Origin of the sequence: Chryseobacterium sp. SC28, assembly GCF_003932955.1 — a bacterium.
GTDB lineage: Bacteria > Bacteroidota > Bacteroidia > Flavobacteriales > Weeksellaceae > Epilithonimonas.
In genome coordinates this window covers 1-56,736 of the sequence record NZ_QOVY01000009.1, presented here as the reverse complement: position 1 = coordinate 56,736, position 56,736 = coordinate 1, and the positions used below count along the sequence as shown (strand labels likewise).

At 40.2% G+C, this 56,736-nt stretch carries 59 protein-coding genes and 2 tRNA genes; 23 read left to right on the top strand and 38 right to left on the bottom strand.

The window, feature by feature from the left end; all coding sequences use genetic code 11:
• Positions 1-209: 209 nt before the first annotated feature.
• From DTW91_RS07050 to holA, 7 genes are all read right to left on the bottom strand, one after another.
• Positions 210-605, bottom strand: coding sequence for a hypothetical protein (locus DTW91_RS07050; protein WP_125202682.1), 396 nt, complete (start codon positions 603-605; stop codon positions 210-212).
• A gap of 35 nt (positions 606-640) precedes the next feature.
• Positions 641-1,306, bottom strand: coding sequence for a methyltransferase family protein (locus DTW91_RS07045; RefSeq protein WP_228412680.1), 666 nt, complete (start codon positions 1,304-1,306; stop codon positions 641-643).
• 56 nt (positions 1,307-1,362) lie between these two features.
• Entirely contained in the window at positions 1,363-2,103 is a 741-nt protein-coding gene (gene cmoA / locus DTW91_RS07040) for a carboxy-S-adenosyl-L-methionine synthase CmoA (protein WP_125202680.1), read from the bottom strand.
• 229 nt (positions 2,104-2,332) lie between these two features.
• Positions 2,333-2,417 (bottom strand) — tRNA-Ser (locus tag DTW91_RS07035).
• A gap of 113 nt (positions 2,418-2,530) precedes the next feature.
• A complete protein-coding gene (gene crcB, locus DTW91_RS07030; RefSeq protein ID WP_125202679.1) occupies positions 2,531-2,896 on the bottom strand; it encodes a fluoride efflux transporter CrcB in 366 nt (121 codons plus the stop codon).
• Between the two features lie 39 nt (positions 2,897-2,935).
• Complete coding sequence (gene trxB, locus DTW91_RS07025; RefSeq protein WP_125202678.1) at positions 2,936-3,904, bottom strand: thioredoxin-disulfide reductase; 969 nt, start codon at positions 3,902-3,904, stop codon at positions 2,936-2,938.
• Between the two features lie 213 nt (positions 3,905-4,117).
• Positions 4,118-5,155, bottom strand: a complete 1,038-nt coding sequence (holA, locus tag DTW91_RS07020; RefSeq protein ID WP_125202677.1) for a DNA polymerase III subunit delta — start codon at positions 5,153-5,155, stop codon at positions 4,118-4,120.
• A gap of 8 nt (positions 5,156-5,163) precedes the next feature.
• Between holA and DTW91_RS07015 the strand changes: the two genes are divergently transcribed.
• A complete protein-coding gene (locus DTW91_RS07015) occupies positions 5,164-5,598 on the top strand; it encodes a type I restriction enzyme HsdR N-terminal domain-containing protein (RefSeq protein ID WP_125202676.1) in 435 nt (144 codons plus the stop codon).
• 76 nt (positions 5,599-5,674) lie between these two features.
• Here the strand turns inward: DTW91_RS07015 and DTW91_RS07010 are convergent, their stop codons facing one another.
• From DTW91_RS07010 to DTW91_RS06975, 8 genes are all read right to left on the bottom strand, one after another.
• On the bottom strand, positions 5,675-6,961 hold the full coding sequence (locus DTW91_RS07010) for a DUF389 domain-containing protein (protein WP_125202729.1): 1,287 nt from the start codon (positions 6,959-6,961) through the stop codon (positions 5,675-5,677).
• Positions 6,954-8,297 (bottom strand): Na+/H+ antiporter NhaA, encoded by a 1,344-nt coding sequence (gene nhaA / locus DTW91_RS07005; RefSeq protein WP_125202675.1) that lies wholly within the window; start codon positions 8,295-8,297, stop codon positions 6,954-6,956. Before nhaA ends, DTW91_RS07010 begins: the two co-directional genes overlap by 8 nt.
• A gap of 61 nt (positions 8,298-8,358) precedes the next feature.
• On the bottom strand, positions 8,359-9,366 hold the full coding sequence (locus tag DTW91_RS07000; protein ID WP_125202728.1) for a vWA domain-containing protein: 1,008 nt from the start codon (positions 9,364-9,366) through the stop codon (positions 8,359-8,361).
• Between the two features lie 11 nt (positions 9,367-9,377).
• Positions 9,378-10,367 (bottom strand): vWA domain-containing protein, encoded by a 990-nt coding sequence (locus tag DTW91_RS06995; protein WP_228412679.1) that lies wholly within the window; start codon positions 10,365-10,367, stop codon positions 9,378-9,380.
• A 42-nt stretch (positions 10,368-10,409) separates the two neighbouring features.
• Entirely contained in the window at positions 10,410-11,321 is a 912-nt protein-coding gene (locus tag DTW91_RS06990; RefSeq protein ID WP_228412678.1) for a BatD family protein, read from the bottom strand.
• A gap of 37 nt (positions 11,322-11,358) precedes the next feature.
• The gene (locus DTW91_RS06985) at positions 11,359-12,219 is read right to left on the bottom strand and encodes a DUF58 domain-containing protein (protein WP_125202673.1); all 861 of its coding nucleotides are present in this window, start codon (positions 12,217-12,219) and stop codon (positions 11,359-11,361) included.
• Positions 12,220-12,405: 186 nt separating this feature from the next.
• Entirely contained in the window at positions 12,406-12,861 is a 456-nt protein-coding gene (locus tag DTW91_RS06980) for a GNAT family N-acetyltransferase (RefSeq protein WP_125202672.1), read from the bottom strand.
• Positions 12,861-13,865: an AAA family ATPase gene (locus DTW91_RS06975; protein WP_125202671.1), complete on the bottom strand. Its 1,005-nt coding sequence runs from the start codon at positions 13,863-13,865 to the stop codon at positions 12,861-12,863. The genes DTW91_RS06980 and DTW91_RS06975 overlap by 1 nt, the downstream gene beginning before the upstream one ends.
• 161 nt (positions 13,866-14,026) lie before the next feature.
• On the opposite strand from DTW91_RS06975, the gene DTW91_RS06970 reads away from it, so the two are divergent.
• The 7 genes from DTW91_RS06970 to DTW91_RS06940 all read left to right on the top strand — a co-directional run bounded on the left by DTW91_RS06970 (position 14,027) and on the right by DTW91_RS06940 (position 21,421).
• A complete protein-coding gene (locus tag DTW91_RS06970; protein WP_125202670.1) occupies positions 14,027-15,226 on the top strand; it encodes a glycoside hydrolase family 172 protein in 1,200 nt (399 codons plus the stop codon).
• Positions 15,227-15,277: 51 nt separating this feature from the next.
• Positions 15,278-15,754 (top strand): DinB family protein, encoded by a 477-nt coding sequence (locus tag DTW91_RS06965; RefSeq protein WP_125202669.1) that lies wholly within the window; start codon positions 15,278-15,280, stop codon positions 15,752-15,754.
• Positions 15,755-15,970: 216 nt separating this feature from the next.
• Positions 15,971-16,405, top strand: a complete 435-nt coding sequence (locus DTW91_RS06960) for a hypothetical protein (RefSeq protein WP_125202668.1) — start codon at positions 15,971-15,973, stop codon at positions 16,403-16,405.
• A gap of 195 nt (positions 16,406-16,600) precedes the next feature.
• Entirely contained in the window at positions 16,601-17,347 is a 747-nt protein-coding gene (rlmB, locus tag DTW91_RS06955) for a 23S rRNA (guanosine(2251)-2'-O)-methyltransferase RlmB (protein WP_125202667.1), read from the top strand.
• 47 nt (positions 17,348-17,394) lie between these two features.
• Positions 17,395-18,435: a DUF6263 family protein gene (locus DTW91_RS06950; protein ID WP_125202666.1), complete on the top strand. Its 1,041-nt coding sequence runs from the start codon at positions 17,395-17,397 to the stop codon at positions 18,433-18,435.
• Positions 18,436-18,460: 25 nt separating this feature from the next.
• Positions 18,461-18,688, top strand: a complete 228-nt coding sequence (locus DTW91_RS06945) for a hypothetical protein (RefSeq protein WP_125202665.1) — start codon at positions 18,461-18,463, stop codon at positions 18,686-18,688.
• Between the two features lie 180 nt (positions 18,689-18,868).
• A complete protein-coding gene (locus tag DTW91_RS06940; RefSeq protein ID WP_125202664.1) occupies positions 18,869-21,421 on the top strand; it encodes a YfhO family protein in 2,553 nt (850 codons plus the stop codon).
• Between the two features lie 78 nt (positions 21,422-21,499).
• On the opposite strand, the gene DTW91_RS06935 is transcribed toward DTW91_RS06940, so the two are convergent.
• The gene (locus DTW91_RS06935) at positions 21,500-21,919 is read right to left on the bottom strand and encodes a nucleoside-diphosphate kinase (RefSeq protein ID WP_125202663.1); all 420 of its coding nucleotides are present in this window, start codon (positions 21,917-21,919) and stop codon (positions 21,500-21,502) included.
• Positions 21,920-22,225: 306 nt separating this feature from the next.
• Here DTW91_RS06935 and rplS point away from each other — a divergent pair, with 306 nt between their 5' ends.
• The gene (gene rplS, locus DTW91_RS06930) at positions 22,226-22,585 is read left to right on the top strand and encodes a 50S ribosomal protein L19 (RefSeq protein WP_125202662.1); all 360 of its coding nucleotides are present in this window, start codon (positions 22,226-22,228) and stop codon (positions 22,583-22,585) included.
• Between the two features lie 214 nt (positions 22,586-22,799).
• Here rplS and DTW91_RS06925 read toward each other — a convergent pair whose 3' ends face one another.
• The 6 genes from DTW91_RS06925 to lpdA all read right to left on the bottom strand — a co-directional run bounded on the left by DTW91_RS06925 (position 22,800) and on the right by lpdA (position 28,032).
• Entirely contained in the window at positions 22,800-23,585 is a 786-nt protein-coding gene (locus DTW91_RS06925) for a zinc ribbon domain-containing protein (protein ID WP_125202661.1), read from the bottom strand.
• A 2-nt stretch (positions 23,586-23,587) separates the two neighbouring features.
• Positions 23,588-24,685: a Nif3-like dinuclear metal center hexameric protein gene (locus tag DTW91_RS06920; protein ID WP_125202660.1), complete on the bottom strand. Its 1,098-nt coding sequence runs from the start codon at positions 24,683-24,685 to the stop codon at positions 23,588-23,590.
• Positions 24,686-24,700: 15 nt separating this feature from the next.
• On the bottom strand, positions 24,701-25,153 hold the full coding sequence (locus tag DTW91_RS06915; RefSeq protein WP_125202659.1) for an RES family NAD+ phosphorylase: 453 nt from the start codon (positions 25,151-25,153) through the stop codon (positions 24,701-24,703).
• A gap of 6 nt (positions 25,154-25,159) precedes the next feature.
• Positions 25,160-25,615 (bottom strand): antitoxin Xre-like helix-turn-helix domain-containing protein, encoded by a 456-nt coding sequence (locus tag DTW91_RS06910; protein ID WP_125202658.1) that lies wholly within the window; start codon positions 25,613-25,615, stop codon positions 25,160-25,162.
• 148 nt (positions 25,616-25,763) lie between these two features.
• A complete protein-coding gene (locus tag DTW91_RS06905; protein WP_125202657.1) occupies positions 25,764-26,573 on the bottom strand; it encodes a patatin-like phospholipase family protein in 810 nt (269 codons plus the stop codon).
• Positions 26,574-26,640: 67 nt separating this feature from the next.
• Positions 26,641-28,032 carry a dihydrolipoyl dehydrogenase gene (gene lpdA, locus DTW91_RS06900; RefSeq protein WP_125202656.1) on the bottom strand — a complete coding sequence of 464 codons (1,392 nt, stop codon included), beginning with the start codon at positions 28,030-28,032 and terminating at the stop codon, positions 26,641-26,643.
• Between the two features lie 191 nt (positions 28,033-28,223).
• Here lpdA and DTW91_RS06895 point away from each other — a divergent pair, with 191 nt between their 5' ends.
• Positions 28,224-28,478, top strand: coding sequence for a hypothetical protein (locus tag DTW91_RS06895; protein ID WP_125202655.1), 255 nt, complete (start codon positions 28,224-28,226; stop codon positions 28,476-28,478).
• 8 nt (positions 28,479-28,486) lie between these two features.
• On the opposite strand, the gene DTW91_RS06890 is transcribed toward DTW91_RS06895, so the two are convergent.
• The 3 genes from DTW91_RS06890 to rdgB form a co-directional block, all read right to left on the bottom strand.
• The gene (locus tag DTW91_RS06890; RefSeq protein WP_125202654.1) at positions 28,487-30,919 is read right to left on the bottom strand and encodes a thiamine pyrophosphate-dependent enzyme; all 2,433 of its coding nucleotides are present in this window, start codon (positions 30,917-30,919) and stop codon (positions 28,487-28,489) included.
• Positions 30,920-31,103: 184 nt separating this feature from the next.
• The gene (locus tag DTW91_RS06885; RefSeq protein ID WP_125202653.1) at positions 31,104-32,021 is read right to left on the bottom strand and encodes a ribonuclease Z; all 918 of its coding nucleotides are present in this window, start codon (positions 32,019-32,021) and stop codon (positions 31,104-31,106) included.
• A gap of 55 nt (positions 32,022-32,076) precedes the next feature.
• Complete coding sequence (gene rdgB / locus DTW91_RS06880) at positions 32,077-32,661, bottom strand: RdgB/HAM1 family non-canonical purine NTP pyrophosphatase (protein WP_125202652.1); 585 nt, start codon at positions 32,659-32,661, stop codon at positions 32,077-32,079.
• A 53-nt stretch (positions 32,662-32,714) separates the two neighbouring features.
• Between rdgB and DTW91_RS12955 the strand changes: the two genes are divergently transcribed.
• Complete coding sequence (locus DTW91_RS12955) at positions 32,715-32,849, top strand: hypothetical protein (RefSeq protein WP_262696667.1); 135 nt, start codon at positions 32,715-32,717, stop codon at positions 32,847-32,849.
• 2 nt (positions 32,850-32,851) lie between these two features.
• Here DTW91_RS12955 and DTW91_RS06875 read toward each other — a convergent pair whose 3' ends face one another.
• Both DTW91_RS06875 and DTW91_RS06870 read right to left on the bottom strand, forming a co-directional pair.
• Complete coding sequence (locus tag DTW91_RS06875; protein ID WP_125202651.1) at positions 32,852-33,667, bottom strand: CPBP family intramembrane glutamic endopeptidase; 816 nt, start codon at positions 33,665-33,667, stop codon at positions 32,852-32,854.
• The gene (locus DTW91_RS06870; protein WP_125202650.1) at positions 33,667-34,719 is read right to left on the bottom strand and encodes an ABC transporter substrate-binding protein; all 1,053 of its coding nucleotides are present in this window, start codon (positions 34,717-34,719) and stop codon (positions 33,667-33,669) included. The genes DTW91_RS06875 and DTW91_RS06870 overlap by 1 nt, the downstream gene beginning before the upstream one ends.
• A gap of 45 nt (positions 34,720-34,764) precedes the next feature.
• Between DTW91_RS06870 and DTW91_RS06865 the strand changes: the two genes are divergently transcribed.
• A tRNA-Arg gene (locus tag DTW91_RS06865) sits at positions 34,765-34,841 on the top strand.
• Positions 34,842-35,026: 185 nt separating this feature from the next.
• Here the strand turns inward: DTW91_RS06865 and hisS are convergent.
• Complete coding sequence (hisS, locus tag DTW91_RS06860) at positions 35,027-36,385, bottom strand: histidine--tRNA ligase (protein ID WP_125202649.1); 1,359 nt, start codon at positions 36,383-36,385, stop codon at positions 35,027-35,029.
• Between the two features lie 116 nt (positions 36,386-36,501).
• On the opposite strand from hisS, the gene DTW91_RS06855 reads away from it, so the two are divergent.
• The 3 genes from DTW91_RS06855 (at position 36,502) to lgt (ending at position 38,782) form a co-directional block, all read left to right on the top strand.
• Complete coding sequence (locus DTW91_RS06855; protein ID WP_125202648.1) at positions 36,502-37,128, top strand: alpha-ketoglutarate-dependent dioxygenase AlkB family protein; 627 nt, start codon at positions 36,502-36,504, stop codon at positions 37,126-37,128.
• Between the two features lie 137 nt (positions 37,129-37,265).
• Positions 37,266-37,502, top strand: coding sequence for a membrane protein insertion efficiency factor YidD (gene yidD, locus DTW91_RS06850; protein WP_125202647.1), 237 nt, complete (start codon positions 37,266-37,268; stop codon positions 37,500-37,502).
• A 422-nt stretch (positions 37,503-37,924) separates the two neighbouring features.
• Positions 37,925-38,782 (top strand): prolipoprotein diacylglyceryl transferase, encoded by an 858-nt coding sequence (lgt, locus tag DTW91_RS06845; RefSeq protein WP_410493724.1) that lies wholly within the window; start codon positions 37,925-37,927, stop codon positions 38,780-38,782.
• 50 nt (positions 38,783-38,832) lie between these two features.
• Here the strand turns inward: lgt and DTW91_RS06840 are convergent, their stop codons facing one another.
• The 3 genes from DTW91_RS06840 to DTW91_RS06830 are packed head-to-tail and all read right to left on the bottom strand — an operon-like array spanning position 38,833 to position 40,394.
• The gene (locus DTW91_RS06840) at positions 38,833-39,864 is read right to left on the bottom strand and encodes a threonine aldolase family protein (protein ID WP_125202645.1); all 1,032 of its coding nucleotides are present in this window, start codon (positions 39,862-39,864) and stop codon (positions 38,833-38,835) included.
• Positions 39,865-39,882: 18 nt separating this feature from the next.
• Complete coding sequence (locus DTW91_RS06835) at positions 39,883-40,140, bottom strand: Txe/YoeB family addiction module toxin (RefSeq protein ID WP_125202644.1); 258 nt, start codon at positions 40,138-40,140, stop codon at positions 39,883-39,885.
• Positions 40,140-40,394 carry a type II toxin-antitoxin system Phd/YefM family antitoxin gene (locus tag DTW91_RS06830; protein WP_125202643.1) on the bottom strand — a complete coding sequence of 85 codons (255 nt, stop codon included), beginning with the start codon at positions 40,392-40,394 and terminating at the stop codon, positions 40,140-40,142. Before DTW91_RS06830 ends, DTW91_RS06835 begins: the two co-directional genes overlap by 1 nt.
• A 102-nt stretch (positions 40,395-40,496) precedes the next feature.
• Between DTW91_RS06830 and DTW91_RS06825 the strand changes: the two genes are divergently transcribed.
• Positions 40,497-41,144 carry a metal-dependent transcriptional regulator gene (locus DTW91_RS06825; RefSeq protein WP_125202642.1) on the top strand — a complete coding sequence of 216 codons (648 nt, stop codon included), beginning with the start codon at positions 40,497-40,499 and terminating at the stop codon, positions 41,142-41,144.
• Positions 41,145-41,231: 87 nt separating this feature from the next.
• On the opposite strand, the gene dnaJ is transcribed toward DTW91_RS06825, so the two are convergent.
• Both dnaJ and DTW91_RS06815 read right to left on the bottom strand, forming a co-directional pair.
• Positions 41,232-42,341 (bottom strand): molecular chaperone DnaJ, encoded by a 1,110-nt coding sequence (gene dnaJ, locus DTW91_RS06820; RefSeq protein WP_125202641.1) that lies wholly within the window; start codon positions 42,339-42,341, stop codon positions 41,232-41,234.
• Between the two features lie 58 nt (positions 42,342-42,399).
• Positions 42,400-42,939 carry a nucleotide exchange factor GrpE gene (locus tag DTW91_RS06815; RefSeq protein ID WP_125202640.1) on the bottom strand — a complete coding sequence of 180 codons (540 nt, stop codon included), beginning with the start codon at positions 42,937-42,939 and terminating at the stop codon, positions 42,400-42,402.
• A gap of 322 nt (positions 42,940-43,261) precedes the next feature.
• On the opposite strand from DTW91_RS06815, the gene DTW91_RS06810 reads away from it, so the two are divergent.
• A complete protein-coding gene (locus tag DTW91_RS06810; protein ID WP_125202639.1) occupies positions 43,262-43,927 on the top strand; it encodes a head GIN domain-containing protein in 666 nt (221 codons plus the stop codon).
• Positions 43,928-44,031: 104 nt separating this feature from the next.
• On the opposite strand, the gene ligD is transcribed toward DTW91_RS06810, so the two are convergent.
• The 3 genes from ligD to DTW91_RS06795 form a co-directional block, all read right to left on the bottom strand.
• On the bottom strand, positions 44,032-45,894 hold the full coding sequence (gene ligD / locus DTW91_RS06805) for a DNA ligase D (protein ID WP_125202638.1): 1,863 nt from the start codon (positions 45,892-45,894) through the stop codon (positions 44,032-44,034).
• A gap of 65 nt (positions 45,895-45,959) precedes the next feature.
• Positions 45,960-46,571, bottom strand: coding sequence for a DNA polymerase ligase N-terminal domain-containing protein (locus DTW91_RS06800; RefSeq protein WP_125202637.1), 612 nt, complete (start codon positions 46,569-46,571; stop codon positions 45,960-45,962).
• Positions 46,572-46,604: 33 nt separating this feature from the next.
• Positions 46,605-47,384, bottom strand: coding sequence for a Ku protein (locus DTW91_RS06795; RefSeq protein ID WP_125202636.1), 780 nt, complete (start codon positions 47,382-47,384; stop codon positions 46,605-46,607).
• 157 nt (positions 47,385-47,541) lie between these two features.
• Between DTW91_RS06795 and DTW91_RS06790 the strand changes: the two genes are divergently transcribed.
• From DTW91_RS06790 to pdeM, 6 genes are all read left to right on the top strand, one after another.
• Entirely contained in the window at positions 47,542-48,405 is an 864-nt protein-coding gene (locus DTW91_RS06790; RefSeq protein WP_125202635.1) for an SDR family oxidoreductase, read from the top strand.
• 18 nt (positions 48,406-48,423) lie between these two features.
• On the top strand, positions 48,424-49,449 hold the full coding sequence (locus DTW91_RS06785; RefSeq protein WP_125202634.1) for a ligase-associated DNA damage response exonuclease: 1,026 nt from the start codon (positions 48,424-48,426) through the stop codon (positions 49,447-49,449).
• Positions 49,446-51,026, top strand: a complete 1,581-nt coding sequence (locus tag DTW91_RS06780; RefSeq protein ID WP_125202633.1) for an ATP-dependent DNA ligase — start codon at positions 49,446-49,448, stop codon at positions 51,024-51,026. Before DTW91_RS06785 ends, DTW91_RS06780 begins: the two co-directional genes overlap by 4 nt.
• Before the next feature lie 212 nt (positions 51,027-51,238).
• A complete protein-coding gene (locus tag DTW91_RS06775; RefSeq protein ID WP_125202632.1) occupies positions 51,239-53,683 on the top strand; it encodes a ligase-associated DNA damage response DEXH box helicase in 2,445 nt (814 codons plus the stop codon).
• Between the two features lie 25 nt (positions 53,684-53,708).
• Positions 53,709-54,656, top strand: a complete 948-nt coding sequence (gene rhuM, locus DTW91_RS06770; RefSeq protein WP_125202631.1) for a virulence protein RhuM/Fic/DOC family protein — start codon at positions 53,709-53,711, stop codon at positions 54,654-54,656.
• A gap of 20 nt (positions 54,657-54,676) precedes the next feature.
• Complete coding sequence (gene pdeM / locus DTW91_RS06765) at positions 54,677-55,321, top strand: ligase-associated DNA damage response endonuclease PdeM (RefSeq protein ID WP_125202630.1); 645 nt, start codon at positions 54,677-54,679, stop codon at positions 55,319-55,321.
• Here pdeM and DTW91_RS06760 read toward each other — a convergent pair.
• Together DTW91_RS06760 and DTW91_RS06755 are read right to left on the bottom strand one after the other, a co-directional pair.
• A complete protein-coding gene (locus DTW91_RS06760) occupies positions 55,318-55,578 on the bottom strand; it encodes a SemiSWEET transporter (RefSeq protein WP_125202629.1) in 261 nt (86 codons plus the stop codon). The two genes, pdeM and DTW91_RS06760, sit on opposite strands and share 4 nt — an antisense overlap.
• 2 nt (positions 55,579-55,580) lie before the next feature.
• Positions 55,581-56,567 (bottom strand): catalase, encoded by a 987-nt coding sequence (locus tag DTW91_RS06755; RefSeq protein WP_125202628.1) that lies wholly within the window; start codon positions 56,565-56,567, stop codon positions 55,581-55,583.
• Between the last annotated feature and the right edge of the window lie 169 nt (positions 56,568-56,736).

Genomic DNA, 56,736 nt, shown 5'->3' with positions numbered 1-56,736 from the left:
CCAAGAGGCTGCGATTATATAATCTGCACGGTAAACAATATTGCGATTTCGGTTTATTCGGATTTCTAATGATTGCTTAGCAAAAATGTCTTTGGGAAACCCTCGGAACAACCTAAGAAATGATCGACAGGGCATTCTTGTTAAATAAAACAGAAATTCAGAATGCGAGGTGCAATAGAAATAATCAAAAACCTATTGGTCAAAAAGAATTAACAAGATCTTGGAGGCTGCCAGATTGTGGAAAGAAAATGGTTGGATATAAAAGAATCATCAAAAGACATGACTTTGGAGGATTCTACCATAACAATTTTATGAAAAGATTCGAAAAAAACAGGTTGCGGATGCACGAAGCAAAAATTTAATACGTCGCTGTGTATGATGAAAGGTAGCTTTTGATCATCATCATAATCCTTATTGTGTTGACGATTTTTCGAATGGTTGCCTTCGTAGTGAAGAACCAAAAAGTCTAAGATGGAAATATGGCTGTTGCTTTTCGTATGCTCGATATAGTGCTCTACCAGCGCAGGAAGCTTCAGCAACTGGTTTAATTCGGTTGTTGAAAAAAGGTAGGTCGTGAGAAAAAATATGGCGAGCATTTTTTTCATAAGCACAAAGTTAAGGAAAAATACGTTATGTTTTTTTAATTAGCAGTCCACTTTTTTGTTTTTTTCATATATCGCACCGTAAAATAATATACTGCAAAAATAAGAACGAGAATTGCTGCAATGGTGTTTCTCAAAGAAGCATCGTCATAAGTAAGTTGCGGATACTTAAATAATATAATCAAGACGATCCCGCAAAGCCAGATAAACTGGGTATTATATTCTTTGATCAGCCATCTTTTCCACTTAAATTCCATATTGGCGAAGGTTTCGCGAAAGCCTGCTAATGTGGGTATCCAGCGGTGAACTCTTTTGATATAAATATCGAATTCTCCTCCGAATTTTTTCCTCAAAAAGTTCTCTTCGGCCAACACGATGCATTGGTATATAAAGAGAAAAATAGGAATTATAATAACAGTGTAAATCAATGAATTAGCCAAAATACCAAGCCCTAAAAGCATTAAAATATTACCAATATACAAAGGATTTCTGACGTGGCTGAACAGACCTTCCGTCACCAAATGTTCTGCATATACTTTTTTATCCTTTCCGCCTCGTACGATATAAGCGAGACCAATGGTGGCGCCCCGAATTGCTTGTCCTAAGATGGTAATGAGCAGCCCCACCACAATTGCTATCCAATAATAATCAGCTCCAAATATTGCCTCGCTGAATAATGGTGGCGAAGGAATAAATAGAAGCACATATAGAACAATAAATAAAAAATTTCTGTATTTAAAAAAAAAGTTGCCGATCTGTATCATAGTTTTTTTGCGATAATGCCAGTGAAATTATACCATCTGAAAAACACTTCTACTTCGCCAAACCCTGCATTGCGGAGCATACTGATATTTTCACTGGTTTTATATGGGATTAGGATATTTTCGAGAGCCTCTCTTTTTTGTGAAATCTCCAACTCGCTGTAATTATTTCTACGCTTAAAGTCGTAATAATAATCTATGAAATCGCGGTTAAAAGATTTTTCCTCAGTGAGTATTTTTTCGATCAGAATGAATACGCCGTTCTTAGTCATTCCCTCGCAAATTTTTCGGACAATGTCCAGCCGATGTGCCGGTCTGATGAATTGCAATACTAAAACCATCACGACCACAGAAGCATTATGCACAGGAATGTCTTGGGTCAAATCGGCCACCTCCAGATCAATTTCTCGATTCAACTTAAAATTGTTGAGTTTTTCCCGACATTTGTGAATCATTTCTTCAGAGTCGTCGATACCAACGAATTTGATATCGTTGGGTATTTTTTTGTCCATCAAAAGCATTGTAGTTCCCGTGGAACATCCCAGGTCATAAACATTGGTTCCCTGCTGGGCGTGCCTTCCGGCCAATTCACTGGTCATTCGCTGCATTTCTTCATAAAAAGGAACAGAGCGGCTTACCATATCGTCAAAAACACCGGCAACTTCGTTATTGAACTCGAAGTCAAAAAGATTTTCTAGTTTTTGTTTAAAAACTTCATCAGAATTCACGTTTTCTTCCATAAGATTTTATTTCGCAAAATTATTAAATTTTTCGGTTGAATTGGCTATTTATTTTTAAAGATTGAATAAGTGATATCTGCATTTGAATCATTATTACAAGTTTCTTGTTCAGAAGTGAAAGAGATAATCCCTCCAATATTGCCTGTCATCTCAGATGCAACGTGGCGTGGCTTTGGTGCAGAACCGGAACAAAAAAAAGACACCAAATGGCGTCTTAAATAATATTTTGCGGAGAGAGAGGGATTCGAACCCCCGGACCTGTTACAGTCAATAGTTTTCAAGACTACCGCAATCGACCACTCTGCCATCTCTCCATTCCCCGCTCCCAACCTCTCGTTTTCGGTGGTGCAAATATAAAAAGCTTTTGGATTGTAACCAAATAATTATAATAAAAAACTTGAGATCTTTCGTTGTCCATTAGAAATTCTTAAGTCCGGAACATTTGAAAACCCAGAAATACCATCAATAATCCCAAAACCACACTTAGCAAAACGTATAAAGCCAAAATACCGTAGTGAGCGCTTTGCCACAAGGAATAATTCTCGGCAGAAAAGGTCGAAAATGTGGTGTAGCCTCCGCATAGACCCGTGATCAAGAGATATTTTAGAGAATTATCTATTCTCAAAAAATAGGCGGACAAAATCCCAATCAGCAAGCAACCTGTAAGATTTACTACAAATGTTCCCATTGGAAATGTTTGGATATGCCACAATCTCTGAGTATAATTGGAGATCAGGAATCGAAAGACGCTGCCCAACCCGCCCCCGAGGAAAATATACACTATAGCTCTCATCCTGCTTGATTATTATGAAAATCGGTTGATTATTTCGGATTATCGTTCCACCCAAGTGTGGTTCTCTCCCGCCAATTCGCCGAGATATTTTTCGGCATCCATCGCGGCCATACATCCGCTGCCCGCCGCAGTAATGGCTTGCCTGTAGTGGCGATCCTGAACATCACCGGCGGCAAAAATGCCCGGCACATTGGTTCTCGCCGATTTGCCTTCCGTAATGATATATTCGTACTCGTCCAAGTCTACCTGACCTTTGAAGATGGCCGTATTGGGTTTGTGGCCGATGGCGATAAAGATGCCGTGAACATCGATTGTGAAAACTTCTTTCGTGAGATTATTTATTACTATTGCTCTTTCTACCAAAGCATTTTCCCCTTCGATGCCGATGAGCTCGTGGTTATATTTCACCTCGATATTTGGAGTATTGAGCACCCTTTCCACCATCACTTTGGAAGCCCGGAAATGGTCTTTTCTCACGAGCAATGTTACTTTTTTGCAAATATTGGCGAGGTATGTGGCTTCCTCCGCAGCAGTATCGCCCGCTCCTACGACGACGACGTCTTGCCCTCGGTAGAAAAATCCGTCACAAGTGGCGCAGGCAGAAACGCCTCCTCCGGAATATTTTTTTTCGTCTGGCAAACCCAGATATTTTGCCGTTGCTCCGGTGGAAATAATCACACTTTTAGCCAGAATCTCGCGCGAACCCGTACTCAATTTGTGAATGCCGCCTCTCTTTTGGGAAAACTCTACTTTGGTAATCATCTCGTAATGCACTTTGGTATCGAATCGTTCTGCTTGTTTTTGAAGCAGGAGCATCATTTCCGGCCCCGAGATCCCGTCTGGAAATCCCGGAAAATTTTCCACATCTGTAGTGGTGGTAAGTTGCCCTCCAGGTTCCAGCCCTGTAAAGAGCTCGGGTTTCAGATTCGCCCGGGCTGCATATATCGCGGCCGTAAAACCTGCCGGTCCCGATCCTACGATGACACAATCTAAGATATTGCTTTCCATTTTTACGATTATTTTTTTTTATAGTAAATATCCTTGACTTTCTTCTTAAAAAATCGGACTGTCAAATATAAATCTTTATGGGAAAAAAGAGGGTACAAATTTGTGAAATTAATTATTCAAAACATATCCAAACAATCAATGCGACCGATACGAAGAATGAATGATAAAGATGGGTTATCAAAATTCCGGTGAAAAAGCCTTCGACCAAACACCTTAAACTTTCACTTTCAGTTCATCTACTTTTAGGATTTTGTAAACCATCTCGGTATAGATTTCATCATCATCCATTTGACGCACGCCGAGACCTTTGGATTTGAGATCCATCTCGCGCAGAATGGAAATTACTCTGGTTGCATGTTTCAAGGGATAGAAGCGTGCTGCTTCCGAATAATCCTTGATGGCGTATGGACTGACGCCCAATGTGGAAGCAATGCTTTGTGGCGACTGGCCGGCTAAAGTGTGGTACATTATGATATTCGAAAAGAAGTTATAAAGTATGCCGAAAGACATCTGTACAGGATTTGATTTTTTATTTTTTCCCATATAATAGGCAATAGATAAGGCTTTTTCCTGATTTTTGGTGGCCAGCGCCCTCTGCAGTTCGAAGACATTAAAGTCCTTGCTGATGCCGATATGCTCCTCTACCATTTTCCCGTCGAGCACGGCACCGTCTTTCAAAATGATTTTCAATTTGTTGAGTTCATTGGCGATTCTGGAAAGATCGTTTCCCAGATATTCTGCCAATAGATGGCTGATGTTGGGCGCCGCTTTGATGCCCATCGCGGTCATTTCGCTTTGGATCCACGCCGGAAGTTGATAGTCCTTTATCTTATCAAATGCGAAAATCATTTTGGATTTGTCCAAAATTTTTACAAATTTCCTTCGGGCATCCAGCTTCTTGCTCTTGTGGGCAACGACTAAAATCGTTGAAGGAACCGGATTTTCGAAATAAGTTTCCAGCGCTTTGGGCTCTTCATCATTCAGCTTCATATCTTGCGCTTCTTTCACGATGACGAGTTGCTTATCGCCCATCATCGGATATTGCCTTGCCAAGGATAAAACTTCTAAATAGTTGGTATCCCGACCGTAAACCACCGTCAGGTTGAAGGCTTTCTCATCTTCATCCAAAACATCTTGCTCCAAATGCTTGACAGCCAGATCTATGTAAAATGACTCCTCGCCGTGTAAAAAATAAACAGGCAAGAGTTCTTTATTTTTAATATTTTTGAGGATAGTATCTATTTCTTTCATCACGAGGTATGCAGGTTCCGAAACTTAATTTTGAAAATGATTTTGATTTGCAAATCAAGCAAGACAAAGATACATTTTTTATCTATGATCTGGTGCGCAAAATATGGCTTGTGCTGACGCCGGAAGAATGGGTAAGACAGCATTGGCTGCATTATTTCAGGTTTGTGAAGAAGAAAAACTTGTCTTCTTTAATCCTCGAGAAAAAGCTGGAACTGAACGGAACAACGAAAAGAATTGATCTCTTGGTAACCGAAAAAACCAAGCCCAAAATCCTCGTAGAATGCAAGGCGCCAAGTATCGTTTTGAAAGAAAGCCATTTTGAGCAGATTGCGCGGTACAACAGTATAATCGGGGCAGAGCAAATCATCATCAGCAACGGGCTGCAGCACATTTTTGCAGATTTCAAAGAGGCGCAATATCACTTTCGGACAATTAAGGTTTAAAGACCCTGATCGAAGTTTTCTGCGTACACTTTTCCCGCTAAATAATGATTGCTTTACTGATGCTTGTTGATTGACATTACTTTTCCGAAACCTGCAAGACCTCGACATCGTTTTCATTGAGTCTTTGCTTTAGCCAGTTTTGGAGTTGGGCATCCTTTATGTTTTTTCCCGAATAGATTATTACAAAACGCAACTTTGCACTATCGGTATTGGGATATTGTAAAATCTTCCCGTACGACATCTTGGAAATTTCGGGAAACAAAATTTGAATTTCTTTGCTGAGCGTGGAGTCAGAAATTTTGTAGCTATCGAGCTCGGCACGCAGATTGGATATGGCAATATCCTTTTCCGTGAGGTTATTAGTCTTTTTATTGATTTCGTTCAGGATTTCAGATTTCAAATCGGAATTATTCTGGCGGATATTCAGTTTCGTATGGGAAAGACCATATTCCGCAAGCATTTTGTTGTAAGTTTTGATCTCTGCCGGCGCAAATTTTTTGTTGAGAAAAGCAACATCTATCACCTTGGGATTGGCGTTGTAATCTACTTTTTTATAGATCAAAGTATAGCCTTTGCTTTCGAATTCTTTTTCTAAGAACAGATCGGTAGTTTTCGCAAATTTTTTCTCATTAAAAAGATTATAAGCGAGGTAAAAACTTGGTACAATCATAATGATAATCAGTATTGAAATGCTGTATCGGATCCTCTTTTCGTAGTTGCTATCCAATATGGCTGAAGGATATTTCAAATATTTGACGACCAGAAATGTGGCGATGCAAATGAAAAAACAATTGATACTGTAGAGATAGAATGCACCCAAAAAGAAAGATAAATTGGACGTGGCAATGCCGAATCCGGCAGTACAAAGCGGCGGCATCAGCGCAGTAGCAATCGCAACGCCCGGAATGGGATTTCCCTTTTCTACTCTGGTAATCGCTATCACACCAACCAAGCCACCGAAAAATGCAATCAAAACATCATAAATAGTGGGCGAAGTTCTCGACAGAAGTTCCGATTGTACATCTTTGAAAGGACTGATGAAAAAATATAATGCCGACACCAGCAGACTGACGCCGGTTGCAATCAAAAGGTTTTTAATTGATTTTTTGAGAAGCGGAAAATTGTAAGTTCCCAGCGCAAAACCGGCGCCCACGATGGGACCCATAAGTGGCGAAATGAGCATAGCTCCGATAATTACCGCTGTAGAATTCACATTCAGACCTATCGATGCAATGATAATGGCACAGGCCAAAATCCAAAGATTAGAACCTCGGAAAGAGATATTGGCATTGACATTTTCCAATACTTTACTCTTCTTCTCTTCGCCGTTATGGAGATTTATGAAATTCAAAATATTATTCATCATTTTTCGGTTTCTTCGGGTTTTTATTGAGAATAAGATAACCGATGATTCCGCCAAGAATCGAGGCCGCGAAAATACCGATTTTGGCCTGAGCCTGATATTCGGGATGCCTGAAGGCAAGCGAAGTGATAAAAAGAGACATCGTAAAACCGATCGATGCGAGAAAACCAAGCCCTAAAAGATTTCGAAAATTCATCCCATCGGGCAGCTTTGCAATCTTGAGTTTGACGAAAACTGCTGTAAACCCCACAACGCCAAGCACTTTGCCAACGACCAATCCAAGAGCTACGCCAATGGCGATGTTCGTATTGAAAAGGCTCGTGAAATCGATATTCAGATCGACGCCTGCATTGGCAATGGCAAAAATGGGTATGATGACAATGGTGACAACAGGATGCAAAGCATGCTCCAACCTTTGCAGAGGCGGTGTTGCCGCTAATGTTGCCACATTTATTTTTTCCAAAACGTGCAGTTGATCGTTAGTGAGTGTCGGGGTATGTTCGGTAGGGTCAATATTTTTAAATCTCTCCAGATAATTGCTGATTACAGAAATAAACACAGTTTCTTTAATTTTCACATCGGCAGGAATGGTAAAAGCCGCCAGCACAGCCGCAATAGTGGCGTGAACACCCGAAATGACGAAGCAACTCCACACGCCGCAGATGCCGATAAAAGCATAGAAATACACCGATCGGATTCCCAGCTTGTTGCCGAGGTACATCAGAAACAATAATAATAGACCGCCCACGAGGTAGGTCAATTCAATATCCGACGTATAAAAAAAAGCGATAACCAAAACCGCTCCCAGATCATCGACGATGGCTAATGCTGTCAAAAACACCTTTAGCGATAGCGGTATTTTTTTTCCAAGCAAATATAAAACGCCCAGCGCAAAAGCAATGTCAGTCGCCATCGGGATTCCCCAGCCTTTGTGCATTTCTCCGGAAGGATTGAGAAGCATAAAAATCAAGGCCGGCATCACCATTCCGCCGACTGCGGCCACAATGGGAAGCATCGCCTTTCGCGGGTTCGATAATTCGCCACCGATGATTTCTCGTTTCAGTTCCAGTCCTACCACGAAAAAGAAGACCGCCATCAAGCCGTCATTAATCCAATGATGAATGCTGAAATTAAAAAAACCAGTGCCATTCCACGTGAATCCGAAAGTTTGCTCCAAAATGTGGTGATACCCTTCTCGCAATGGCGAATTGGCCAACAGCAATGCGATGATGACACTGATTCCCAATAGCAATCCGCCCGACTTCTCCTGCTGGATAAAACGCTGGAAGGGTTGCGCAATCTTGTCGATAGGCTTCAACTCGTATTTTTCATTCATAATTTTCCAAAGATAGTAAGTTCAAATTTATGAATTCGTTCACAAGTGAAAAGTATTTTCTTTAAATATTAAAATCTTTTTTCGGATTGAAAAGGTAAATGATGAAGAAAAACAGAATAGAAACGGCTAAGAAATATTGATAATAATGCACAGCAGACTGGGAACTCACTGTGGTGGTGCTGCTGCCCGTGGATTTTTCCAATTCTGCTTCCAGCTCGGTGATTGCGGTATCCAGATTATTCCCGTCGATGTAGGATCCGCCCGTTGATGAAGCTATATTTTTGAGTGCTTTTGTCTGCAATCGGGAAACGACTGTTTCGCCAAACATATCGGTTTTGTAGCCCATCAGCTGTCCGTAATAATATTCGGGGATTGGCGCGCCTTCTTCCGTTCCCACGCCTATGGTCGTCACTTTGATGCCTTGCTTATTGGCTAGATCGATAGCATCGTCCTCGTGGCCTTCATTATCCTCGCCATCGCTTATTAAGACCACATTTTTGGAACCTTTGCGGATGTTATTGAATTTTTGAGCAGCCACTTCCATTGCCTTCAGGAAATCGGTTCCTTGGTTTTGCACCACGCTGGTTTCGATGCCGGAAAGATAAGTGGCTGCCGCCGAATAATCGGTGGACAAAGGCATTACCGAATAGGCCTCGCCGGCAAAAACAACGATTCCTACTCTATCGTTGCTCATTTTTTCAAGAGAATTGATGATGATATTTTTAGCTTGGTCCAATCGGCTTGGCTGGATGTCTTGCGCATTCATCGAGTTGGAAACGTCCAGAACAAAGATGGTATTGCTGACAGTTTGGGTGACGCTGATCTCCTCTCTACCGCCCAACAGATCGATGATTGCGAAAATTAAAAACAAAAGACCTAAGAGATAAAGAATCGGAAAAATCCTGGCAAATCCGGAAGTTTTTTCGAACAAAAGCTCCTGAAAGCGGTCTTCTGCAAAGATATTTCTTCTCTTGCTTTTCCATCGGAAATAATGAATGATAAAATAACCGATGACAGGCAGCAACAGCAGCAACAGCAGATACCAGTAATTTCCTAAATACCAATTCATCATCTAATTTCTTAATTCAAAATTTTAAAAAATACCCAGCGCAATAAGGCATCCAACACCAGAAATCCTAAAGCAATCCAAAGAAAAATCCTGAAATATTCTTCATAATTATAAAGTTTACTTGTTTTCACATCCGATCTTTCCAATTGGTTGATCTCATCATAAACGCTTTGAAGGCTGCTATTGTCCGTTGCGCGAAAATATTTTCCGCCCGTCAGTTGGGCAATATCCATCAAGGTATTTTCATCAATCTGGGTTTGCTGCTCTGTAAAAACGATGTCTCCAAAAATATTGGTTCCTGTGGGGAAAGCAGCAAAGCCGTTGCTTCCGATTCCGATTGTGTAAACTTTGATTCCGTTATTCTTAGCAAGTTCAGCGGCTATTTGTGGCGGCATCGCATTGACGATTGTGTTCACACCATCGGTCATCAGGATGATAATTTTACTTTTGGCTTTACTGTTTTTGAGGTGATTGACCGCGACAGACAAGCCTTCTCCAATGGCAGTTCCGGCTTGCAACTCCAACGGATTCAGTTGATTAATTTCGTCCACAACCACTTGATGATCTGTGGTCAGCGGCACTTTGGTGTAAGCTTCGCCGGAGTAAGCCACGAGACCAATTCTGTCATTTTCTCTTTTGTTCACAAAATCGACGGCGATTTTTTTCAAAGCTTCCAGCCGGTCGGGATCCAAATCTTTGGCGAGCATACTGAGCGAAACGTCCACCGCAAGCATAATATCGATCCCTTTGGTCTCATCCCGATCTTGCGAAATCGTATAAGTTCTTGGCCTTGCCAAAGCGATGATCAATGCTGTCAGGATAAAATATTTCGAAATCTTCAGGAATGTCATTACCAAAGAAATATTCGCACTCGGCTGCATATTCTGCACCGAAGGCACAGCTATCCCCCGACTCTTTTTTTTGCCCGCATCCCGAATGAAAAGCGGAATAAACAAAATAAAAAGCAGTAAAAACCAAGGACTGTAGAACTCGAAATTCACGGGTAAATTATAATTGATAAATGATGATTGATAAAAAATTTCCTACTGCATTGTTCTCAGGTTTTCTGCCTCAACATCTTTGGTAGACCGTTTGACAAACTCTCTGATTTCCGTAAAATCTTTTGACATAATTTCTTGATTCGGGATTGTTTTTGCAAATTTAACCAAATCCCCGCGCAGGAATATTTCTTCCACAATTTTTTCGTTTTCTTGCGAAATGGCGTTGGTAGATTTCATATAAGTAATCAAGTCGTCCGTCAGCAAAACGTCTGCCGGAATCTGATATTGCTTGGTGATGAATGCTCTCGAAATTTCTATTAATTCTACATAAAAAGCGCGGAAATTCTCGTTCTCGATGTAGTTTTTCTTCCGCAATTTTTCCAGATCTTTCAAAGTCTGATTGGTCGTGACCACGGGACTGCTTTTGCGCTTTTTCCCATATCTGACGATGCCAATGATCAAAATAATGATGGCAATAATCAATAAGGCGAGCAGAACATAGAATTTGTAGAGTTCCCAATAATCTTGGATGTCCAGCTTCACCTTCTTATTCTTCATAATGTCATTGATCTGATCGCCTTTTTGGGCAGTATTGATGACTTCTACTTCGTAAGGAATCGTTTTCAGAACTTGATCGCCCACTTTGACTTCGATTTCCGGAATGGTAAATTTACCTTCTTGGAAAACCGCAAATTTTACCGACCTTAGATAGATATCTTTTTGGATCGCAATACTGTCGTTCACCACTTCGAAATGGAAAGGCAGAAGTTCGTTTCTCGGCGCCATCTGAACATCTTTGCCCTGAAGATCCACGATTTGAATTTTATAAACAGCCACTTCGCCCAGAGCCAAAGTGGACTTATCGAGACTGGAAGATAGGGTTTGAGAAAATCCTAAAAATGATGAGAGGATAAAAAAGAAAAAATATAATTGATATGATTGGAATCTTTGCATTTGCAATTTCTAACTTCTAATTTCTAACTTCTAAAAACTACTTTTTAAAATATTGATACAAAAACTTACTGTAATCATCCGAGGTCTTGATATCCAAAAAATGCGCCGACGAATTCTCAAATTCCTCTTTGATTTGTCGCATTTTGCGCTTCTGCAATTCTCCAAATTCGTACCGCCATCTTGCGCTGGAAGTGTTTGCCCAAACTTGCTGCCCGGTTTCAGCATCCCGAAAAAGCGCGTAGCCAATGTCCGGAATTTCCATATCCTTGTCGTCAAAAACCCGAAGTCCCAGCAACTGATGTTTTCTGGCCGTGACATTCAGGATTTTTTGGTCAAATTCATCTTCAAAATCCGAAAAAAGAAATATGAGCGATTTTCTTTTGAAAACGCTCATCATATAGTTGAAAGCCGCATCCATATTGGATTTTGCCGGGACATAATCGGCGGTCAAAATATTACTGATGAGCGACAAAACGTGCTTTCTTCCCTTTTGAGGCGGGACAACTTTCAGGACTTTATCGGCATACAAAATCAATCCGACTTTGTCATTATTTCCGGCTGCAGAAAATCCCAGAGAAGCGCAAATCTCGGCCACATATTCACGTTTCAACTGCGTTTTGGTTCCGTAATCCATTGATGCAGAAATATCAACGACAAGCATCATCGTCAATTCTCGTTCCTCTTCCATCACTTTTACAAATGGCTCTCGGAATCGGGCCGTTTTGTTCCAATCCATTCTTCGGGTGTCGTCGCCAAATTGGTACTGGCGAACTTCGGAAAACGTCATTCCCTGACCTTTGAAAGCGCTGTGATATTGCCCCATCAGTGATGCTTCCGTCTTCTTGCGGGTTCGGATTTCTATTTGCTTTACTTTTTTGACAATATCCTGTATGTTCAAGATTATGGGTTTTTAAGATTTTTAAAAATAAGATTAAGTCTTATTTAAACTTTAAACAATTTCGTTTCTTGGCGGTCATCGGTTGATAGTTTTCAGACCTCTTAGTTTTTTCAAAAACAATACGACGAGTGACCACTATCAAAAGATTAACCAAATTTTGAGGATTTAAAAACCTCTTTTATAAATTTAATTTAATTCAATAGAAACATTAATCCATTCGTCATCAAACTTCGTTTCATATTTTTTATAAAAATTGATCGCAGGCTCATTCCAGTTCAAAACCTGAAAAACAATTCCTGAATAATTTTTGGATTTTGCATAATCCAAAGTTTTATCGAACAGAGATTTTCCGATGCCGTTTCCTCTCAATTTTTCTCTCACAATAAGGTCTTCCAGATATAATCTTTGCCCTTTCCAAGTAGAATATCTGACGTAATATAAAGAAAGTCCTACAATCTCATCTTCGCGCTCTGCTACAAAAGCGCCCCAAACCGGTTGACTTCCAAAACCAGCATCTACGAATTCTTGCAAGGTAACGGTGACTTCTTCCGGCGCCTTTTCATATGCTGCCAGTTCTTTGATAAGATCCAGCATTGCCGGGCAATCCTCAGCTATGGCTTGTCTGATGATCAAATTTTTCATTAAGGCGCTTGTATTTTGGCCAAAATTTTATTCACAATATCATCTTGAGTCACTTCCTCGGCCTCCGCCTCGAAGCTTAAACCAATCCTATGTCTTAGAACATCTTTTGCGATCGCTTTCACATCTTCTGGGATTACGAAAGCTCTTCCTTTGATAAATGCATAAGCTCTAGAAGCGATTGCTAGGTTGATACTCGCTCTGGGGGATGCACCGAAACTGATATAATTTTTGATTTCGGACAAGCCGTGTTTTTCGGGATATCGGGTTGCGAAGACCATATCGAGAATATATTTTTCGATTTTTTCGTCGAGGTAAATTTGGTTGATGAGTTTCTTGGCTTCCAGAATTTGATTAAGATCCACGACTTTTCTGATTTGCGGAATATCCTGTGTAGAAACCATTCTCATTACCTTTCTCTCATCCTCAAATTCCGGATAATCGATTTTGCATTTGAGCATAAAACGGTCGGTTTGAGCTTCTGGCAACAGATAAGTTCCTTCCTGATCAATTGGGTTTTGAGTGGCCAATACAAGAAACGGTTTTGGCAAAGGCATCGTGTCATCGCCGATAGTGACTTGTTTTTCTTGCATCACTTCCAGCAGTGCGGACTGTACTTTTGCGGGCGCGCGGTTGATCTCATCGGCCAAAACGAAATTGGCAAAAACGGGACCTCTTTTGATGCTGAAATCGTTGTCTTTGACATTATAAATCATCGTCCCGACAACGTCTGCCGGCAACAGGTCGGGCGTAAACTGTATTCTGGAAAATTTCCCATCTACTGCTTCGGCTAAGGTTTTGATGGCTAAGGTTTTTGCCAAGCCCGGAACGCCTTCCAAAAGAACGTGTCCGTTGCCGAGAAGTCCGATGAGCAGGCGGTCTATCATATATTCCTGACCGATGATAGCTCGGTTGATCTCTTGTTTTAAAATGGAAAAAAAGTAATTCTGTTCTTTTACTTTTTCGGTAAGCTGCTTGATATCTTCTGCTTGATTCAATTCTGACATAGTAAATCTTAAAATAATTGGTAAATTTCACATAAAATCCAGCAAATGCAAACATAAGAATTGCCAATGTTGCGTTAAATATTTGTTAAAAAGGATTGGCAGAAACATAGTAATTCCAATTTTTGTATGTTTACTGCCTCTTAAATTATAACATTATTGGTATGAACTCAAAAACTTTTTTTCTAGCCTTCTTAATTGCAAATCTCTTATTTCCTTCGCTTTTCAATTCGCAAATTTTCACTTTTCCCAAAAACAGAATAGAAAGTACAATTTCGTCTTTTGAAAACCTTAACGGAAAAAAAGCATCAGGAGGGAAACGTAATCTATCCGCGAAAGGAAATGCTTTTGAGTCTCTAAGGGCCGGAACCAGCAAAACACTTTTGGAAACTACAGGTGCCGGAACGATTCAGCGGATCTGGATCACGTTGCCGGATCGATCTCCAAACATGCTTCGTTCCGTCCGATTACGCATTTTTTGGGATGGGGAACTAGAGCCCGCTGTTGACGTTCCGCTTGGAGATTTTTTTGGTTTTGGGCTTTCTAAAATCGTCAAAATGGAAAATGAATTTTTTTCCAGTGCAGAAGGCAGGTCTTTCAATTGTTATATCCCGATGCCTTTCAGGAAGGGCGCAAAAGTTCAAATTATAAATGAAAGTTCACAGGACATCGAATTTCTTTTTTTTGACATTGATTATGTAAAAGTAGAAAAACACGATACTAATACTCTCTATTTCCACGCATTCTGGTCGAGAAAAACAAATTCCCAATTGGGCGAAAATTTTGTTTTTTTACCTACGGTATTGGGAAAAGGTCGCTTTTTAGGCACCAACATAGGTGTCCTGACAACAAAAGATTATGGAAGTTCTTGGTGGGGAGAAGGGGAAGTAAAGATGTTTATTGATGATGACGATAAATACCCAACTTGGAACGGAACAGGAGCAGAAGATTATGCCGGCACCGCCTGGGGAATGGAAGTTTTTAATAATAAATTTCAAGGTTGCACCGTGGCGGATGAAAAGAAGAGACAGTTTGCATTTTATCGTTTCCATATTCCGGATGAAATTTATTTTAATAAAAAATTCCGTGCAGAAATTCAGCAAATCGGAGGCGCTCCGCAAGAGGTTGTTCACAAGATGCTAGAGAAAAATATTCCTTTAAAAATCATAACGGTCGGTGGCCCAATGGGTTTTTTTAGATTATTGGAACAGCCAATAGATATCAAAAGCAAAGACTTCCCTGACGGATGGATTAATTTTTACAGAACCGATGATTATTCGGCAACCTCATATTTTTATCTCGACAGCCCTGTCCATAAGCTGGAAAATTTGCCGCCGGTTTCGGAAAGAATATATACTGAATAGGCCGGAAAAGATCCTGACAGTTTTAGTAATTGGTATCAAACTTTCTAAAAAATGAATTATCATTTTGCCAACCACAGACAAGTAAGAAAAAATCTGTTGAATATCCTCAAAACCACCTCGGAAAAAGACCTCCTTGCCATTCCGGACGGTTTCAACAACAATATCTATTGGAACATTGCCCATTGCGTGGCGCAGCAGCAATTGCTTTGCTATTACCTGAGCGGAAATCATTTCCGGATCGATAAATACTGGGTGGAAACTTATAAAAAAGGAACCTTTGCCAACGTGGATGTGGATCAATCCGAAATGGAGGATTTGGCCTTCCTGCTTATCGAAACTTCAAAAATATTGATGAAAGATTATGATGATGATTTTTTCTCGGATTACACGCCATACTCTACAAGTTTTGGAGTTGATTTGAAAAATATTCAGGATGCGATCATCTTCAATAATATGCACGAGAGCATCCATTACGGCTACATTCTTGCGCAGAAGCGGGCTTTGATTGCGGAAGGTTTAAGTTTGTAATCGTCATATAATATAAACCTTCAAGGTTTTAGAAACCTTGAAGGTTTGAAAAATTTAAACACATTTTTCTTTGTAATCATTAAACCTTGAAGGTTTGAAAAATTTAAAAAACAGCAAATGTATCTCCGATCTCTTTTTCACATTTTTCGTTGTAATCATCACAATAAACCTTCAAGGTTTCTAAAACCTTGAAGGTTTGAAAAATTTAAACAGCAAATGTATCTCCGATCTCTTTTCCCTATTTTTCTGTTACTTATTTTATCATTTTCAAAATCGGAGAATGAACGGTTTCAATATTATAAACCCATCAGCAAAACCCAAGAAATAGAAGTTCTTTATTTGACTTGGGAAGATACGAATCTTCCAAACTTCGTAAAGGTTTCTGATTATAAAAAATTTGGCGACAAGGCAGAACTGATTGAGTATTGTTTCTATGTAGATTCCAAAGATCCTGAGAAAAGAAAGTTCAAAATCCCTGTGACGACGGATAAACTAATCAAGAAAATACCGTTAAAAATCAAAGGAAAATTCTACAAAACCAAACAATTTGACGACACCTTTCCCACGCCACTTTTCGAAGATCTCAGAAAAACCGGCTACCTAAAATTCAAACCAAAAAATGACGAGTTTTTGGTATTTGTGCTGGATTAAATCCTTAAAATCACAAAAGTTTTACTTATTTCTTTAAGACTTAAAGTTGTTAAAAGTATTGCCGCATTTTTTGCTTTTTTTCAATGTTTAACATCAGTTTCTTTTGTGCCTTTTGTGGTTCAACATAGAACTTTACAATTTTGTTGAGCTAAAATTAATCTCAAAAGACTACTTTTGCAAAACAAAATCTCATCGATGAATCCAGAGAAAAAAGACGATTTTATATTCGGATTAAGACCAGTGATGGAAGCCATAGAAGCCGGCAAAACCGTTGATAAAATATTTTTGCAAAACGCATTAACCGGCGAGATTTATTTAGAATTGAAACAACTTTTGGCGAAGTACAATCTCCGTCCCAATTACGTTCCTTTAGAAAAACTCAACCGTTTCACGCGCAAAAACCACCAAGGCGTGGTTGCCTTCATTTCCGACGTTCCGTTCCATAAAATCGAGGATGTTTTGCCACAGCTTTTTGAGGAAGGAAAAACACCTTTGCTATTAATTCTTGATAGATTAACCGATGTTCGAAACTTTGGAGCGATCTGCAGAACGGCAGAATGCGTGGGCGTGGATGCGGTTTTGATCCCCGAAAAAGGCGGCGCACCCATCAATTCTGATGCGATTAAAACTTCGGCAGGCGCGATTTATAATATTAAAATTTGCAAAGAAAAAAATCTGGCACATTCGGTAGATTTTCTCCAGCAAAGTGGTTTGAAAGTCTTCGCCGCCACCGAAAAGGCTCAAAAATTGATATACGATGTGGATTTCACAGAACCGTGCGCCATCGTGATGGGAAATGAGGAAACTGGGATTTCGAAAGAAGTGCTTCATCATTCCGACGAAAAAATGAAACTGCCAATAACTGGTAAAACCCAATCCTTGAACGTCTCTGTAGCCTGCGGCGCCATTCTTTATGAAGCTGTGAGACAGAAGTTAAATTAACAAACATGAATCGAGAACAAGAGAAAAGATTCTATAAATCAAATTAAATGAAAAAATTAACGGCGTTTGCGCTTATTGCCCTGACTTTGATCGCCTGTAAAAAGGAGACGAAAACCATTACCAAAGTAGATCCAAAAACAGGAAAAACAGAAACTGTAACCGTAGAAGTTTCTCCGGAAGAATCAGCAAAACCGAAAGCCATCGCAGACAGCAGCGGCGTGTACAAGCAGAAATTCATTTTGGAAAAAGGTGCAACTTATCCTTTGGTGTCCTATCAAAGAGAAATCCAATCTCTGACAGCGCCCGACGGAAAAACAATGTCTGCAACAAATGAAACGACGGACGAAATGTCTGTCACAGTGAATGATTTCAAAGACAATATCTACGATCTCACCTTGAATATGACCGGAAAAAGAATGTCCAGTTCTGCAAACGGAAAAACAATGGTCATCGATACCAAACAAGCCGCTCCAAAGGACGAGGCACTCAAAATGGATTATCTGGTGAGCAAGGGCTTGGCCGGCAACAAACTGAACGTGAAAATGGATACTTATGGAAACATTCTGTCGGTTACGGGTTTTGATAGCATTTACAATAACCTGAAAAAAGCCATTTCGGGAACTGTAAAAGACAAGAAACAGCAAGATGCTTTTATAGAAAGTTTCAAAACTAGTTTCAATGAAAATATGATGAAAGAACAATTGGGCAAAAACCTGAAACTTCTACCTGCAAAAGGGGCAAAAATAGGCGAAAAATGGACGGATTCTGAGGACATCATTCCCGGGAAATTGAAACAAAATCTAACTTTCACGTTGCTAAAAGTCGAAGACGGAAAAGCAGAAATCGGCTTGACGGGCGTAATTCCTTCGAAATCTGACAAGCAGACGCAAAACGGAATGACCCACACGATGAGCGTTGGAGGAACAGAAAGCGGAAAAATTATTATTGACGAAAATACAGGCTGGCTTCTGAACCAAAACCTGAACATCAAAACTACTCAGAAAGAAAGCGTGACCGACGGAAAACAGACGCAAACGATGAGCAAAAACTCGACGACGTCTATCATCATCAATCCGGCCTATAAATAAAAGCATTCAACAAAACCCAAAGAAAATGAAGTACATTTTCGAACTCATCATCACAACCATCATTATATTCTTCGTCTGGAATATTTTGAAAAGGCTGTTTTTCAATGCGTTTTATAAAAACTTTCCTACTTTGAATCCGAAAAATCAACAGCAAAACGAGCAGCAAGATTCGAAAAAAATGACTACCCAAAAAGTAAATTGGGATGCCGAAACAGTTGATTATGAGGAAGTAAAAGACGAAGAAAAAAATTAGTTGACATCTTTTTCAAAATAAGGACAAAACCTTTCAGATTATTGAGTCTGAAAGGTTTTTTAATATTAAATTTGGAATTTAAAATTTGAAAGCGAATTTGTAATTAATATTAATCAATTTCAATCCTTAAAACATTGATTTTAAATCTAATATCTAAAGTCTAATATCTATCCTCTGTTTATGTTCAAAAACAATAAAAATCTGATATTCATTCTCGCAAGTTTGGTCGTTTTCGTCCTATTGGCCGTGGTTTATGCCAATCCTGTGATCTCGGGAAAGCGCCTGATGCAGCACGACATTGTTTATTATAAAGGCGGCGCCGAAGAACTCTTGCAATACCGCGCCACCACCGGAAAAGAAACCTACTGGAGCGACGCGATGTTCGGCGGAATGCCAACTTACCAAACCGGCGCACAGTTCCGTGGCGATGTCATCAAAAAAATAGACGATTTGTTTTTGTTCCTGCCAAAACCGGCGAATTATCTATTCCTTTTATTTGCCGGATTTTTCTTTTTAGGAATGGTGGCGGTTAGAAACTGGAAGTACGCTTTGCTCGGGGCTACATTCTTTGGATTGTCCACCTATTTTTACATTATTATCGCCGCCGGACACAACAGCAAAGTGCATACGATTGCTTATTTTGCACCCCTTTTAGCCGGCATTTTGCTGGTCTATTTTCGGAAAAAATACATTCTCGGATTCATCACTACTACCCTGTTTATGGGACTTCAAATCAGTGCGAACCATCCGCAAATGACTTATTATCTGTTCATCGGGTTAGGATTTCTGTTCCTTTCTGAATTGATAAGAGCCATCCAAGGAAAAATCGAATGGAAGCATTTCCTGATCTCCACGGGAATCGTTGCAGTCGCCGGCATCATTGGCGTCGGAATGAACTCGCAAAGAATAATGGCCAATGCCGAATACGTGAAAGAAACCGTACGCGGAAAGCAAATCCTGAATAGCGGTTCTCCAACATCCGAAAAATCTGGAATGGACAAAGAAAGCATCACGATGTGGAGCTACGGAAAGTTGGAAACACTTAACTTATTCATTCCCAGATTGATGGGCGGCGGAAGCCAAGAAGAAGGTTCCGACAAAATGATGGAACATATTCAGGAGCTGGCTCAGGAGAATATCAAATCTCAGCAAGAATACGATATGTTTCTGAAAGGCTTCGGAAGTCCGACGTATTGGGGCGATCAGCCGAGCACTTCAGGGCCGGCTTACCAAGGTGCCGTGGTTTGCTTTTTGGCGATTTTGGGATTTTTCTTTGCAGCAAAACGGTACCGATATTGGATTTTGGGCGCTTCAATTTTGACCATTTTCTTAGCTTGGGGTAGCAATTTCTCGTTGTTGACAGATTTTTTTATCGATTATGTTCCGTTCTACAACAAATTCCGCGCACCATCCTCCATTTTGGTGGTTGTGGAACTTCTGTTTCCCTTAATTGCAATTCTTGGACTTTATAAATTCTTCGCCGATGATTCTTCGAATCCGCTCAGAATGACAGACGAATACAAAAAGAAAATTCTGCTATACGTTTCGGGAATCGTGCTCGGGATCACTTTAGTTTTGGCTCTTTTTGGCAAAGGAATTTTAGGTTTCTATACGGCGAATGAGAAAACCTATCTTCCGCCTTATCTGCTGGATTATTTGATAGATGAAAGATGGAAAATGTTCCAAGCCGACGCCTTCAAAGCGGTTGCTTACGTCGCGATTACAGCCGGCGCTTTGTTTTTAGGATTAAAGAAAAAACTAAGTACCAACATCGTTCTATTAATTATCGGATTCGTTAGTTTGTTTGATCTTTGGACGGTTGACAGGCGGTATCTCAACGATGATAACTTCGTCGATAAAACCTTTGCCGATTATCCATTTCAAACCGAAAATTCGGAATATCTGATGAGCAAAGCCGGCGACAATGCTTTTGTTCAAAGCCTTTTGCAACAGACCGAGGTGAATAAAGCCCTGCAAACCATCGCCGACAAAGACAAAGACCATTACAGGATTTTCAATAATATTTTGCCGACTTTCAGCGAGACGAACACCTCTTACTTCAAATCTTCGATTGGCGGATATCACGCGGTTAAACTACGACGGTACGATGACTTGATCAACAAATATTTCTCGACAACAGACCAAATAAAAACCGTCCGAATCCTGAATATGCTGAATACCAAATATTTCTTGGTGGGCGACCAGCAAAGACCCGAAATCGTACCAAATCCTGAAGCCAATGGCAATGCGTGGTTTGTTTCTGACATCCAATTCGTGGACAATCCCAATGAGGAACTGAACGATATCGGAAATCTCGACACCAAAAAAATTGCGGTGATTTCTAAAGATGACAAAGCTTACTTCAAGGGAAAAAACCTGGCAAAAGATTCAACCGCGTTTCTGACTTTAAAATCGTACCAGCCCAACGAATTATCTTTCGAATCAATCTCCAAAACGCCTCAGTTAGCCGTCTTTTCCGAAATTTACTATCCCTACGGATGGGCTGTTTATTTGGATGGCAACAAAGTAGATTACATCAAAGCGAATTACCTTTTGAGAGCGCTTTACGTGCCGGCCGGAAAACATAAGATTGAAATGAAATTTGAACCTGCGGTAATCGAAACCGGAAAATTGTTTTCTTTGATCAGTTTCGGATTGTTTGTTTTATTGAGTTTGGCCGGTGTTTATTTACTGTTTAAAGTTTCCCGCAAATCCGGCTTTTCGGAATCTTAATTAAATTAAAATTGCAATAAAGCGACAAATAAAAAGTTGGTTTTTCTAAGAAAGACAGCCCGTTTTTATCGGAAGACGTTAGAAAATCTCTCGTCCGGAAAAATGGAAGCGGGCCTCGATCAGCGCATTCTCATCCGAATCAGAACCGTGGATTGCATTTTCGCCGATGCTTCTGGCAAACAGTTTCCGAATGGTGCCTTCTGCGGCTTCCGAAGGATTGGTTGCTCCAATAATTGTTCTGAACTCTTCCACGGCATTATCTTTCTCCAAGACCGCTGCCACCAAAGGCCCTGAAGACATAAACTCTACCAATTCTCTGTAAAAAGGTCTTTCCGAATGGATTTCATAGAATTTTTCGGCATCGGCAACGGTAAGCTGCGTCAATTTTAAAGCTTTGATTTTAAACCCAGCTTCACTGATTTTTTCGAGAATTGCACCAACGTGTCCGTCTTCGACAGCATCGGGCTTGATCATGGTAAAGGTGATTTTTCCTGACATTATTTTTAAATTTTTTTTAAGAAGTGCAAATTTACAATTTTTGTTTAACTTTCCGGGCAGACCGTTACTAAAAATAAAAAAATAGATTGGTGAAAGTAACATTAAATCAAATAGCTTTTTTATCGATTTTTTATCGATTTTTTTAATCCAATTTTCTTTGCTTATTTCATTTTGGATGAAAAAATAAATTTAATATGTTGAATTGTATTGCGGTTAGGAAAATTATTTTTATTTTTGCAACCTGTTAATCAACCTCTGACGAAGGCCGTGAACGTTGCTTAGCGCAAAAACAATTTTTTTATAACAATGGATTTAGTAAAATACGTACAAGACAAGTACATTACGAAAAAAGAATTTCCGGAATTCAAAGCAGGTGACACCATCACTGTGTATTACGAAATCAAAGAAGGTGCAAAAACCAGAACTCAGTTCTTCAAAGGTACCGTAATCCAATTGAGAGGAACGGGTCTTACAAAGACATTTACCATCAGGAAAATGAGTGGCGACGTGGGTGTAGAACGCGTTTTCCCTATGAACATGCCTGCACTTCAAAAAATCGAAGTGAACAGACAAGGAAAAGTCCGAAGAGCAAGAATCTACTACTTTAGAGATCTAAGAGGTAAAAAAGCGAGAATCAAAGACAAATCTTACGGTGGTAAAAAGTAATCGGTAATAGCTGTCGAGCTTTTTCGATCCATCAAATTTGTGCTTTGCGAAAGTAAAGAAACATAATTCATCAAAAAACAAAGGAGCATAACCACACGGTTTTAGCTCCTTTTTATCTGAGTCCGACAAGAAAGACTTCACGAGAAAGACACCAAAACGCACAAAAAAAGTGCCTGTACAGCACTATTTTCAAAACATTTTCCGATTCTTTCAGTTAACTGAATTTGATGACATTGGCCATCTTTGCAGTTTCTTCGTTCACCAACTCATCATCCACCAAAATCTTGCCCGAATGTTCATCAATAATGATTTTCTTTCTCTGGGCGATCTCCATCTGCTTTTGAGGCGGGATGGTGAAGAAAGATCCTTTGGGCGCGCCTCTTTCCAAACCTACAACCGCAAGGCCGGTAGCTGATCCTTGACGGATTCTTTGATAAGAAGCCAGCAATCGAGTATCGATTTTTGCCGCATACTCTTTGGATTTTTCCAGCAGATAATCTTCTTCTTTTTGGGTTTCGGAAACCAAGTTTTCCAACTCGTTTTTCTTGTGAACCAAATGATTTTTCAGCTCATCGATTTTTTCGGTAAGATCTGCCAAAGCCTCTTTTTTGTGATCAATTTTACTACCGAATTCTTTGATTCTTTTCTCCGCCAATTGAATTTCCAATTCCTGATATTCAACTTCCTTTGCCAGAGCTTCGAATTCTTTGTTATTTCGGACGTTATCTTGCTGCGTTTTATATTTGTCGATCAGAGTTTGAGCCTGCTTTATCAAGTCTTTTTTGCTTGTGATTTCTGCATATTGCTCGGCAATCTCAGCTTCGAATTTTTGGGCTCTTTTTTCAAGACCTTCAATTTCTATCTCCAGATCCTCCACTTCGATTGGCAATTCGCCTCTGGTGTTGCGGATCTCGTCCAAACGGGAATCGATGATCTGCAAATCGTAAAGTGCTCTTAGTTTTTCTTCAACAGAAATTTCGTTTACTTTTTTATCAGCCATATCTATATAAAATAATTAACAGGATTTGTTTTCTCAGTCGTTTTTGCGATGGCAAATATAGGGAATTTTTCGGACAAAATTTCAAATAATTGTTGGCTTACAAACTGTTCCGATTCAAAATGACCGATATCACAGACGAGCATCCGGTCTTCAGCCGAGAAAAAATCGTGATACTTCACATCTCCCGTTAGGTAAGCATCACATTGACAAGCCAGTGCCGCCTTGATACCGCCGGCACCACTACCGCCCAAAACGCCTACTCTTTTTATTTTCCTGTCGACTAAAGCATTGTGCCTGATGACTTTAAGATTAAATTGTTCTTTTACAAATCTTAAAAAATCTGCTTCGCCCATCTCAGTTTCCAGATCGCCAAATCTTCCCAAGCCCGTGTAATGATTTTCATTTTCAAGAGAAATCAATTGATACGCCACTTCCTCGTAAGGATGATTTTGCTTCATCGCCAAGAGAATTTCATTTTTTCTAAAATCTTCGAAAATCACAGAAACCAAAACTTCATCCGCATTTTCTCTTTCATTTTGGCTTCCCAATGTCGGATGCGAGCCTTTCAAAGGACGGAAAGTTCCCTTCCCCGAAACGGAAAAACTGCACTCGTCGTAGAAACCGATGCTTCCTGCTCCCGCTTGGAACAAAGCCTCTTTTAAATCGTCGGCAGACTCCGCGGGAACATAAACTTCCAGTTTCTTTAATTGATTTTGATTTGGCATCAAGATTTTATGATTTTTCAACCCCAGAACTTCACAGATTTTATAATTAACACCAAAATAAGCATTATCAAAAGCCGTGTGAATGGCATAAATTGCAATTCTGTTTTCCAAAGCTTTCAGAACAGCTTTCTCAACATAATTCTGACCCGTAATTGATTTTAAACCAGAAAAAATAATAGGATGAAAACAGACAATGAGGTTAAAATTATTTTTAATAGCTTCGTCCACAACCGGTTCCAAAGCATCGTGAGCTACCAAAATTCCCGAGACTTCCCTTTCCGGATTACCGCATAATAATCCGACATTATCAAAATCCTCGGCCTGCTTTGCAGGAATAATTTTTTCAAATTGCCTTATAAATTCTTTGATTTTCATTGGAACTAAATGTTTTTATCTGATGAACAATCGGTCATCAAAAGTGAATTTTTCAACTTTTTTAATTTTAACGTCTTTAAAATTGATATATCGAGGATTTATAATGAAATTGAACTCGCCCTGAACCGCCGCCGAGGGAACCCTCATCACGAGGAACTGCTTTTCCTTTAGAAATTTGTCCCCTAATTTCTGCGTAGCGTGGACGTGAGGAAATGTGCTCCAATCTTTTGGGAATCTCTTTGGCACAAAGAATTCTACCGCAGGAATCTCAATATGCACCAATCGATAATCTTTCGGAATAATACCAAGAGGAATATGAACCGCAATCTCGGTAACACAAAGCGCAATAGATTGCCCGGTGTACAAAGCTGCATTCCCTTTGCTGTTCCATCTTCCGCCGGCAATCTCCGCTCCTCTGCCGGAAAGATCGTTGGCAAAAACTTCCTTAGAAAGCCGGTAAACGATCATTAGCAACTACGCCAAAATGCCGTGCTCTATCCTTGTGAGCTCGTCCATCAGAAGAGAGATTCCGAAGTTGCTACCTAAAAGATCTTGAGGCTTGATCTTTCCAAGTGCGAGATTTTCGGTTTGCAGCCAAGTCAAAAAAGAATCAGCGGTGCCAAAAACCTCCTCGCCTCTCTTGTATAGCATCTCTATCTGGAGGATCTTTTCGGACTGCAAGGTGTCAAAGGTCTTTTCCTCCTTTTGATATCGGGACAAAGTCTTCCCGGAAATATGTAGAAAGCCAGCCCATTCCTGAAAACTGAAAGGGAATTTTCTTACAAGATTGTTGAAAAATTTGTAAGAAATACCTTCTTCCGCAATATCCATCATACGGAAAATGCCGACATCATCTAAATCTTGATAACCGTAAACTGCGACGGGCTCTGCTACGGTTTCGCTTTTGTCTTCTGTTTTATATTTTTTCATTTCTGTTTTCTTCTTTATCACATCCACAAATATACGACTTTTGTCTATATAAAAAAGACTTTTGTCGTTTTATTTTGAAAAGTAGGTTTTAATTTGGATAGGATTTCCAATTTTTGTCAAAAAAAAGGAGGTGACAATCATTTAAGAATCAAGCACGATCGGTTTTCAAAAATAGTGTGCTAAATTCTTCTCTATTTTCTTCAAAAGTACGCTTGGCTTCTTCATAACCAATCAAAAAAATCTCCTCCATACGTTCGGGCTTTTTCTCAAAAGTTCCGTATTTCGACAATTTTTTTGAACTAATAAACCAATCGCAGTACGCAAATTTGTGAATCTCTGTCCGGTGAGACAGTAATTCGTAAGCGCGGGCTGTCACAGCGCGGATACTTTTCAAATCATTCTCCTGCACATCCTGCGGCGGTGTTACATAGACCCCAATCATTTTTTCGCATTCGTTATGGATGATATCTGCAGGAAAATTATTAAGAACACCCCCATCGCTATAAATTTCATTTCCAATACGATATGGCGTGGAAATACCGGGGATGCACGAAGAAGCAATAATGGCATCCACTACTTTATAATGTTTTTCAAAAACTTTCTGTTGCCCGCTGATAAGCTCAGTAGCCACAATTCTGACATCTTTTTCCAAATCGCCCAAAGTTGCATCTTCGAAAATCGGCTTTAGGTATTTTAAAAAAAGAACCGATGAAACAAATCCGGGTTGATTAAAAGTAAAATGCTTCCAGTTGAAGAAATAAATAGATTGGAAAAAATCCAAAATCTCCTCCGGCGTTTTCCCGAACGCATAAAGAGAGCCCACGATAGAACCTGCGCTGCAACAGGACAGAATATCCGGCTTAATATTTTGTTCATCCAGAAATTTCAGCACGCCTGCATGAGCCAATCCGCGCGTGCCGCCTCCAGACAAAACCAATCCTATCTTCGAATTTTCCATTAAGTAAAATTAAAAAAAACACGGATAATTCTGTGGTTTTGATGCATAATATTTTTATTGGTCCTAATTAAATATGAATCACTTCGCCATAAGCAGCCGCAGCAGCTTCCATAATAGTTTCCGACAAAGTTGGGTGCGGGTGGATAGATTTAATAATATCGTGACCGGTGGTTTCCAATCTTCTCGCAACCACGGCTTCAGCAATCATATCGGTAACGCCGTCACCAACCATATGGCAACCAAGCCATTCGCCGTACTTAGCGTCAAAAATAACTTTGATGAAACCGTCAACATCGCCGTTTGCTGTAGCTTTTCCGGAGGCTGAGAAAGGGAATTTACCAACTTTGATTTCATATCCTTTTTCTTTAGCTTGTTTTTCTGTCAAACCAACAGAAGCGATTTCCGGATGACAGTACGTACACCCCGGAATATTTCCATAATTGATAGGTTCTACGTGCAAGCCTTTGATTTTCTCGACACAAGTGATTCCTTCTGCAGAAGCAACATGCGCCAAAGCCTGAGTTGGGATGATATCGCCAATTGCATAATATCCTGGAACAGAAGTTTCGTACCATTCGTTCACTAAAACCTTACCCTTTTCAGTTTTGATCCCAACCTCTTCCAGCCCGATTCCTTCGATATTCGCAGTAATGCCAACGGCAGAAAGCAAGATGTCAGCTTCCAAAGTAATGTTTCCCGTAGCCGTTTTCACGCTTGCTTTCACGCCGTTTCCTGAAGTATCCACAGATTCTACAGTAGCGTTGGTCATTATTTCAATCCCGGATTTTTTCAGAGATTTCTCTACGTGTTTGGAAACTTCTTCATCCTCCAAAGGAACGATGTTGGGCAAGAATTCTACAACGGTCACTTTGGTTCCCATTGCGTTATAAAAATCAGCAAACTCAATTCCGATAGCGCCGGAACCTACGACAATCATAGATTTTGGCTGTTCGGGAAGAGACAATGCCTGTCTGTATCCGATTACTTTTTTGCCATCTTGAGGAAGATTTGGCAATTCTCTGGATCGCGCGCCGGTTGCGATGATGATGTTGGTTCCGGAATATTCAGCTGATTTTCCTTCAGCATCTACAACGGTCACTTTTTTATCCGCTTTCACAGTAGCGGTTCCCATAATGACATCGATTTTGTTTTTCTTCATCAAGAAAGAAATGCCACCGCTCATTTTTGCAGCCACGCCTCTGCTTCTTTGGATTACTTTGGTGAAGTCAAATCCCGGGTTTTCAATTTTATTAAGACCATAATCTTCAGCGTGCTTCAGGTAATTAAAAACATGTGCAGATTTCAACAAGGCTTTGGTCGGGATACAACCCCAGTTGAGGCAGATTCCGCCGAGATTTTCCTTCTCGACGATGGCAGTTTTGAAACCCAGTTGAGCCGCTCTGATGGCAGTCACATATCCGCCGGGGCCGCTTCCTATAACAATAATATCGTAGTTCATTGTGAGTAAAAATTTTAGGCGAATTTACGGAAAATTATTGGAAGCATCGACGCAAAAGCTGTTAAATGATTCCGGCGCTCATCGGTTTTTAGACTTAGAATATTTTTTATTAAAAGTGATAGTAGAAAATTTAATCATTTATTAATCACTACAAAAGCTTTTAAGTAATAAATTTGTTAAAAGTTATTCTCATGAAATATACATTAATAAAGAGGAATAAGAGTTGCCGTGCCGATTCTCATTCTCATTTTATTAGTTGGATGAGAAAGATGGATCTGCAATCTTGGAAAGATAATCAGGAATTTATGGAAGGCTATGCCTACCGGAAAAAAACCTTTGAAAACATAGAATTGCGCTACGACAACGAAAACAACTTCGTAGAAGATCTCCAAAAAAATAAACTTCTGATAATCGAGGATTCCAAAGGTTTTTTAGGAGTTTTCTAAATTAATTTTCAATAAATAGCGGGATATTTCTGTGGATTGACCTCTGTAAACATAGCATAGATTTTCTCGACCATATCGTCCAGCGAAGGCTTGCTAAAATAATCGCCATCACTACCGTATGCAGGCCGGTGATTTTTTGCGGAAATGGTCAACGGCGCCGAATCCAAATATCTGAAAGCATTTTGTTTCTCTAAAATCTGCTGAAGAATGAAAGCCGAAGCGCCACCCTCCACATCTTCATCAATCACTGCCAATCGGTTTGTCTTCTTCACACTATTTACAATTTCTTGAGATAAATCGAATGGAATTAAGGACTGAACATCAATCACTTCCGCCGAAATACCCAGTTGTTGGAGTTCGTGGGCGGCTTCCGACACGATTCTCCACGTAGAGCCGTAAGTGACCAACGTAACATCATTTCCTTCTTTGGTAACTTCGATTTTTCCCACCGGAATTGTAAATTCGCCCAAATTATCAGGCTGTTTTTCTTTGAGTCTGTATCCGTTGAGACATTCCACAATCAGAGCCGGCTCGTCGCTTTGGAGCATCGTGTTGTAAAATCCTGCAGCGATGGTCAGATTTCTTGGCACCAGAATATTGATGCCTTTCGAAAGGTTGAGAATGCCGGCCATCGGCGATCCGGAGTGCCAAACGCCTTCCAGCCTGTGTCCACGTGTTCTGATGATCAGCGGCGCTTTTTGTCCGCCTTTCGTGCGGTATTGCAAAGTCGCAAGATCATCGCTCATTCCTTGCAAACAGTACAAAATATAATCTAAATATTGGATCTCAGCAATCGGTCTCAAACCGCGCATCGCCATTCCAATGGCTTGCCCGAGGATCGTGGCTTCGCGGATTCCCGTGTCGGCAATTCTTACATCGCCGTATTTTTCCTGAAGTCCTTCTAATCCTTGATTTACGTCGCCAATATTTCCGGAATCCTCGCCAAAAACCAAGGCCTCTGGATATTTTTCAAAAATTTTATCAAAGTTATTTCGTAGCACCACGCGACCATCAACTTCTTCCGAAGCATCCGAAAAGACGGGTTTGATTTCTTTCACATTTGTGGCTTTCCACTGAGATTCCGAATATAAATGAGAAGAATAGTGATCTTTTTCGATTTTTAAAATCTCCTGATATTTTGATTCTAAAGCATCTCTCTCCAATGATTTTTGACCCCTTGTTAGCAAAAGCGTCTGTCTTACCAAATGGAAAATATCGCGCTTACTTTTAGAAACGATTTTATTATAGTTTTCAATTAAATGAGCAACTTCAACATTTTGCTTTTTAAGTGATTCTACGAAAGGTAAAATTTCATTTTGTAAATCTAAAATGGTTTTTTGATATGCTTCCCAAGCTTTTTTCTGACCTTCTTTCACCAGTTTTTTAGCTTCGGAATCAATGCTTTCCAGCTCTTCCCGAGTGGATAAATACTCTTCGTGACCATCGATTTCGATACTGTAATTCAAAATCCACTCCTTGAATTTTGCCAATCCATCGAACTCGGATTCCCATTTTAAGCGCTCTTCCGATTTGTAGCGTTCGTGCGATCCGGATGTTGAATGTCCTTGAGGCTGAGTGACTTCCGTCACGTGAATCACAACGGGAACACTTTCGTTTCTGGCAAAATGTTCCGCTTTGGCATAGGCTTCCAACAGAGCAGGATAATCCCAGCCTTTGACTTTGATTACTTCACATCCCTGCTTCTCAGTGGCTTTTCTTTGGAAACCTTCAAGCATTTCGGAAAGATCCGCTTTCGCTCTTTGGTTTTGAGTGGGAACCGAAATCCCGTAACCATCATCCCAAATCGAAATAATCATTGGCACTTGCAAAGCACAAGCGGCGTTCAAAGTTTCCCAAAAATGACCTTCGGCTGTGGAAGCATCGCCAATCGTTCCGAAAGCAACTTCATTTCCATCTTTTGAGAATTTCTCCGAACCGTCGAATTTTATTGATTTATAAACCTTGGAAGCCTGCGCCAATCCTAATAATCTGGGCATTTGTCCTGCAGTTGGCGATATATCGGATGAAATATTTTTCTGTTCAGTTAAATTTTTCCAGCTTCCGTCTGCGTTCAAACTTCTTGTGGAATAATGACCATTCATTTGACGACCTGCGGAGGCCGGCTCCCTTTCCACGCTGGTATCGGCGTACAATTGCGCAAAGAAACTTTCTACAGAAACGGCATCAACAGCCAATGCAAAAGTCTGGTCGCGATAATAACCGGACCGGAAATCTCCGTTTCTAAAAACCTTAGCCATTGCCAACTGCGGCAACTCTTTTCCATCACCAAATATTCCGAATTTTCCTTTACCGGTAAGCACTTCCCGCCTGCCTAAGTAAGACATTTCTCGGGATATTCTCCCTAACCGATAATCTTGTAAAATGCTTTTTTTAAAGTCCTGAAAGGAGATTTGTTCGGTTTCTATATAGCTGTTTTGCATAATTTTGACTTTTGACAAATATAAAATTTTCTTCTATACTTTTTATTGATTTCATATTCAGTAAAAATAAGAAAATTCTTACAAAAACGAAAAGTTTCGCCAAAAATATTTTGATAGAACTAGGAAATTTTTGACTTTAATATTGAAATAAAAATTCTCTTTTGCCAATCTTTTAAGTTTGAATCTATCCAATTTTCAGGCTTTCCAGCGCTTTGGGCAAAAAAGTATTGGGAAAGATTTGTCTCGCTTCGTCTGTCATCACGCTTAGATCACTGTAGCGGTTGGAAAAATGTCCTAAAATCAATTTTCCCACTTGTGCTTTTTTCGCAATGGTGGCGGCTTCCAAGGCTGTAGAATGTCCCGTATAGTCTGCCATTTGTTTCAGGTTATGCAGGAAAGTAGACTCGTGGTAGAGCACATCGGCCTTTTCGATAATCGGCACGATGTCTTCTTTATATTTGGTATCGCTGCAAAATGCGTAGGATACAGAAGGCCGCGGATCTGTCGTCAACAAAGCATTATCGATGATGCTTCCTTCTTTGGAAACAAAATCTTTTCCCAAACGTAGATTCTGAAAATCACAGATTTCGATTTCTTTGTATTTCGAAATTTCTTTCATATTCAGATGGCGTTCCTTTGGCTTTTCTTTGAAGAGGTAACCGTTGCAATAGATCCTGTGATCCAGAGGAATAGTATAGACTTCCACTCTTTTGTCTTCATAGATTTTCACCGATTCTTTTCCTTCCAACTCGTGATAAATCAGATCAAAGCCGCGGTAAGTTTCTGTGATTTCGAAGATGGTGTCCAACATTTTTTTGATGCCTTTGGGGCCGTAGATATTCAAGGGCATTTTTCTTCCCAAAAGTCGGAAAGAGGATACCAAGCCGGGCAAACCGAAACAGTGATCCCCGTGCAAGTGGGAGATAAAGATGTGATTGATTTTAGAAAATCTTACTTTTGCTTTGCGCATCTGCACCTGCGTTCCTTCGCCGCAATCGATGAGGAAATGCCGTTCTTCCATTTCCAAAAACTGAGAAGTTGGCGAGGAATTAATGGTCGGAATGGCCGAATTGAATCCTAAAATAGTGAGATATGTACTCAATTTTCGTTGTTCTATTGAAAATTAAAGGGTAAAGATAACAAAAACATAAGAAAAACTACAATGCACCCCGCCGCGAATAGAGGAATTCGACAAATTTCTTCAAAGCTGCACTCCGATGGCTGATTTTGTTTTTTTCCTCGGGCAGCATCTGAGCAAAGGTCAAATTGTACTCATCGGGAATGAAAATCGGGTCGTAGCCGAAGCCGCCGTCTCCGAAAACCTCGCTCGTGATATTGCCGTAAACACGGCCTTCAAAGTAATGTTCTCCGTCTTGATCTTTGAAACACAGCACGGTGATGAAATAGGCCCGCCGGTTGGGCTCGTCTTTCAACTCTTCCAAAACTTTCTCAATATTCTTCTTGAAATTGTGATTGCCTGCATACCGCGCCGAGAGGATGCCCGGCCGTCCGCCTAAAGCCTCGACGACCAATCCGCTATCGTCGCCCACACTTGGTTTTCCGGTTTTCTCAAAGCAGTATTCCGCTTTGATCCGTGCGTTTTCCTGAAAGGTTTTGCCATTTTCTTGGATTTCATCATTGAGGTTGTAATCGGACAGACTGGTAACGATATATTCCGATCCAAGGATTTGCTGGATTTCTTCTTTTTTATGGAGGTTATGTGTGGCGATTAGAATTTCCATTTTTTAGAAATTAGATTTTAGAAGTTAGATATTAAAGTTTTTTGAATGTTTCAATGATGACAAAAATTGATTTGGTGACAAATGTTGAACCTTGCGAAGCGCAACCCGGCTTGAGCGGAAATCCTTTTTTGTGGCTGGAAAAGCCTTGGCAAAAAGATTGGGAGCGGAAGACGGATAAGTTGCCATAATTTTAATCTTTATAAATGATATTCTTGCGGACGGCGAAAAAGTAAAACGGAATCGCAAATATAACGACGCCGGAAACCAAAATAATTTCTTTCTTCATTTGAAAAAATTCGGAAAAAGTTTCGGAATCTGTGTACATCGTCATCAAAGCCGAAACCAAATTATTGAAGGCGTGCAGCAATATCGGCATCAGCAGCGATTTCGTTTTGAAGTACACCAAACCTAATACCAAACCGAGCAAAAATGCGCCCACAAATTGCCAAGGATTGAAATGTACGACTCCGAAAATCAAAGCCGATACGATGATTGCGGTCGTGGATTTGACTTTATTATTGATCATTCCTTGCATCAGAATGCCTCGGAACAGAGTTTCTTCCAAGACTGGCGCTAAAAGGACAGTCATCAAAATCAGCGAAACAGGGCTTGATGAAAGTTTTAAAAATTCGGCTTGGTACAATTGATAGAGCGGCCCTAATAATTGTCCCGTGGTTGGAATCAATTGTGTGGTGTAATCGGCGACCAACATTATCCCTAACATCATTGGAAATATCAAAAGATACACTCTGAATGGTTTGGTAGAAAAGTCGAAAGTAAGTTTTTTACCATCGTTTTTGACTGTCAGAAGATAGAAAAATAAAATCGGTGTCAGCATCGTCATCACATAGGAAAACACGCTGAACCAGCCAGTCTGCTGAAGATCTTGACCGAACAAGGCCGACAGTCCCAGCCCAAAAGCATAGGCGAAAGATGCGCCGACGAACAGTCCTGCGACCAAGATGATTGCACCGAAAAAATCCATTTTGTAGTTCTGATTGTCCATTATTTGAGTTCTTTTAAATAAACCAAAGGTTGCGAGCGGAAAGTTACATCTTCCGGATGAAAAATCTTGAAATAATCTCTCAAAACCAAGTCTGCACGCACCACGCCACTTTCGAAATAATCATTGGCTCCGTCTTTTTCACGATTGTTGATCATATAGATTTTGCCGGACTGGAAAACCTTCATTTTGGCATAATTGGGATTCATTGTCAGCAGTTCAATTTTGCTCCTGTGCGGATTGATATTGATCCAATATTTTGCATTTTTAGCTTTGACAAAAACTTCCTCAAAGCTCAGAGGAACAGACGTCGCGTCTTTGTTGTCCTTCAAGATGTACGAGCCGCCTGCATCATTTATTAATTGGGACACAAAGGATTTTCCGCCCGGCAAAAACCATTGGCTGCCGTACATTTCATTGCAGAGCACCAACGGTTTGGAAACAGTTTTTTCAGCTAATTGCTGAATCGTTTTGTATTGGTTTTCAATATTTTGATAGGCCGCTTCTGCTTCTTTTTCTTTGCCAAACAATTTGCCGAAAAGCAGCAGATATTTAGATTTTTCCAAAGGATTCTGCTCCAAATATTCATCGAGGAAAATCACTTCGATGCCATTGTTTTTCAATATTTCGTAGGTGTTGGCGAAGTTGGGGACGTAATTGGTAAAGATCACGTCGGGCTTGCCGGCCAGTATTTTTTCGAGGTTATATTTTTGCTCATTTCCGATATTCAGGATTTTGTTTTGATTGATTAATTGATGGATTTTTTCGGAGAAAATATACTCGGGGCTCGAAACTCCGGCTATTTTATTTTCCAAATGCAGTTCCGAAAAAAATCCGATCAAGCTGGAATTGAGGAGCATTGCCCTACGGAAAGGCAACTTGCTGTTTGGAATCACGTTTTGGAATTTCCCTGAGTTTAAAATCAAATGTTGTGCATCTTGAGAATAATTCACTCGCGCCGAGATGATTACGCGCTGATTTGCCGGCGGCTTGATTTCCTTTTGGCAGGCAACCGCCAAAATAAGGAGAAGGAGGCTTAAAAAATTAGTTTTCATCTTCCAAAGAAATGAAAAAAGACTTATATTTGCAAACCCAAAAACGGCCTCGTGGCGCAACTGAATAGCGCATCTGATTACGGCTCAGAAGGTTACAGGTTTGAATCCTGTCGAGGTCACCAATCCGCAATTCTTTTTAAAAGAATACTGGAAAAAAATCAGGAATAGTTCGCACGTTCAATTTACAAGATTGTTTTCGTGATTGCTATTCCTTTTTTGTTGAAATTAAACATTAAGTTTTTATAAAATTGTAAGATTTTTGAAGGAAAAAATTGGCTCCAAAAAGACGTCATCCAAATAATGCCAATTACAAAACTGACTTCAAAAACGCTTCGACCGCCATCGTCTTCTGCTCGCCAGACTCCAGATTTTTGATACTTACCGTCTGATCTTTAATCTCTTGCTCACCCAGAAAAACCAGATTTTCGATTCCTTTTTTCTCGGCGTAAGCAAATTGCTTTTTGATTTTGGCCGCTTCCGGATACAGCTCGGCCGAGATTTGGTGCTGTCTTAATTTTGAAATCAATTTCAGGGCTTCGATGGATTCTGCTTCGCCATAATTAGCAAAAAGATATTTTACTTTTACGTCAGAATCCGCGGGAAAAATTCCCAATTCCTCCATCACCAGATAGATCCTGTCGAGACCGAAAGAAATCCCAATTCCGGGAATGTCTTTCACGCCGAAAACTTCGGTCAGATTGTCGTAGCGCCCGCCGCCGCCGATGGATCCCATCGCAACATCTTTCGCTTTCACTTCGAAAATGGCACCGGTGTAATAGTCTAAACCTCGGGCAAGCGTGATATCAAACACCAAATCCTGAGAATTAATTCCCAGTTGCAAAGCATTTTTAATAACAAATTCCAATTCTTGGACGCCTTTCAATCCGTTGCTGTTACCTCCGAATTTTTCTTTGAGCTGATTTAGGTTTTCCAAAGCGTCAGAACTTTGAGAAAAAAGGAAATCCAACTTAGAGAGGGCTTCCTCCGAGATTCCTTTTTCCATCATCTCCTTTTGCACGCCTTGCTTCCCTATCTTATCCAATTTGTCAAGCGCTACTGTGAAATCAATCAACCGATCGGCAATTCCGGCATATTCTGCAATTCCGGAAAGGATTTTTCGGTTGTTGATATGAATGGTCACCGATAGATTCAAGTCTTCGAAAGATTTGAAATACAACTGCAAAAGTTCCACTTCTTGCCAAAGACTGGTGCTGCCTACCACATCCGCATCGCATTGGTAGAACTCTCGGAATCTTCCTTTCTGAGGCCGATCGGCGCGCCAAACCGGCTGAATCTGATAACGTTTATAGGGAAATGCCAATTGCCCTTGATTCATCGCCACGAAACGCGCGAACGGAACGGTAAGGTCGTACCGAAGGGCTTTTTCGGAAATTTGAGCAATCAGTTTTTGAGAATTTTTGTTGTTCCAATCTTCGTCATTGGCTTTCGCCGCATAATCGCCTGAATTTAAGATTTTGAAAATCAACCGATCGCCTTCTTCGCCGTATTTTCCCGTCAAAGTCGAAAGGTTTTCGAAGCTGGGTGTCTCCAAAGGCTCGAATCCAAACAATTCGAAATTCTTTTGCAAGATATCGATGATATATTTTCTTCTATAAACTTCTTTCGCGGTAAAATCTCGGGTTCCTTTTGCTAAGCTGGGCTTCATTTTTTTGAGGATGAATGTTTGTGGATCAACGATTAGTCGTGTGCAAAAATAAGAATTATAAGCGGAAAGGCTGAATTTTTTGATTTTCTTTGAGCCAAAAAATATAATTTTGAAATATGAATCTTTTTGAGCATCAACCAGAAATCATAGAAAATATTCTGCCTTACGATGGCATCACGTCTTACTATGGCAAAGTTTTTTCTGAGGAAGAAGCAACTCATTATTTAAACAAATTAAGCAGTGAAATCGAGTGGAAAAAGGATGAAGCCGTCATCTTTGGAAAAGTCATAGAAACGAAACGGAAAGTGGCTTGGTATGGCGACGAACCCTTTCGCTATACTTACTCTGGACGAACGAAAACAGCCTTGCCCTGGAACAAAACACTTCTTGAAATCAAGGAAAAAATCGAAATCCTAAGCGGCGAAACTTTTAACTCCTGTTTGCTAAATCTCTATCACGACGGGTCGGAAGGAATGGCTTATCACAGCGATGGCGAAAAGGATTTGAAGAAAAATGGCGCCATAAGTTCGGTAAGTTTTGGAGCTGAGAGGAAATTTAATTTCAAACACAAAAGCACCAAAGAACTGGTTTCGCTCATCCTGGAAAACGGCAGTTTATTGATGATGAAAGACTGCACTCAGAAATTCTGGCTTCACAGCTTACCGACTACAAACAAAATCGTAAAACCTAGAATTAGCCTGACTTTCCGGACGATTGAGCTTAGAAATGATCCCAAAATTTAACCCAAATCATTACCCCAACTAAACGCTTTAAAAACCGGGAAGTGAATTTTCTGTTTTTTAGCGAGGATAAATGTTATAGTTTGGTTAAATGTGATTGCAGTTCTGATTTTTCTGCTATTTTTGCATAGTTTAAAATTATGCTGAACAAAGTTGTCACATTCCCGATCGTGGTTTTGATCAAGTTTTATCAATTCGCCATCTCGCCTTGGATCGGAAAAAATTGCCGTTATGAGCCCACGTGTTCGCATTATGCTTTGGAAGCGCTGAAAGTTCACGGCCTTTTCCGAGGCGGCTGGCTGGCGCTGAAAAGAATTGCAAGCTGCCATCCCTGGGGCGGCGAAGGTTATGATCCGGTGCCACCAAAACAACACTAAACCATCTATCAATGAATCGTATTTTTCTTAGATTTTATCTCGTACTTTTTGCCGGAATTTTTCAATTGTTCTGTTCACAAACTGTTTCAAACGAGCTTTCAGACGGGACTTTGAAAATCAATAATAAAGAAACCCTGAAGGTTAAAATTTTTGCCACGCAAAGTTCGGCACTTCTGTATGAGGAAGCCATGCGAAATATCCCCAACGAACTGGTCATCCTAAATGAAGATAACATCAAGGCAGAATCTGCAGAACACCTCGCCGGCATTCAAAATATTTTGGCAACGTATCAAAATAATCATTTTCAATTCTTGGACAAGAATTTCAAACCGGTAGCGGCCAATTTAGACCCAAAAAATATCAGCAACTTCAAGTATCTTTTGAAATCCGACAGGATTTTGAAACCTACCGACGATGTAGAGCTGGAAACGACTTTCAAAATTTGGGATCCTGTGAAAGGCATCAAACTGGGACCGGTGATGCTGCATTTTTACAGTTTGATGTTCATTCTGGCTTTCGGGATTGGCTATTTCATTATGGGAAGAATTTATAAAATAGATGGTGTGGACGAGAAATATCTGGAGCCTATTTTTACTTGGACTTTGATTGGAACCATTCTGGGCGCGAGATTGGGACACGTGATTTTCTATCAGCCCGAACTTTTCAAGGAGGATTTCCTGAGTGTTTTCCTGCCCATCAGTACCAAAGGCGGTCTGCATTTTACAGGATTTTCCGGACTGGCGAGCCACGGCGCCACGATTGCTTTGATCTTCACAACCTTATATTACAGCTACAAAATCATCAAGAAAAATCCGTTTTGGGTCTACGACCGGATCGGAATTGTGGTCGCTCTGGGCGGCGCTTTCGTGAGAATGGGTAATTTCTTCAACTCCGAAATTATCGGCAAACCCGTGGATCCTTCTTCCCCTTTTGCCATTCTTTTCCCGCAGCAGAGTTCGGAATATGGCATCACCGTACCGCGCTATCCTACCCAATTATTCGAAGCTTTCGGATATTTTTGTTTGTTTGTTTTGCTTTGGATTCTCTACAGAAAAACCGATAAAAAATACCAGCAAGGTTGGCTGTTCGGATTATTTTTCATTGTTCTCTGGGCGGTCCGCTTTTTTGTAGAATTCCTGAAAGAACCACAAGGCGACGAGTTTATCCAGTTTGCGGGGCTCAATACAGGACAAGTTTTGAGTATTCCTTTTATGCTTGCCGGATTTGTGATTATGGCTTATTCCAAGAACAATAGGCTTCCTAAAGAAGAAATTGTTTAAAACGGAAGTTCCCGAAATGGGAGATTTATTTTAATTATAAGCCAAGAAATTTACAAGCGTTCAATTTCTTTGAGAAAACCTTCCACCACCTCATCAGGTGTTGCCCAAGAAGTGATCAACCGAATCGCAGAGTTATCTTCATCAATCTTTTTCCAAACATAGAAATCAAAGTTTCCGGATAGTTTTTTGATTTGCGAATTATTGAGAATTGGAAAAATCTGATTCGTAAAAGTGTCTGATAAAAACTGAAATCCTCTGTGCTGAAAAGCAGATTTAATCTTCATCGCCTGAACATTGGAATGCTTTGCCAGATCAAAATACAGATCGTTTTTCATCAACTCCAAAAACTGAATTCCAAGTAATCTGCCCTTAGCAAGCATTGCGCCTTTTTGCTTGACGTGGAATGCGAAATCCTCTTTCAGATTATCATTAGTAATCACAATTGCTTCGCCGAGGAGCGCGCCGTTTTTTGTTCCTCCGATGTAGAAAACGTCTGTGAAATTGGCAATATCTTGCAGCGTCAAATCATTGATTTCTGAGGTTAAAGCCTGTCCCAGTCTTGCACCGTCGAGAAAAAGATAAAGATTGTTGGCTTGGCAAAATTCATACAATTCTTTCAGTTCTTGTTTCTGATAAATCGTTCCAATCTCTGTTGAATTAGAAATGTAAACCAGTTTTTGTTTGACTTGATGCGGTTTGTTGGTATGCGAATCCAAAACCGACTGGATGTGTTCCGGTTTCAATTTGCCATCTTCGGTTACGATGCCGTGTATTTTGTGTCCGGTTGCTTCTATCGCGCCGGTTTCATTGGTGAAGATGTGTCCGGTTTCTGCAGAGATAGTGCTTTCGTGCGGCCGAAGAATGGAAGAAATTACCAAAAGATTGGCTTGGGTTCCGCCGCTCACAAAGTGAACATCGGCATTTTCGTCATTAATTTTTCGCTTTATTAATTTTCTCGCTTCATTAGAATAATCATCGTAGCCGTAACCATTTTGCTGGTCCAGATTTGTTTTGATTAATGCTTCTAAAATATTAGGATGACAACCTTCGGAATAATCGTTTTTAAAGGAATATTTCTTCATTTTTTCTTTCCAGATTTTTTAATCGTAGTGAAATCTGCATTTTGCAATTTGTATTTCATCGTTTTCATACTTATAAATTAACCGATGCTCATCATCTATTCTTCTGGACCAAAATCCTGAATATTTGTGTTTCAAAGGCTCGGGTTTTCCAAGGCCTTCATAAGGATTTCTCCCAATATCCTTTAGCAATTCGTTGATTTTCTTGAGCTTTTTCTTGTCGGTAATTTGCCAGTAAAGATAATCTTCCCAAGATTCATCCACAAAAACATACCTCATTAGTCTTCAATTAAATCTTTGGAAAATGATTGTTTACTTTTCAGTTTTTCAATTGCCGAGTCTAGCCGCGCTTCATTTTTTCTGGAAGACAATTCGTGATTGGTTGCTACCAGAGCGTTGTATTCGTCCAAAGACATGATGACAATCCCTTGGTCTTTTCCGCGATTAATAATCAAGGTTTCAAAGTTTTTGGAGACTTTGTCTAAATAAGATTTGATATCTTTACGGAAATCGGAAATATTTGCAATGAGCATTTCTATTAATTTTGTACAAATATATGTACAAATTATCATTTTAAAAAATAATTATGTTAGCTCATAAAGTAGATTTATCTAACTTTTTATTAATTTTGAATGATGAATTCCTTGACCGAAGAAAATTATTTGAAAGCGCTTTATCATCTCGTGAATGAGAATGACGAAGTTTCTGTGAATGATCTCAGCCGGCAACTGAATATCAAAATGCCATCCGTGAACAGTATGGTCAAGAAATTTGCGGACAAAAACTGGGTCAAATATGAATCTTACAAACCAATCAAACTGACCGAATCGGGAAAAAAAGAAGCTTCGATCATCGTAAGAAAACACCGGTTGACCGAAATGTTTTTGGTGGAAAAAATGGGTTTCGGATGGGAAAACGTCCACGAGATTGCGGAACAGTTGGAACACATCCACTCGGATGTCTTCTTTGATAAAATGGATGAACTCCTGAATTACCCCACGATGGATCCCCACGGCGAGCCCATCCCCGACAAGGACGGAAATGTGCTGCAGCGCGACCATAAAAAACTGAGCAAATGCAAGGAAAATCAGACCGTAGAATTAGCCGCAGTTACAACATCATCCGAAGAATTCTTGAATTTTCTGAACAAGAGAAACCTCAGTCTCGGAACCAAATTGAAAATCTTACAGATTGAAGGATTTGACCAATCGATGTTGATTGCTTATAACGGGCGCAAAGAGAACTTTAGCAAGACGGTTTGTGACAGGCTACTCGTGAAGTAAATGTTCTTTTGGCAAAACTGCTTTTCATTGAGCCGGACACGAAATTGCGGACACAAAAAAGAGACTCAAACCGAGTCTCTTTAATATTTAGTTGAACATATCTTTCACTTTCTCAAAGAATGTTTTTTCTTTCCCTGTGGGTTCGGCGTTCATATCGCCGTTTTCCAATTGTTTTTGGAAGAATTCCTTTTGCTCTTTTGTCAGTTTTTGCGGCGTCCAAACATTGATATGAACGAACATATCGCCTTTTCCGCCGTATCCTTCGATGTTCGGAAGACCTTTTCCGGTCAATCTCAGGATTTTACCGGATTGCGTGCCTTCATCAATTTTGATTTTCACTTTTCCACCAACCACGTTGATTTCTTTGGTCGTTCCCAAAGCGGCTTCCGCAAAAGAAATATAAAGTTCCTGATGCAGATTGTCGCCCTCACGTTTGATGGTTTTGTCCACTTCTTCCTCTACTACCACCAGCAGGTCGCCGGGTGTTCCGCCAAGCGGTGCATCATTACCTTTCCCCCTCACATTCAGTTGGATGCCGTCTCTTGCGCCTGCCGGAATATTGATGGTGATTTCTTCTTCTTCTTTGATAAGACCCTGGGCATTGGCTCCGGCAGGGATTTTGTCCGCTATCTTCCCGATGCCTTGGCAAGTTCCGCAAGTGGTCTGCGTCTGCATCTGGCCGAACATCGTGTTCATCATTCTTACTTGAACGCCGCTTCCGCCGCAGGCCGGGCAAGTCTTCGAGGTCACGCCTTTGGCGAGCTTCATTTTTTTGACTTTGATGGTTTTCTGAGTACCCGAAATCATTTCCTCGAGGTTTAGCTTGATGCGCACCCGAAGGTTGGAGCCGCGAGCACGTTGCTGTCTCTGACCACCACCACTAAATCCGCCCCCGAAAATATCACCAAACTGGCTGAAGATGTCTTCCATATTCATTCCGCCAAATCCTCCGAAACCGCCGCCTGCAGCGCCTCCAACTCCGGCGTGACCGTACTGGTCATATCTTGCCCTCTTGTTGTCGTCACTCAGGACTTCGTAAGCTTCCGCGGCTTCCTTGAATTTATCTTCCGCATTTTTATCGCCCGGGTTTTTGTCCGGGTGATATTTAAGAGCCATTTTTCGGTAAGCCTTCTTTATCTCTTCAGCATTGGCTGATTTGGTAATTTCTAATATTTCGTAATAATCTCGTTTCGCCATAATTGATTGTTCATATTGATGATTGATAATTGATTTTAAAAATCAACTATCTTTGTTTTTAGTTACCTGTGACTACTTTCGCAAAACGAATCACTTTGTCGTGCAGTTTATAACCTGTTTCTATCACATCTATAATTTTACCTTTAAGATCCTCTGAAGGCGCAGGGATCGAGGTAATGGCCTCGTGCAAATCTACATTGAAAGTGTCCCCTTGCTCTACATGGATGGGTTTCAAACCTTTCTCAATCAGCTTGCTTTTCAACTTCTGGTAGATCAGTTCGATGCCTTTCAGCTCGGTTTCATTGCCATTTTTTGAGATTTCTTTGATGGCTCTTTCGAAATCGTCCAAAATACCCAACATCGAAGTCATCAAATCTTGAGAAGCGTAGAGGTAGAAATCGTTTTTTTCTTTTTGTGTCCTCTTTTTATAATTTTCGAACTCTGCATAGAGACGCATATATCTGTCTTTTTCTTGTGCCAAAAGTTCTTCTGCGCTTGGCTCTTGTGACAGATTTTCTTGATTTTCTGTTGCGGGATTTTCTTTGGGTTGAGGGTTTTGGGTAAGGTTTTCTTCGTGTATATCTCTGTTGTCGTCCATAATTGATAATTTTACAAGATATATTTTTACAATTCTTTTGCCAATCGTGTTTGTTTGACAATTAGGCAGAAGTAGCATCCACGTGGTTGAGACATAAATTAATTAAGAAGCTATTGAGAGTCCTTAAAATAACTTTTTAAATGTCGGCCGAAAAGAGATACTTTAACTGAATATAGAAACCTGTCACTCCAATTCTCCACAGAAATATTTTTGATTAGGAAAATCCAAAGATTTTCGCACTATTTGCATTTTAACGTTTCCTTAACCGAAATTGGTTTCACATTTGTAAAGGATACTGTGTTTTAAACAATCACTAAAAATTATGAAAAATATTATTATGGCTGCCACAGCATTGTTGATGTCGCAGTTTTCCTTTGCTCAAACCAAAGAAGTTTCTGCATTTACACAACTAAAAGTCTTTGACAAAATTCCGGTACAGCTGGTACCTTCAGATTCTTACAAAGCAGTAGTTAGCGGTAAAATGGCGGATGATGTGGAATTCGTAAGCACCGAAAACGAACTGAAAGTTCGCATGAAACCATCGAAACTTCTCCAAGGCGATGCCGTGAAAATACTTCTTTATTACAAAGATATCAGCGATATCCAAGCCAGCCAAGGTTCCAAAATCTGGTCTTCCGACGTTGTAAAAGCTTCCAAACTGGATCTGACTTCCAATGAAGGTTCTGAAATCAATTTGAATGTCAATGCTGCCGTTATCGATGGGAAGATAAATACAGGAGGAATTATGAAATTGGCGGGTAATGCTGATTCTCAAACCATCGTGGTCAATACCGGCGGAAAATATCAAGGAAAAAATCTTGTGACCAAAATTACAACCATCACCACCAACGCAGGCGGAGAAGCCTCTGTAAACGCGACCGATTCTGTGAATGCTACTACAAGAGCTGGCGGCGTAATCGATATTTACGGTAAGCCAAAATCAAAAAATGATCAAAAAATAGCAGGCGGAAATATTAATTATCACTAAAAATGGTTGCTACAGCTCCGTGAAAAAACGGATATCCGAGCGTAACCACCATCTATTAAAATCCCATTCAGCAAAACCTGAATGGGATTATTTTTACAATAAATTTAGCTTTCCAATTTTTCAATCGCCTTCAGCATATCGACTCCTTTGCCCAGCACGGGTTTGAAGAGGTCACCCTTTTCTTTCAACCGATTCAAAGCATTATGAATATTGAAATCCGTCGGTTTTAGCCCGGCTCCAACTTCGGACCACTCTAAAGGCATCGATACCGGCGCGCCGTCCTTGGGACGCAGGCTGTAAACACTTGCCAAGGTCTGTCCACGCCTGTTCTGCAAATAATCCAGATAGATTTTATTCTTATCCCGCTTCTGAAGACTGCGTTCTAAAGTGGTCAAATCGGGCAATTTCTGCTGCACGATTTGCATTAATAAATGCCCAAAATCTTTGACCTGATCGTAGCTGTACTTTGCGCCCATCGGGATATAAATATGAATTCCGGTGCTTCCCGAGGTTTTGGGAATACCGCCGATTTCCGCCAAATCCAAAACTTCTTTCACTGCGTGAGCCGTCTCGACCACATCTTGGAAACTGTTTTTTTCCGACGGATCCAAATCCAAAACGAGATAATCCGGAAAATCGGCTGTGGGCAAGCGGCTCGTCCAGACATTCAGCTCGATACAGCCCAGATTGTTGAGATACGCCATCGTCTCTTTATCATTGCAGATGATATAATTGATGTACTTATCGCTACTTTCCGAAAATACTTTTTCTATTTTTATCCATTCCGGAGTCTCGTCGGCCGCATCTTTTTGATAGAAACTCAAACCATTGATTCCGTTGGGAAATCGGTTCATAGATTGCGGACGGTCCTTCAGATGGGGCAAGATATATTTTGAAATACTTTGATAATAATCGATGACATCGCCTTTGCTGACCTCATCTTTCGGGAAATAAATCTTGTTTCTGTTGGTCAGTTTCAGTTCCTGTTTTCCTATTTTTTTAATGACATCGTTTTTGGATGTTCTTTTTTTGGGTTCTGATGTTTTCACGATTTCTATTTTTTCTTGGTTTTCGGAATTGAATTCTACATCTTCAGGCTTCACATCATCACGAAGTCGCAGGAAAACCGGATGACGGTAAATATGGTCCTTCGTAATTTCGGTAAATTTGATTTCTGCCACCAGTTCTGGTTTTATCCACGTCGCTTTTGCATTGGTTTTCGGCGTAATTTTAAAAGCGGATTTATCAGTAATCAAGGGTTTCATCAGGGCGTGAAGCTCTGTAAGCCTTTGGTCATCGAAGCCCGTGCCGGTGTGACCGCAAAACACGATTTCTCCACCAAGATATTTACCGAGTATGAGGGATCCGAATTTGCTTCTGGAGCCTTTCGGTTCAGTAAAGCCACAGATGATGGCTTCATCGGTCTGATTATTCTTGATTTTGAGCCAATCGGAACTGCGGAGGTTTTCTTTGTAGATGCTGTCTGTTTTTTTGGCCACAATTCCTTCCAGCCCCATTTCGGTCGCGGCGTTGAAAAACTCTTTGCCATTTTCCAGAATATGATCGGAGAATTGGATGATTTCATTTTGAATCAGAGCCTCTTTTAGTAATTCTCTCCGCTGAAGATAGCTGAGTTCTTCGGTAGAATGACCATTAAGCCAAAGCAGATCAAACACTTGATAGATCAAAACCAGATTGGGATTGTCTCCAATCTGTTGCAGCCATTGGAAATTGGGTTTCCCTTTATCGTCATAAGCAACAATTTCGCCGTCCAAAACCATCTCATGCTCTTGAATCTTAAGTGCTTGGGTTATTTTTTTAAATTTTTGAGAAAAGTCGAGACCGTTTCTGGAATACAATCGCATTTCTTCGTGGCGCAAGTCGGCAATTGCTCTGTATCCGTCCCATTTGATTTCGAATGCCCACTCCGGATCGTCGAAGGCTTTATCGGTCGTCTTGCAAAGCATCGGTTTTATGAATTCGGGCAGTTTTCGTTCTCCCGAAAGTGCCGGAGTATAATTTTTAAAATGCTTTACGCTTTCGGAGGCGGCGTTTTTTTTTTACTTTCTTTTTTGTTGAGATAAGCCGTTACTTTTGAATTTTTGGAAGTATGATTTTCCGCGTCATATTCTTCAGAAACGGCAAAATCGTCTTTATGCTTGATGAGCAACCAGGCATTATCATCTTTTGGATTTTTGATTTTTACTAAGGCAAATTCTCCTTTGAGTTTTTTGCCATGCAGGATGAATTTGAGAGAATTTTGGTGCAATTCGGCACGCATCACGAGATCATCTGTTTTTCCTTTTACCTTTTCAATCGGTTCATAGGTTCCTTCGTCCCAGATTTCTACTTCGCCGGCACCGTAATTTACTTCGGGGATAGATCCTTCGAAGGTTCTGTAATCGTACGGATGATCTTCCACCATCATTGCCAGACGCTTGTCTGCAGGATTCATAGAAGGCCCTTTCGGGACGGCCCAGCTCTTCAGCACGCCATCCATTTCCAAACGAAAATCATAATGCAATCTGGTTGCGGCGTGCCGCTGAACCACAAATCTCAATTTTTTCCCACTCGCCTTCTCCTTTCCGCTGGGCTCGGATGTTTCTTCGAAATTTCTTTTTTTATGGTAATCTTCAAGTGCCATTTCGTAATTATTAATTGAAAATTATTAATGATTTTATCCCGCTTTCTTTTTTCCTTTTTCCAGACTGGCTTTCAGCATTGCCATTAGATCGGTGGCTTTGCCTTCCGGCTCTTTTGTTTCAGGTAGTTTTACCTTTTTGCCTTTCGCTTTTTGCTCGATGATTTTTAGCAAATCACCGTTATAAGTGTCTTTATATTTAGACGGATCGAACGGGCTCGCTAACGATTTGATCAGGGCTTCCGCCATTTTGAGCTCCTCGGGTTTAGGCGGACTTCCCGCAGGTATTTTGAGATCTTCATAGCTTCTCATCTCTTCGGGATAGCGCATTCTGTTGACCATCAGAATTTTCTCCTCGTAAGGGCGTATCAGACAAAGCAATTCTCTGTCTCGAAGTATAAATGAACCGATGCCTGCCATTTTGGTTTTAATCAAGGCTTTTAACAGTAGTTTATAGGCGGCTTCGCCATTTTTCTGCGGTTCCAGATAATATGGTGTTTCAAAAAGTGCCGGGTCGATCTCGTCCTCCTTCACAAATTGCGAAATGCTAAGAATTTTTGACTTTTCAGGACTCGCTGCCGCGAAATCATCGTCATCCAGGACGATGTATTTGTCTTCTATCTTGTAACCGCGGACGATGTTTTCCCAGACCACTTCTTTGCCGGTTTTCTCGTTGATTCTTTTAAACTTGATATTGCTCAAATCCTTGCTGTCTAGCATATCCAAATCTAATGTACTGGAATCTGTTGCCGAATACAGTTTAATGGGAATATTAACCAGTCCGAATCCAACGGCACCGTTCCAAATTGCTCTCATAAACGAATTTTTATATTCTATCCTTAGCGATTAGAGTACTTATCAAATTTTCTTAACAATAAACATTCCATCATCAAAAGTTTTACAATTTCCATTCCGTAATCCGCAGAAAGGGTTTAGCACATTATTTGTAATTGCTAATTCAAAGTAGCACAAAATGCAAAAACAAAACAAGGAGAAAATAAGACCTCCACAACAGCAGCAACGCCCCGGCTTGGAAAAAAAAATGAATCCGATACCCGACACGGATCCTATCGAATATCCTGACGGCGGAAAATTAAAAAATAAGGTAGCCATCATCACAGGCGGAGACAGCGGAATCGGAAAGGCGGTAGCGCTGCTTTTCGCAAAGGAAGGTGCAAACGTAGTCATCGCCTATCTCAGCGCAACCGAAGATGCCAAAGAAACCAAAAATAAGGTCGAGTCTTACAATGTAAAATGCAAAATAATCAAAGCAGATCTTTCCAAAGAAAATCAATGCAAAAAAGTCATCGATCAGACCATTGCAAGCTTTGGCAAAATTGATATTCTAGTCAATAATGCCGCCCTGCATTGGGAAGCAAAATCGATAGAAGACATATCAACCGACCAATTGGTAAGAGTCTTTCAAAATAATTTCTTTTCCTATTTCTGGACGACTAAATATGCGTTAAAACATCTGAAAAAGGGCAGTTGCATCATCAATACCGCATCGGTCACAGCCTACAGAGGAAGTCCAGAACTGATTGATTATGCTGCCACGAAAGGCGCCATTGTTTCCTTTACGAGAAGTTTGTCTACCAATCTTATGGACAAGGGTATCCGTGTCAATGCTGTGGCGCCGGGTCCCATCTGGACTCCCCTGATTGCTTCATCCTTCGAGTCCAAAAAGAATTCGGAATTCGGAAGTGATTCTCCTATGAAGCGGGCGGGGATGCCCAACGAAGTGGCTCCTAGTTTTCTTTTCTTAGCAAGTCAAGATTCGAGTTTTATCAGTGGTCAAGTGCTTCATCCGAACGGCGGCGAAATCGTCAACGGATAAAATTACAACCAGCGCCAATTGAAACTTATTACATTTACAAACAAAGGAATCTACTGTCCGCAAGGGAATTTTTATATCGATCCGTGGCGGCCGGTAGATTATGCGGTGATTACGCACGGACACGCCGATCACGCACGATGGGGAATGAAGAAATACCTTTGCCATCATTTTACGAAACCTATTTTACTTCAAAGAATTGCTCCCGATATTGAATGCCAGACTTTGCATTATGGCGAAGTTTTGGTCATTAATGGCGTCAAACTTTCGATGCATCCGGCCGGTCATATTATTGGGTCCGCTCAGGTTCGTTTGGAATATAAGGGCTATGTGAGCGTGGTCTCAGGAGATTACAAAGTTCAGGAGGATGGTTTGAGTTCCCCTTTTGAACTGGTGAAATGCCATGAATTTGTGACAGAAAGCACGTTCGGATTGCCGATTTACAATTGGCTGGAAATTTCGGATTTGAATAAAAAACTTCAGAATTGGGTTTTAAGGAATCAGGAAAATCAAAAAACGTCGGTTTTCATCGGGTATTCTTTGGGGAAAGCGCAACGGATTATGAAAGCCATCGAAGGGATGGGAAAGATCCACGTTCACTACTCTATTGCCAAACTCAACAAAGCTTTTGAAGAGGCCGGAATTGTACTTCCCGATTATGAAGTTCCCGATTTCCGAGAAAGCATTAAGCAAATTGCCGGCGACATTGTGATTGTTCCGCCTGCTTTGTTGGATAGCAATGTCATTAAAAAAATTCCGGATGCGGCAACCGCAATCTGTTCCGGATGGATGCAAGTTCGCGGTGCCAGAAGATGGCGAAGCGCCGATGCGGGATTTCCGATGAGCGATCACGCCGACTGGAAAGGCTTGCTACAGGTCATCAAAGGTACAGAAGCCGAAATCGTTCACGTGACGCACGGACAAACGGAGGTTTTTTCTAAATATTTAAACGAAATCGGGATAAAATCTGATGTTGTAGAGACCTCGTACGGCGAGGATGATGAAGAAATCGTGGAAAAAGAAACCATAGAAGATTCTGAAGTATGAGACAGTTTGCAGAGCTCATCAACGCCCTCGAGAGCAGCAACAAAACCAATGCTAAAATTGGGGCCATCGTCGACTATTTGGAGCGGGCGCCGGATGATGACAGGCTATGGTTTATCGCTCTGTTTACGGGCAAAAGACCCAGACGAAATGTGAACACCAATCTTATGAAAGAATGGGCATTGGAAATTACCCGATTGCCTTTTTGGCTGTTTTTGGAAAGCTATTCCTCAGTAGGCGACTTAGGTGAAACTTTATCGCTGATTCTTCCGCCACCAAAAGAAAAAATAGAAAAAACTTTATCCGAATGGATGAACGAAATCATCGGATTAAAAACGAAAACCGAAGCCGAAAAAAAAGAATACGTACTCCATTCTTGGAATGGTTTGGACTATACCGAACGATTGATTTTCAATAAATTATTGGGCGGAAGTTTCAGAATTGGCGTCTCCAGCAAAACTTTGATTAATTCTTTGATGAAATTTTCAGGACAAGAAGCCAGCACTCTAATGCATAGTTTGATGGGAAAATGGCAACCGCACGAGGCTTCATTTCAAGAACTGATTTCTGGAGAAAATATCAACCCCGACAATTCAAAACCATACCCTTTTTGCCTTGCTTACCCTTTAGAAAAAAATTTGGAAGATTTGGGAAAACCCGCCGAATGGCTCGTCGAATACAAGTGGGACGGAATCCGCGGACAAATTATAAGGCGAAATGACGAAGTGTTCATCTGGTCTCGAGGAGAAGAATTGGTGACGGAACAGTTTCCCGAAATTGAAAATATCGTAAAATCGATGAAGGGCAATTTTGTAATAGATGGAGAAATACTTGCAGTAAAGGAAAGTAAAGTTTTGAATTTTAATGAATTACAAAAACGTTTGAACCGCAAAACTTTAAGTAAAAAAATGCTTTCCGAAATTCCGATTGAAGTATTTGCGTATGATATTTTGGAACTAGAAGGAAATGATTTACGGGAAAAACCCATTTCAGCCAGAAGAGCGATGCTCGAGGAATTATTGCTGAATGAAACGCCTGAAAATATCAAAATTTCTCCGGCCATTGATTTTGATGACTGGAGCCAATTAGATTCAATTCGAGAAAATTCCAGGGAAATCAACAGTGAAGGATTGATGCTGAAGCAGAAAAATTCGCATTATCATTCAGGCCGAAAAAAAGGCGATTGGTGGAAATGGAAAATCAATCCGTTAACGATTGACGCCGTTCTCATTTATGCTCAAAAAGGCAGCGGAAGACGGAGCGCCTACTACACCGACTACAGTTTTGCCGTTAAAAGTGGTGACGGTTTGGTTACCATTGCCAAAGCTTATTCCGGATTGACCGATAAAGAAATTATGGAAATCAGCCGGTTTGTGAATAAAAATGCGATTGAGAAATTTGGCCCTGTTCGTACCGTGAAACCGGAATTGGTTTTCGAAATTGCATTTGAAGGAATTGGTTTCAGCAACCGTCACAAGAGCGGTGTGGCACTGCGTTTCCCAAGGATTTTAAGATGGAGAAAAGACAAAACCGTGAATGATATTGATGATATTGAAGAGATTAAGAAACTGATACAGTAGATTTTGATTTAAACCACAAAAGTCACAAAAGCTTCTTGTTTTTTGATTATCAAATTCAGAAGTTCAAAAAAGTTATAATCAAAACTTTGTTTGTGAATTTTGTGGTAAAAAATATGAAGTAAAAATAAGCATTTTCCTTTTTTGAACTTTAAAAAGTCATAACTAAAACTTTTCTTTTGTGACTTTTGTGGTAAATGTTATGTGTTAAAATAATGAGCAACTACGAAAATACCGAAGGCTTTAAAATCATTCAAAACTGGATGATGGAAAAAGGGAATTCGCCATTCAAATTTCAGGTTGATACTTGGAAGAAATTTGGCAGTGGCTACAGCGGAATGGTGGTGGCACCGACCGGCTTTGGGAAAACCTTTTCGGTATTTTTAGCTTTGATTTCGGATTTTCTGACCTATCCCGACAAATACAAAAAAGGGCTGAAAATGATTTGGATTACGCCGTTGCGTTCACTTTCAAAAGACATCGCTAAGGCAATGCAGGAAGCCATTGACGAGATTGGTCTGGATTGGGAAGTCGGCGTAAGAAATGGCGACACCGACCCGAAAGTACGGCAGCAACAGGTCAAAAATATGCCGGAGATTCTTGTGGTCACGCCCGAAAGTTTGCATTTGCTCTTGGCTCAAAAAAATCATCGGCATTTTTTTTCAAATATGCATTGTGTTGCCGTTGATGAATGGCACGAGTTGTTGGGTTCCAAGCGCGGTGTGATGGTAGAATTGGGAATTTCTCAACTTTTACATTATGTTCCGAAACTCAAAATCTGGGGAATTACGGCAACTATCGGAAACCTCGATGAAGCGCTGGAAGTTTTAATTCCATACGACATTAAAAAAACAAAAATTACCGCCAAGGAACACAAAAAAATCGATATCATTTCGGTTTTTCCGGATGAAGTTGAAATTTTGCCTTGGGCCGGACATCTTGGGCAGAAATTAGCGGATAAAGTGGTTCCGATCATTCTGGAATCCAAATCGACCATCGTTTTTACCAATACTAGAAGTCAAAGCGAAATGTGGTACCAGCTGCTGCTGAATGCGCATCCCGATTTTGCCGGACAAATCGCTATTCACCATAGTTCGATTGATGCGCATCTGAGAATTTGGATTGAAGAAAACTTAAGTTCTGGAAAACTGAAAGTCGTGGTTTCCACCTCATCTTTGGATTTGGGAATTGATTTTAAACCCGTGGACACCGTGATTCAAATCGGCTCTGCGAAAGGCGTTGCGAGATTTTTGCAACGCGCCGGGCGAAGCGGCCACTCCCCTTTTGAAACCTCGAAAATCTACTGCATTCCGACCCATTCTTTGGAGCTGATAGAAGTTGCAGCCTTGAAAGAAGCGGTAAAACAAAAAGTTGTAGAGCCCCGCGAACCGCAAGTTTTGTGCTTTGATGTGTTGATTCAATTTCTGATGACATTGGCGGTTGGCGATGGTTTTTATCCGGATGAAGTCTTTGAAAGAATCAAGAAAGTCTATACTTTTCAGGAGATCCGCGATGAAGAATGGAAAGCGATGATCGATTTTCTCACGATTGGCGGAAGTGCGTTGAAAAACTATGCCGAATATCAAAAAGTTGTCGTGATGGAAGACGGTTTGCACCAAGTGACCTCCCGAAAAATTGCAATGCTGCACCGTATGAATATGGGCGCCATCGTCAGTGATGCGATGCTGAAAGTGAAATTCCTTTCCGGCGGTTACATTGGAATGGTTGAGGAATATTTTATTTCGAGACTTAAAAAAGATGAAAAATTCATTTTGGCCGGTCGGGTTTTGGAAGTGGCGATGGTTAAAGATATGACCGTCTACGTGCGATTGTCCAAGGGAAAAGCTTTCGCGCCAAGTTATTTGGGAGGCAGGTTGCCGCTGAGTTCCAATCTCGGCCATTTTTTGAGAGAAAAATTGTCGGGAGCGCTCAATCCCAAAGCTTCTGAGCAGGAGCTGAAATTTCTGCATCCGCTTTTGGCGAATCAAGAAGAGCGGTCGCACATCCCAAAAGAGGACGAATTTTTGCTGGAATTGATTAAGAATCGTGAAGGTTATCATCTGTTTATGTATCCCTTCGAAGGGCGATTGGTACACGAAGTGATGGCCGCTTTGATTGCCTATCGGATTTCAAAATTGTCTCCTATTTCCTTTTCGATGGCGATGAACGATTATGGTTTTGAACTGTTCAGCGACAAAGAAATTCCGCTGAATGAGGATAATTTACATCAAATTCTGAGCAGACATAATCTGATGATTGATGTGATTTCGAGTATCAATTCTGCAGAAATGGCTCGGCGAAAATTCAGAGATATTGCCGTGATTTCCGGAATGGTGGTTCAGAATTTTCCCGGACAGCAACGTTCCAATAAAGCGTTGCAAAGTTCGGCAGGATTGATTTTCAAAGTTCTGGAAGATTATGATCCCAATCATTTTCTCGTGAGGCAGGCTTACACCGAAGTTTTTAATATGCAACTACAGGAACAGCGATTGGTAGAAGCTTTTGCGCGAATAGAAAAATCTAAAATTATCCTGAAATTTGCCAATTCATTTACACCATTGAGTTTCCCTATAAAAGTTGATAGTTTGAGGCAGACATTGACGAGTGAGAATCTAGATGCGAGAATTCAGAAATTGATTCAGCAGTCACGTAAGATGTAATTTCAAATTTCATTATCTTTGAAATGTGAGCATTATTGAACTTTATCAGTCTTCCAACGGCGAAACTCAAATCCAAGTAAAATTTGATGCCGAAACCGTTTGGCTTTCTCTAAATCAAATTTCTGAACTGTTTGGACGTGATAAATCTGTAATTTCCAGACACTTAAAGAACATTTTTAGTACTAAAGAATTGGATAAAAATTCAGTTGTTGCAAAAAATGCAACAACTGCCCAAGACGGAAAAATTTATCAGGTAGAGTTTTACAACCTCGATGCCATAATCTCGATTGGTTATCGTGTCAATTCCGTTCAAGGAACACAGTTTAGGATTTGGGCAACCAATCGTCTGAAGGAATATTTGATTCAAGGTTATTCTTTAAATCAAAATAGGCTGGAAGAACTCAATCAATTAATTGAAATCATTTCTAAAAACGAAATTCAAAATAATGAGGCAAAAGGTCTTTTAAATATTCTCGCTATCTACACAAAAAGTTTCATTCTCCTCAATCAATTTGACAGTAACAGACTGGAATTAAAATATTTAGAAGAAAATATCACTTATGAAATTGACTATAATGAAGCCTTGTTCGCAATCAACGAACTTAAGAATCAATTAATTCAAAAAAAGGAAGCGACGGAACTATTTGGAAATCAAAAAGACCAGACATTCTCAGGAATTTTAAGATCTGTGATTCAGACTTTTGATGGCAATTATTTGTATCCAACGATTGAAGAGCAAGCTTCTCATCTACTCTATTTCGTCATAAAAAATCATCCCTTTTCTGATGGAAACAAAAGAATTGGTGCATTCCTATTCGTTTGGTTTCTGAAAAAAAACAAACATCTTTTGAAAAATAACGGCGAAAGCAAAATTAATGATAATGCTTTAACAGCTTTGGCTTTGCTTGTCGCTCAAAGTAATCCTAACGAAAAAGAATTAATGATAAAATTGATTTGTAATCTTATTAATTAAATCAAATTATTAATTTTAAAATGAACATTGCTACAAAAGATATAACTATTCAAAACGAAATTTTCACTCTAACCAATCAACGGGCCTTATTTTGGGAAAAGGAAAAGGCGTTGATATTTTCAGATTTGCATATCGGGAAAACGGCGCATTTTCGCAAGCACGGTATTGCTTTGGCGAGTCATATTATGAAAAACGATTTGGAACGTTTATCGATTCTTATTGAATATTTCCTGCCGAAACAATTCATTATCGTGGGAGATTTGCTGCATGCCGGCGATAACTCGGATGTAGAGAAATTCTGTAAATGGAAAAATCAATATTCGGACATCCAATTTTGTCTGATAGAAGGCAATCACGACAGAATTTCGAAAACTTTGGAGAAGAAATTATGTTTGGATTCACGCAGTGCTTCCTTAGAAATCGGAGACATTGCTTTTGTGCACGATTTTGACCGTTCCAACCCAAAATTTCAGATTACCGGGCATATTCATCCGGGATTTGTGATTAATTCTTCTGTGAAAAGAATAAAACTGCCGTGTTTTGCACTGACTGCCAGGCAATTGCTACTGCCAGCTTTCAGCGAGTTTACGGGTTTAGACACCAAAAATATTCCTAAAAAAGGACTTTACTTTGTGTTTACGGATTCGGAAATTTATGAGATTTAAGTCTTGCGTTTAAATATTAAACAGCTAATCAACAACGTAAGATTTACCAGAACAGAAAAGCCGTTGGCAAGGATAATTGGAAGATCATCTGTCAAAATACCATACCAAACCCAAAGTGAAAGACCGATGATCAGCACCAGCATCATTACTATGGAAACGTCTTCAGCTTTTTTTTCGCGCAGAACCTTTATCAGCTGTGGCATCATCGCGACGGAGGTGAGAACGCCGGCAATGATTCCGAGTATTTTTTCGTCCATTTTTAGCTTTTATTATTAATTTTGTTCCTAGTCTCTAAGGACGTTTTGTAAGCAGCATCGCGTAATTTTTGCAACTTTCCTACCGGCTGCAATGCTGCAATGTTGTCAAACGGATTAAAGGAAAGAGCTTCCAGCGCGAGATCATTTTTATTCAAAAATTCTGTGATGGTGATTTTCCCAACCGGCACGTATTCAGATTTTTTCCACATTTTATTCAAAAAATTTACCGGCTGATATTTTTCGTCATAGCAATATTGGGCTTGCAATTCAGCTTCATAGATTTTGTGCTCGCGCAGATAGCTCTCAATGGAAAGATCGATTTTATTATCTTGATATTTTTTGGGAATATGGATTGGAACCAAGCGAAGTTTTACCAAAGCGTCGCCCAGTCTGTACACGCCAATAGAATGATAATCAAATGATAAAATAAAATTTCTCCACTGTCTCAAAAATCTTATCACTTGATTTTGAAAGGAAACATTAAGAGTATCAGGAATAATATACAGGAAACTTTGAAGGATCTTGAACAAATTCCAAAATTTTTGGAAAGCAGCTTCAGAGAAATAATTGTTTATCGAGATGAATAATTGGAGGAAACGGCTGACATCCACGATGGGAAAAAGCGGAAAATTGACCAAGGGAAAATTTGCAATCGTGGTGTCCTTTTCACTCAATTTCACCGAAAATCCGTACGCAGGCACAGTTCTGTCTTGCCTGACAATTTTCATATGGGCATTCGAAATCCGAATGAGACAATCTAAATTTTTTGCCGGAAATATTTCTTTCTCCTCAAAATCATCATCAAGTTGGAAACTTCCTTTTACAAAAGCATAACTGGTGGCGTGTGCATCCCTTGTGGCAAGATTTTGATTATTGATTTCGGGAGATTTCTTGACAAATTTTTCAATGGCTGTGCAGGCTTCATCAAGAAGTTTCAGTTCTTTTGCAGTTAAAAGATCTAAGTCGGCGCGGTATGTACGTTTGGTCATCACAGTTTTCACTTCAACCAAAATGAAGCCATAAATGCTAAGATTTCAAAAAAAATGAATCCGTCTCACAACAAAAAGTGAGTCGGATTTTTAATTTTTATCTATTCATATTCTTTAGTAAAAAAATAAAAAGTTGTCCTTCTCAGGCAACTTTCTTTCTTAAATTGTG

Excerpts from the sequence above, each read along its gene's own strand:
- DTW91_RS06755 (WP_125202628.1), bottom strand. The coding sequence starts at position 56,567 with ATGACCAAACGTACATACCGCGCCGACTTAGATCTTTTAACTGCAAAA.
- pdeM (WP_125202630.1), top strand. The coding sequence starts at position 54,677 with ATGAACATTGCTACAAAAGATATAACTATTCAAAACGAAATTTTCACT.
- DTW91_RS06915 (WP_125202659.1), bottom strand. The coding sequence starts at position 25,153 with ATGATCGTTTACCGGCTTTCTAAGGAAGTTTTTGCCAACGATCTTTCC.
- DTW91_RS06980 (WP_125202672.1), bottom strand. The coding sequence starts at position 12,861 with ATGAAAAATTTGATCATCAGACAAGCCATAGCTGAGGATTGCCCGGCA.
- DTW91_RS06990 (WP_228412678.1), bottom strand. The coding sequence starts at position 11,321 with ATGCAAAGATTCCAATCATATCAATTATATTTTTTCTTTTTTATCCTC.
- DTW91_RS06830 (WP_125202643.1), bottom strand. The coding sequence starts at position 40,394 with ATGCTCATTGCAAATATTTCCGATTTCCGTAAAGATATCAAATCTTAT.
- dnaJ (WP_125202641.1), bottom strand. The coding sequence starts at position 42,341 with ATGGCGAAACGAGATTATTACGAAATATTAGAAATTACCAAATCAGCC.
- DTW91_RS07050 (WP_125202682.1), bottom strand. The coding sequence starts at position 605 with ATGAAAAAAATGCTCGCCATATTTTTTCTCACGACCTACCTTTTTTCA.
- DTW91_RS06825 (WP_125202642.1), top strand. The coding sequence starts at position 40,497 with ATGAATTCCTTGACCGAAGAAAATTATTTGAAAGCGCTTTATCATCTC.
- DTW91_RS06780 (WP_125202633.1), top strand. The coding sequence starts at position 49,446 with ATGAGACAGTTTGCAGAGCTCATCAACGCCCTCGAGAGCAGCAACAAA.
- DTW91_RS06795 (WP_125202636.1), bottom strand. The coding sequence starts at position 47,384 with ATGAGAGCAATTTGGAACGGTGCCGTTGGATTCGGACTGGTTAATATT.
- DTW91_RS06905 (WP_125202657.1), bottom strand. The coding sequence starts at position 26,573 with ATGGAAAATTCGAAGATAGGATTGGTTTTGTCTGGAGGCGGCACGCGC.
- DTW91_RS06775 (WP_125202632.1), top strand. The coding sequence starts at position 51,239 with ATGAGCAACTACGAAAATACCGAAGGCTTTAAAATCATTCAAAACTGG.
- nhaA (WP_125202675.1), bottom strand. The coding sequence starts at position 8,297 with ATGAATGAAAAATACGAGTTGAAGCCTATCGACAAGATTGCGCAACCC.
- DTW91_RS06875 (WP_125202651.1), bottom strand. The coding sequence starts at position 33,667 with ATGGACAATCAGAACTACAAAATGGATTTTTTCGGTGCAATCATCTTG.
- DTW91_RS06815 (WP_125202640.1), bottom strand. The coding sequence starts at position 42,939 with ATGGACGACAACAGAGATATACACGAAGAAAACCTTACCCAAAACCCT.
- yidD (WP_125202647.1), top strand. The coding sequence starts at position 37,266 with ATGCTGAACAAAGTTGTCACATTCCCGATCGTGGTTTTGATCAAGTTT.
- DTW91_RS06760 (WP_125202629.1), bottom strand. The coding sequence starts at position 55,578 with ATGGACGAAAAAATACTCGGAATCATTGCCGGCGTTCTCACCTCCGTC.
- DTW91_RS06960 (WP_125202668.1), top strand. The coding sequence starts at position 15,971 with ATGTATCTCCGATCTCTTTTCCCTATTTTTCTGTTACTTATTTTATCA.
- rlmB (WP_125202667.1), top strand. The coding sequence starts at position 16,601 with ATGAATCCAGAGAAAAAAGACGATTTTATATTCGGATTAAGACCAGTG.
- DTW91_RS06970 (WP_125202670.1), top strand. The coding sequence starts at position 14,027 with ATGAACTCAAAAACTTTTTTTCTAGCCTTCTTAATTGCAAATCTCTTA.
- hisS (WP_125202649.1), bottom strand. The coding sequence starts at position 36,385 with ATGAAGCCCAGCTTAGCAAAAGGAACCCGAGATTTTACCGCGAAAGAA.
- rplS (WP_125202662.1), top strand. The coding sequence starts at position 22,226 with ATGGATTTAGTAAAATACGTACAAGACAAGTACATTACGAAAAAAGAA.
- DTW91_RS06935 (WP_125202663.1), bottom strand. The coding sequence starts at position 21,919 with ATGTCAGGAAAAATCACCTTTACCATGATCAAGCCCGATGCTGTCGAA.
- lpdA (WP_125202656.1), bottom strand. The coding sequence starts at position 28,032 with ATGAACTACGATATTATTGTTATAGGAAGCGGCCCCGGCGGATATGTG.
- DTW91_RS06840 (WP_125202645.1), bottom strand. The coding sequence starts at position 39,864 with ATGAAGAAATATTCCTTTAAAAACGATTATTCCGAAGGTTGTCATCCT.
- DTW91_RS06965 (WP_125202669.1), top strand. The coding sequence starts at position 15,278 with ATGAATTATCATTTTGCCAACCACAGACAAGTAAGAAAAAATCTGTTG.
- DTW91_RS06920 (WP_125202660.1), bottom strand. The coding sequence starts at position 24,685 with ATGAAAATCAAAGAATTTATAAGGCAATTTGAAAAAATTATTCCTGCA.
- crcB (WP_125202679.1), bottom strand. The coding sequence starts at position 2,896 with ATGAGAGCTATAGTGTATATTTTCCTCGGGGGCGGGTTGGGCAGCGTC.
- cmoA (WP_125202680.1), bottom strand. The coding sequence starts at position 2,103 with ATGGAAGAAAACGTGAATTCTGATGAAGTTTTTAAACAAAAACTAGAA.
- DTW91_RS07015 (WP_125202676.1), top strand. The coding sequence starts at position 5,164 with ATGCAGGTTCCGAAACTTAATTTTGAAAATGATTTTGATTTGCAAATC.
- DTW91_RS06895 (WP_125202655.1), top strand. The coding sequence starts at position 28,224 with ATGAAATATACATTAATAAAGAGGAATAAGAGTTGCCGTGCCGATTCT.
- DTW91_RS06940 (WP_125202664.1), top strand. The coding sequence starts at position 18,869 with ATGTTCAAAAACAATAAAAATCTGATATTCATTCTCGCAAGTTTGGTC.
- rdgB (WP_125202652.1), bottom strand. The coding sequence starts at position 32,661 with ATGGAAATTCTAATCGCCACACATAACCTCCATAAAAAAGAAGAAATC.
- DTW91_RS06810 (WP_125202639.1), top strand. The coding sequence starts at position 43,262 with ATGAAAAATATTATTATGGCTGCCACAGCATTGTTGATGTCGCAGTTT.
- DTW91_RS06910 (WP_125202658.1), bottom strand. The coding sequence starts at position 25,615 with ATGAAAAAATATAAAACAGAAGACAAAAGCGAAACCGTAGCAGAGCCC.
- DTW91_RS06890 (WP_125202654.1), bottom strand. The coding sequence starts at position 30,919 with ATGCAAAACAGCTATATAGAAACCGAACAAATCTCCTTTCAGGACTTT.
- DTW91_RS06975 (WP_125202671.1), bottom strand. The coding sequence starts at position 13,865 with ATGTCAGAATTGAATCAAGCAGAAGATATCAAGCAGCTTACCGAAAAA.
- DTW91_RS06950 (WP_125202666.1), top strand. The coding sequence starts at position 17,395 with ATGAAAAAATTAACGGCGTTTGCGCTTATTGCCCTGACTTTGATCGCC.
- DTW91_RS06870 (WP_125202650.1), bottom strand. The coding sequence starts at position 34,719 with ATGAAAACTAATTTTTTAAGCCTCCTTCTCCTTATTTTGGCGGTTGCC.
- DTW91_RS06790 (WP_125202635.1), top strand. The coding sequence starts at position 47,542 with ATGCAAAAACAAAACAAGGAGAAAATAAGACCTCCACAACAGCAGCAA.
- DTW91_RS07010 (WP_125202729.1), bottom strand. The coding sequence starts at position 6,961 with ATGAATAATATTTTGAATTTCATAAATCTCCATAACGGCGAAGAGAAG.
- DTW91_RS06925 (WP_125202661.1), bottom strand. The coding sequence starts at position 23,585 with ATGGCTGATAAAAAAGTAAACGAAATTTCTGTTGAAGAAAAACTAAGA.
- DTW91_RS06855 (WP_125202648.1), top strand. The coding sequence starts at position 36,502 with ATGAATCTTTTTGAGCATCAACCAGAAATCATAGAAAATATTCTGCCT.
- DTW91_RS12955 (WP_262696667.1), top strand. The coding sequence starts at position 32,715 with ATGATGACAAAAATTGATTTGGTGACAAATGTTGAACCTTGCGAAGCG.
- DTW91_RS07000 (WP_125202728.1), bottom strand. The coding sequence starts at position 9,366 with ATGAATTGGTATTTAGGAAATTACTGGTATCTGCTGTTGCTGCTGTTG.
- DTW91_RS06945 (WP_125202665.1), top strand. The coding sequence starts at position 18,461 with ATGAAGTACATTTTCGAACTCATCATCACAACCATCATTATATTCTTC.
- holA (WP_125202677.1), bottom strand. The coding sequence starts at position 5,155 with ATGAAAGAAATAGATACTATCCTCAAAAATATTAAAAATAAAGAACTC.
- DTW91_RS06800 (WP_125202637.1), bottom strand. The coding sequence starts at position 46,571 with ATGGCACTTGAAGATTACCATAAAAAAAGAAATTTCGAAGAAACATCC.
- ligD (WP_125202638.1), bottom strand. The coding sequence starts at position 45,894 with ATGCTTTGCAAGACGACCGATAAAGCCTTCGACGATCCGGAGTGGGCA.
- trxB (WP_125202678.1), bottom strand. The coding sequence starts at position 3,904 with ATGGAAAGCAATATCTTAGATTGTGTCATCGTAGGATCGGGACCGGCA.
- DTW91_RS06835 (WP_125202644.1), bottom strand. The coding sequence starts at position 40,140 with ATGAGGTATGTTTTTGTGGATGAATCTTGGGAAGATTATCTTTACTGG.